General features: G+C 43.7%; 55 protein-coding genes (1 of these 55 running past the window's edge). 20 read left to right on the forward strand and 35 right to left on the reverse strand.

Going from position 1 to position 57,671, the window contains the following annotated elements:
* Positions 1–389: 389 nt before the first annotated feature.
* Positions 390–1,610, reverse strand: a complete 1,221-nt coding sequence (gene tyrS, locus Q8J82_RS12125; protein WP_305328395.1) for a tyrosine--tRNA ligase — start codon at positions 1,608–1,610, stop codon at positions 390–392.
* Between the two features lie 116 nt (positions 1,611–1,726).
* On the opposite strand from tyrS, the gene Q8J82_RS12130 reads away from it, so the two are divergent.
* From Q8J82_RS12130 to gltA, 3 genes are all read left to right on the forward strand, one after another.
* On the forward strand, positions 1,727–3,121 hold the full coding sequence (locus Q8J82_RS12130) for a peptidoglycan DD-metalloendopeptidase family protein (RefSeq protein ID WP_305326230.1): 1,395 nt from the start codon (positions 1,727–1,729) through the stop codon (positions 3,119–3,121).
* A gap of 25 nt (positions 3,122–3,146) precedes the next feature.
* Positions 3,147–4,298, forward strand: coding sequence for an anhydro-N-acetylmuramic acid kinase (locus Q8J82_RS12135; protein ID WP_305328396.1), 1,152 nt, complete (start codon positions 3,147–3,149; stop codon positions 4,296–4,298).
* Positions 4,299–4,406: 108 nt separating this feature from the next.
* Positions 4,407–5,708, forward strand: a complete 1,302-nt coding sequence (gene gltA, locus Q8J82_RS12140; RefSeq protein ID WP_304891711.1) for a citrate synthase — start codon at positions 4,407–4,409, stop codon at positions 5,706–5,708.
* A gap of 120 nt (positions 5,709–5,828) precedes the next feature.
* On the opposite strand, the gene Q8J82_RS12145 is transcribed toward gltA, so the two are convergent.
* The 11 genes from Q8J82_RS12145 to rplM form a co-directional block, all read right to left on the reverse strand.
* Entirely contained in the window at positions 5,829–6,446 is a 618-nt protein-coding gene (locus Q8J82_RS12145; protein WP_305326232.1) for a GDSL-type esterase/lipase family protein, read from the reverse strand.
* 33 nt (positions 6,447–6,479) lie between these two features.
* Positions 6,480–9,698: an efflux RND transporter permease subunit gene (locus Q8J82_RS12150; RefSeq protein ID WP_305328397.1), complete on the reverse strand. Its 3,219-nt coding sequence runs from the start codon at positions 9,696–9,698 to the stop codon at positions 6,480–6,482.
* Positions 9,688–11,238, reverse strand: a complete 1,551-nt coding sequence (locus tag Q8J82_RS12155) for an efflux RND transporter periplasmic adaptor subunit (protein WP_305328398.1) — start codon at positions 11,236–11,238, stop codon at positions 9,688–9,690. Before Q8J82_RS12155 ends, Q8J82_RS12150 begins: the two co-directional genes overlap by 11 nt.
* Entirely contained in the window at positions 11,235–12,482 is a 1,248-nt protein-coding gene (locus Q8J82_RS12160) for a TolC family protein (protein ID WP_305328399.1), read from the reverse strand. Before Q8J82_RS12160 ends, Q8J82_RS12155 begins: the two co-directional genes overlap by 4 nt.
* An 83-nt stretch (positions 12,483–12,565) precedes the next feature.
* On the reverse strand, positions 12,566–12,937 hold the full coding sequence (locus Q8J82_RS12165; protein ID WP_304892365.1) for a hypothetical protein: 372 nt from the start codon (positions 12,935–12,937) through the stop codon (positions 12,566–12,568).
* Positions 12,938–12,979: 42 nt separating this feature from the next.
* Complete coding sequence (erpA, locus tag Q8J82_RS12170) at positions 12,980–13,354, reverse strand: iron-sulfur cluster insertion protein ErpA (protein ID WP_304892364.1); 375 nt, start codon at positions 13,352–13,354, stop codon at positions 12,980–12,982.
* A 77-nt stretch (positions 13,355–13,431) separates the two neighbouring features.
* Entirely contained in the window at positions 13,432–13,824 is a 393-nt protein-coding gene (locus Q8J82_RS12175; protein WP_304892363.1) for a polymer-forming cytoskeletal protein, read from the reverse strand.
* Positions 13,825–13,883: 59 nt separating this feature from the next.
* Entirely contained in the window at positions 13,884–14,243 is a 360-nt protein-coding gene (locus Q8J82_RS12180) for a hypothetical protein (protein ID WP_304892362.1), read from the reverse strand.
* A gap of 19 nt (positions 14,244–14,262) precedes the next feature.
* On the reverse strand, positions 14,263–15,330 hold the full coding sequence (gene argC / locus Q8J82_RS12185) for an N-acetyl-gamma-glutamyl-phosphate reductase (RefSeq protein WP_304908813.1): 1,068 nt from the start codon (positions 15,328–15,330) through the stop codon (positions 14,263–14,265).
* A gap of 135 nt (positions 15,331–15,465) precedes the next feature.
* On the reverse strand, positions 15,466–15,858 hold the full coding sequence (gene rpsI, locus Q8J82_RS12190; protein ID WP_304890701.1) for a 30S ribosomal protein S9: 393 nt from the start codon (positions 15,856–15,858) through the stop codon (positions 15,466–15,468).
* A gap of 12 nt (positions 15,859–15,870) precedes the next feature.
* Positions 15,871–16,299: a 50S ribosomal protein L13 gene (gene rplM, locus Q8J82_RS12195; RefSeq protein WP_304890702.1), complete on the reverse strand. Its 429-nt coding sequence runs from the start codon at positions 16,297–16,299 to the stop codon at positions 15,871–15,873.
* A gap of 482 nt (positions 16,300–16,781) precedes the next feature.
* Here rplM and Q8J82_RS12200 point away from each other — a divergent pair, with 482 nt between their 5' ends.
* Positions 16,782–18,938 (forward strand): hypothetical protein, encoded by a 2,157-nt coding sequence (locus Q8J82_RS12200; protein WP_305328400.1) that lies wholly within the window; start codon positions 16,782–16,784, stop codon positions 18,936–18,938.
* 42 nt (positions 18,939–18,980) lie between these two features.
* On the opposite strand, the gene ubiA is transcribed toward Q8J82_RS12200, so the two are convergent.
* The 7 genes from ubiA to Q8J82_RS12235 all read right to left on the reverse strand — a co-directional run bounded on the left by ubiA (position 18,981) and on the right by Q8J82_RS12235 (position 26,767).
* The gene (gene ubiA / locus Q8J82_RS12205; protein WP_304890704.1) at positions 18,981–19,853 is read right to left on the reverse strand and encodes a 4-hydroxybenzoate octaprenyltransferase; all 873 of its coding nucleotides are present in this window, start codon (positions 19,851–19,853) and stop codon (positions 18,981–18,983) included.
* A gap of 23 nt (positions 19,854–19,876) precedes the next feature.
* The gene (locus tag Q8J82_RS12210) at positions 19,877–20,425 is read right to left on the reverse strand and encodes a chorismate lyase (RefSeq protein WP_304890705.1); all 549 of its coding nucleotides are present in this window, start codon (positions 20,423–20,425) and stop codon (positions 19,877–19,879) included.
* A 76-nt stretch (positions 20,426–20,501) separates the two neighbouring features.
* Positions 20,502–22,556 (reverse strand): ATP-dependent DNA helicase RecG, encoded by a 2,055-nt coding sequence (gene recG / locus Q8J82_RS12215; protein ID WP_304908804.1) that lies wholly within the window; start codon positions 22,554–22,556, stop codon positions 20,502–20,504.
* 29 nt (positions 22,557–22,585) lie between these two features.
* Positions 22,586–24,886: a bifunctional (p)ppGpp synthetase/guanosine-3',5'-bis(diphosphate) 3'-pyrophosphohydrolase gene (locus Q8J82_RS12220; RefSeq protein ID WP_305328401.1), complete on the reverse strand. Its 2,301-nt coding sequence runs from the start codon at positions 24,884–24,886 to the stop codon at positions 22,586–22,588.
* A 51-nt stretch (positions 24,887–24,937) separates the two neighbouring features.
* Entirely contained in the window at positions 24,938–25,150 is a 213-nt protein-coding gene (gene rpoZ, locus Q8J82_RS12225) for a DNA-directed RNA polymerase subunit omega (RefSeq protein WP_304890708.1), read from the reverse strand.
* 84 nt (positions 25,151–25,234) lie between these two features.
* Positions 25,235–25,846, reverse strand: a complete 612-nt coding sequence (gene gmk, locus Q8J82_RS12230) for a guanylate kinase (protein WP_304890709.1) — start codon at positions 25,844–25,846, stop codon at positions 25,235–25,237.
* 54 nt (positions 25,847–25,900) lie between these two features.
* Positions 25,901–26,767, reverse strand: coding sequence for a YicC/YloC family endoribonuclease (locus Q8J82_RS12235; protein ID WP_305328402.1), 867 nt, complete (start codon positions 26,765–26,767; stop codon positions 25,901–25,903).
* Between the two features lie 211 nt (positions 26,768–26,978).
* On the opposite strand from Q8J82_RS12235, the gene Q8J82_RS12240 reads away from it, so the two are divergent.
* From Q8J82_RS12240 to hemW, 6 genes are read left to right on the forward strand one after another with little or no spacing between them, the layout of a single operon-like run.
* Positions 26,979–27,938 (forward strand): serine/threonine-protein kinase, encoded by a 960-nt coding sequence (locus Q8J82_RS12240; protein ID WP_304890711.1) that lies wholly within the window; start codon positions 26,979–26,981, stop codon positions 27,936–27,938.
* A gap of 51 nt (positions 27,939–27,989) precedes the next feature.
* The gene (locus Q8J82_RS12245) at positions 27,990–28,919 is read left to right on the forward strand and encodes a PP2C family serine/threonine-protein phosphatase (RefSeq protein WP_304908808.1); all 930 of its coding nucleotides are present in this window, start codon (positions 27,990–27,992) and stop codon (positions 28,917–28,919) included.
* A gap of 25 nt (positions 28,920–28,944) precedes the next feature.
* Positions 28,945–29,691, forward strand: a complete 747-nt coding sequence (rph, locus tag Q8J82_RS12250; protein ID WP_305328403.1) for a ribonuclease PH — start codon at positions 28,945–28,947, stop codon at positions 29,689–29,691.
* Positions 29,684–30,283: an RdgB/HAM1 family non-canonical purine NTP pyrophosphatase gene (rdgB, locus tag Q8J82_RS12255; RefSeq protein ID WP_305328404.1), complete on the forward strand. Its 600-nt coding sequence runs from the start codon at positions 29,684–29,686 to the stop codon at positions 30,281–30,283. Before rph ends, rdgB begins: the two co-directional genes overlap by 8 nt.
* Positions 30,276–30,506 carry a hypothetical protein gene (locus Q8J82_RS12260; protein ID WP_305328405.1) on the forward strand — a complete coding sequence of 77 codons (231 nt, stop codon included), beginning with the start codon at positions 30,276–30,278 and terminating at the stop codon, positions 30,504–30,506. Before rdgB ends, Q8J82_RS12260 begins: the two co-directional genes overlap by 8 nt.
* Before the next feature lie 4 nt (positions 30,507–30,510).
* A complete protein-coding gene (hemW, locus tag Q8J82_RS12265) occupies positions 30,511–31,749 on the forward strand; it encodes a radical SAM family heme chaperone HemW (protein WP_305328406.1) in 1,239 nt (412 codons plus the stop codon).
* Positions 31,750–31,762: 13 nt separating this feature from the next.
* Here hemW and Q8J82_RS12270 read toward each other — a convergent pair whose 3' ends face one another.
* Positions 31,763–33,304, reverse strand: coding sequence for a FimV family protein (locus tag Q8J82_RS12270; RefSeq protein ID WP_305328407.1), 1,542 nt, complete (start codon positions 33,302–33,304; stop codon positions 31,763–31,765).
* 78 nt (positions 33,305–33,382) lie between these two features.
* A complete protein-coding gene (gene argH / locus Q8J82_RS12275; RefSeq protein WP_305328408.1) occupies positions 33,383–34,786 on the reverse strand; it encodes an argininosuccinate lyase in 1,404 nt (467 codons plus the stop codon).
* Between the two features lie 165 nt (positions 34,787–34,951).
* Here argH and Q8J82_RS12280 point away from each other — a divergent pair, with 165 nt between their 5' ends.
* The 6 genes from Q8J82_RS12280 (at position 34,952) to Q8J82_RS12305 (ending at position 40,000) form a co-directional block, all read left to right on the forward strand.
* A complete protein-coding gene (locus Q8J82_RS12280; RefSeq protein WP_304892176.1) occupies positions 34,952–35,944 on the forward strand; it encodes a sensor histidine kinase in 993 nt (330 codons plus the stop codon).
* A complete protein-coding gene (locus Q8J82_RS12285; protein WP_304892175.1) occupies positions 35,941–36,699 on the forward strand; it encodes a LytTR family DNA-binding domain-containing protein in 759 nt (252 codons plus the stop codon). Before Q8J82_RS12280 ends, Q8J82_RS12285 begins: the two co-directional genes overlap by 4 nt.
* Before the next feature lie 62 nt (positions 36,700–36,761).
* Complete coding sequence (gene hemC / locus Q8J82_RS12290; protein ID WP_304892174.1) at positions 36,762–37,733, forward strand: hydroxymethylbilane synthase; 972 nt, start codon at positions 36,762–36,764, stop codon at positions 37,731–37,733.
* Between the two features lie 23 nt (positions 37,734–37,756).
* The gene (locus tag Q8J82_RS12295) at positions 37,757–38,530 is read left to right on the forward strand and encodes a uroporphyrinogen-III synthase (RefSeq protein ID WP_304892173.1); all 774 of its coding nucleotides are present in this window, start codon (positions 37,757–37,759) and stop codon (positions 38,528–38,530) included.
* Positions 38,523–39,563 carry a uroporphyrinogen-III C-methyltransferase gene (locus tag Q8J82_RS12300; RefSeq protein WP_305328410.1) on the forward strand — a complete coding sequence of 347 codons (1,041 nt, stop codon included), beginning with the start codon at positions 38,523–38,525 and terminating at the stop codon, positions 39,561–39,563. Before Q8J82_RS12295 ends, Q8J82_RS12300 begins: the two co-directional genes overlap by 8 nt.
* Positions 39,564–39,577: 14 nt before the next feature.
* Complete coding sequence (locus Q8J82_RS12305) at positions 39,578–40,000, forward strand: heme biosynthesis HemY N-terminal domain-containing protein (protein ID WP_305328411.1); 423 nt, start codon at positions 39,578–39,580, stop codon at positions 39,998–40,000.
* A 101-nt stretch (positions 40,001–40,101) separates the two neighbouring features.
* Here Q8J82_RS12305 and Q8J82_RS12310 read toward each other — a convergent pair whose 3' ends face one another.
* From Q8J82_RS12310 to Q8J82_RS12345, 8 genes are all read right to left on the reverse strand, one after another.
* Positions 40,102–41,079 (reverse strand): vWA domain-containing protein, encoded by a 978-nt coding sequence (locus tag Q8J82_RS12310; protein ID WP_304892170.1) that lies wholly within the window; start codon positions 41,077–41,079, stop codon positions 40,102–40,104.
* Entirely contained in the window at positions 41,076–41,657 is a 582-nt protein-coding gene (locus Q8J82_RS12315; RefSeq protein WP_304892169.1) for a tetratricopeptide repeat protein, read from the reverse strand. The genes Q8J82_RS12310 and Q8J82_RS12315 overlap by 4 nt, the downstream gene beginning before the upstream one ends.
* 11 nt (positions 41,658–41,668) lie before the next feature.
* A complete protein-coding gene (locus Q8J82_RS12320; protein WP_305328412.1) occupies positions 41,669–42,634 on the reverse strand; it encodes a vWA domain-containing protein in 966 nt (321 codons plus the stop codon).
* Positions 42,634–43,575, reverse strand: a complete 942-nt coding sequence (locus tag Q8J82_RS12325; protein ID WP_305328413.1) for a hypothetical protein — start codon at positions 43,573–43,575, stop codon at positions 42,634–42,636. Before Q8J82_RS12325 ends, Q8J82_RS12320 begins: the two co-directional genes overlap by 1 nt.
* Positions 43,576–43,577: 2 nt before the next feature.
* Positions 43,578–44,465 carry a DUF58 domain-containing protein gene (locus Q8J82_RS12330; RefSeq protein WP_304892166.1) on the reverse strand — a complete coding sequence of 296 codons (888 nt, stop codon included), beginning with the start codon at positions 44,463–44,465 and terminating at the stop codon, positions 43,578–43,580.
* Between the two features lie 4 nt (positions 44,466–44,469).
* A complete protein-coding gene (locus tag Q8J82_RS12335) occupies positions 44,470–45,519 on the reverse strand; it encodes a MoxR family ATPase (protein WP_305328414.1) in 1,050 nt (349 codons plus the stop codon).
* A 224-nt stretch (positions 45,520–45,743) separates the two neighbouring features.
* On the reverse strand, positions 45,744–46,712 hold the full coding sequence (locus Q8J82_RS12340) for a vWA domain-containing protein (RefSeq protein WP_305328415.1): 969 nt from the start codon (positions 46,710–46,712) through the stop codon (positions 45,744–45,746).
* Positions 46,713–46,720: 8 nt separating this feature from the next.
* Positions 46,721–47,155: a hypothetical protein gene (locus Q8J82_RS12345; RefSeq protein ID WP_305328416.1), complete on the reverse strand. Its 435-nt coding sequence runs from the start codon at positions 47,153–47,155 to the stop codon at positions 46,721–46,723.
* Positions 47,156–47,323: 168 nt separating this feature from the next.
* Between Q8J82_RS12345 and Q8J82_RS12350 the strand changes: the two genes are divergently transcribed.
* The 3 genes from Q8J82_RS12350 to Q8J82_RS12360 all read left to right on the forward strand — a co-directional run bounded on the left by Q8J82_RS12350 (position 47,324) and on the right by Q8J82_RS12360 (position 50,188).
* Entirely contained in the window at positions 47,324–48,067 is a 744-nt protein-coding gene (locus Q8J82_RS12350; protein ID WP_305328417.1) for a hypothetical protein, read from the forward strand.
* Positions 48,068–48,076: 9 nt separating this feature from the next.
* Positions 48,077–48,631, forward strand: coding sequence for a TetR/AcrR family transcriptional regulator (locus Q8J82_RS12355; RefSeq protein ID WP_304891684.1), 555 nt, complete (start codon positions 48,077–48,079; stop codon positions 48,629–48,631).
* A 90-nt stretch (positions 48,632–48,721) separates the two neighbouring features.
* The gene (locus tag Q8J82_RS12360; RefSeq protein ID WP_305328418.1) at positions 48,722–50,188 is read left to right on the forward strand and encodes a PLP-dependent aminotransferase family protein; all 1,467 of its coding nucleotides are present in this window, start codon (positions 48,722–48,724) and stop codon (positions 50,186–50,188) included.
* 45 nt (positions 50,189–50,233) lie between these two features.
* Here the strand turns inward: Q8J82_RS12360 and Q8J82_RS12365 are convergent, their stop codons facing one another.
* From Q8J82_RS12365 to Q8J82_RS12390, 6 genes are all read right to left on the reverse strand, one after another.
* Positions 50,234–52,834 (reverse strand): cation-translocating P-type ATPase, encoded by a 2,601-nt coding sequence (locus Q8J82_RS12365; RefSeq protein WP_305328419.1) that lies wholly within the window; start codon positions 52,832–52,834, stop codon positions 50,234–50,236.
* An 83-nt stretch (positions 52,835–52,917) separates the two neighbouring features.
* Positions 52,918–54,252 carry an ATP-binding protein gene (locus Q8J82_RS12370; RefSeq protein WP_305328420.1) on the reverse strand — a complete coding sequence of 445 codons (1,335 nt, stop codon included), beginning with the start codon at positions 54,250–54,252 and terminating at the stop codon, positions 52,918–52,920.
* Positions 54,249–54,935 carry a response regulator transcription factor gene (locus Q8J82_RS12375; protein ID WP_305328421.1) on the reverse strand — a complete coding sequence of 229 codons (687 nt, stop codon included), beginning with the start codon at positions 54,933–54,935 and terminating at the stop codon, positions 54,249–54,251. Before Q8J82_RS12375 ends, Q8J82_RS12370 begins: the two co-directional genes overlap by 4 nt.
* A gap of 154 nt (positions 54,936–55,089) precedes the next feature.
* Entirely contained in the window at positions 55,090–55,605 is a 516-nt protein-coding gene (locus tag Q8J82_RS12380) for a diheme cytochrome c (RefSeq protein WP_305328422.1), read from the reverse strand.
* A gap of 190 nt (positions 55,606–55,795) precedes the next feature.
* The gene (locus tag Q8J82_RS12385; RefSeq protein WP_305328423.1) at positions 55,796–56,203 is read right to left on the reverse strand and encodes a DUF1924 domain-containing protein; all 408 of its coding nucleotides are present in this window, start codon (positions 56,201–56,203) and stop codon (positions 55,796–55,798) included.
* On the reverse strand, positions 56,196–56,858 hold the full coding sequence (locus tag Q8J82_RS12390; RefSeq protein ID WP_305328424.1) for a cytochrome b/b6 domain-containing protein: 663 nt from the start codon (positions 56,856–56,858) through the stop codon (positions 56,196–56,198). Before Q8J82_RS12390 ends, Q8J82_RS12385 begins: the two co-directional genes overlap by 8 nt.
* 433 nt (positions 56,859–57,291) lie before the next feature.
* Between Q8J82_RS12390 and Q8J82_RS12395 the strand changes: the two genes are divergently transcribed.
* A protein-coding gene (locus Q8J82_RS12395) for a Crp/Fnr family transcriptional regulator (RefSeq protein WP_304909109.1) crosses the window boundary here: on the forward strand, positions 57,292–57,671 show its 5' end (the start). The gene runs 448 nt beyond the window's last position; 380 of the gene's 828 nt are visible here — the first part of the coding sequence; it begins with the start codon at positions 57,292–57,294; its stop codon lies beyond the right edge, outside the window.

Consider the following 57,671-nt stretch of genomic DNA (forward strand, 5'->3'; position numbering starts at 1 on the left):
AAATTGTTAAAGAGCTGTGTCGAAAATATGTTTTTTTCAACTTCTCGTCAACGCTTTGCGTTAACGAGGTGCGCATTATACAGAGCTTTTAAGCCTCGTCAATCATAAATTTGAAATGTTTCGTATTTATTATTGAGCGTATTTTTTGCCACACATTTTATTACTTTATTTTGCTACCTCGCTACGATGTTTTGTTAGCGAAGGCGCGCATTCTACAGGGCTTTTAAATTCCGTCAACTGTAATTTACTAAAAGTATCAATTATTATTAACTTCGTTTTAAAGCAACATATATTTGATATGTTTTACAGCTTTTCACTTAACTTGTTTCGTTAGCGAAGGCGCGCATTTTACAGAGGATGGCGATTAGGTCAAGCCCAAAACTGCAGTGTTACAAAATTGTTACATTTGCGAACTTACGCTTACCCACTTGAGCAATTACAATGACGCCTTTATTCAGCTGTAAGTTTCTATCACTGATCTTTTCGCTATCTAGCTTTACACCACCCTGATCAATTGCCCTATATGCTTCAGAGGAACTTTCCACTAAACCCGCCAGTTTGAGCAATTGCGCAATACCAATACTTTCACCTTCTATATTGATGCTAATTTCAGGCACATCTTTCGGGATACCGCCTTTTGATCGTGTTTGAAAGTCTGCTAATGCCTTTTCTGCATCCGCTGGATTATGAAAGCGCGTTACGATTTCTTGAGCAAATCCCACTTTAATATCGCGAGGATTACTGCCCGCTACTACTTCAGACTTCCATCGAGCGATAGTTTCTAGTGACTCATATGAAAGCAATTCAATATACCGCCACATTAACTCGTCAGAAATTGACATTATTTTGGCAAAGATAACTTCTGGCGCTTCGGCGATGCCTATATAGTTGCCAAGAGATTTAGACATTTTATTAACGCCGTCCAAACCTTCAAGTAACGGCATGGTCAGCACGCATTGTTGCGGCATGCCCGCTTGCTTTTGTAACTCACGTCCCATAAGCAAGTTAAATTTCTGGTCCGTGCCGCCCAGCTCTACATCCGCTTTTAACGCAACTGAATCATATCCTTGCAATAAGGGATATAAAAATTCATGTATGGCAATCGGCTGATTTGACTTATATCTCTTAGTAAAATCATCCCGCTCCAGCATACGTGCAACAGTATGACTGGCGGCGAGCTTTAGCATGCCAGCCGCACCTAACTCGGTAAGCCATTTAGAATTAAACACTACTTCTGTTTGTTCTGGGTTAAGAATCTTGAATACTTGCGCAGCATAAGATTTAGCGTTCTCTTGTACTTGCTCAGCCGTGAGTGGAGGACGTGTGGCACTTTTACCAGTTGGGTCGCCAATCATGCCAGTAAAATCACCAATCAAAAATAATACGTGATGACCCAGCTCTTGAAATTGACGTAGCTTGTTAATGAGTACAGTGTGGCCCAAGTGCAAATCTGGGGCTGTAGGATCAAATCCTGCTTTAATTCTGAGTGGCTGTCCAGACTTAGCGCTTAGCTTGAGTTTTTCTACCAACTCAGCTTCAATTAAAAGCTCTTCTGCTCCACGCTTGATAATTGCGAGCTGTTGATTGATATTGACGTCATCTATTTTCACTTCTTTATGTCCTTAATCATTACTGAAAACAGTATATATTTACAGTTCATTTACTTGTTCTAATTGGGTTTTCTGTTATTATCCACAACCGTATTAAACTTTATAGAGGTCAGCCCGTGGATATTAACGAGTCTAATCAACATAACGCACCATTTAATTATTTTGCTAAAGAGAATCTATTGCCCGCATCTGAGCAAGCTTCTATTTTAGCGCAAATCGCTCATAAAGCTGAACGCAAGCTTAAATTGCGCTGGATTTTAGCGATTTCCAGCTTACCTTTGTTTGGCATCTACGCGGCCTTTGGTCTTGCTCCACAAACTATAATTGGCAATATTCCTACTGCCGCAGTCATAGAAGAAATCGCCTTACCTAATATCACCAGCGCTACTGCAGATATCGCAGGGCAGAGCTTTTGGTACAAAGAACATGTGCGTCGTGATGATACTTTAAACACCGTTTTATCTCGCTTAAATATTCATAATCGCGATGCGATTAATTTTATACGTAGCGATAACGTAGCAAGTGAAATTGCCAGCTCGTTAAGACCTAGCCGCAGCATTGAAGCTCAAACTGACAATGAAGGCAACTTAATATCGCTTAAATATCAATTAAATAGTGACCAATTTATTTCTATAAAGCAAACTGTTACTGGATATGAAGCTAGCAAAGTTGCACAAAATTTTGAAATGCGCCCTATATTAAAATCTGCAGAAATCAAAAGTTCATTGTTTGGCGCAACTGATGCGGCTAACATTCCCGACTATATCGCGATACAAATAGCAACAATGTTTGAAAGTGAAATCGACTTTAATACAGATTTGCGCCGTGGCGACCATTTAAGCGTAATTTACGAAGGTAGTTATGACCAAGGCGAACTTCTAAAAACAGGTGACGTGCTAGCAGCAGAGTTTGTTAATAATGGCAAAACCTACCAAGCCATTGGTTACCGAGACGACTCAGGTAAAATGCAGTACTACACACCAGACGGCAAAAGCCTGCGTAAATCATTCTTACGTTCCCCATTAGAGTTTACACGTATTAGCTCCAGCTTTAGCTCTGGGCGTTTTCATCCGATATTACAGCGTTTGAAAGCTCACAAAGGTACAGACTTTGCCGCGCCAACTGGAACTGGAGTAAAAGCTTCAGGAGATGCTAAGGTTGATTTTGTTGGCACTAAAGGTGGATATGGCAATGTTATTGTGCTTAAGCACGATAATGGCGTAAGTACCGTATATGGCCATTTGTCGCGCTTTGCTACAGGGTTAAGTAAAGGCAATAAGGTCGCGCAAGGTGATGTTATTGGCTTTGTCGGAACTACTGGAATGTCGACGGGGCCGCATTTACATTATGAGTTTTTAGTCAATGGCGAGCATAGAGACCCTATGACTGTAGCTTTGCCTAAAACCTTCCCTATTACTGGGCAGGAAAAAGTAGCCTTTGACACTATAAGCAATCAATTGACTGCGCAAATTAAATTGCTCGGCAACAGTAATATAGCTGCTTTAGAATAAATCAAACTTTTACACTGTAAATATCATGGCTGGCGAGCTATTCATCGGACTGATGTCTGGTACCAGCCTTGATGGTGTGGACGTTGCGCTTGTTGAGTTTAATACAGCTGAATTAGAGAATGCGCAACAACTCCATGTCTTGCACACACATTTTCTAGCTTACCCATCAGATATACGTGCACAAATCATTGCGTTACAGCATCCTACAGATAATGAACTAGAGATTACAGCGCTTACGGGCAATACACTAGCGCGGTTGTATGCAGATGCTGTTAATCAATTACTAGGCATCGCTCAATTATCCCCGAATGAAATTACAGCGATTGGTTGCCATGGGCAAACCATCAGACATAAACCCGGCTTCGCTGACGGCATAGGTTTTACCCTGCAAATTGGCAACGCTGCTTTACTGAGTGAACTCACGGGCATTACGGTAGTCTCGGATTTCAGAAGTCGAGATATTGCTGCAGGCGGACAAGGCGCCCCTTTGGTGCCCGCTTTTCACCAAGCGGTTTTTAGTAGCAATCAGGCTAATCGTGCAATCATTAATATAGGTGGTATTGCCAATATCACTTATCTAGCAAGTTCCGGGACAGTAACAGGCTTTGACTCTGGGCCTGGTAATATGCTTCTAGATTCATGGATTAAACAGCATAAGAACCTTGATTACGATGCGGACGGCGCATGGGCTGGTACAGGACAGATAATTAAGCCCTTGTTAGACACTATGCTCAAAGAGCCTTACTTTTCACTCCCGCCCCCTAAAAGCACGGGGCGCGATTTATTTAACGATGCATGGCTTGCCCAAAAACTATTAAACACTCACTATCTTCCGCAAGATGTAGCTCGCACTTTAGTTTATTTGTCGGCACTCACGATCTACAATGCGCTTGTACGGGATTGTCATAATTACAGTCAGTCTATTGACGCTATACAAAACGAGGTCTACTTATGTGGCGGTGGCGCACGTAACTCCTTACTTAAAAATGATTTGCAACAAATGCTTGGAAATACAAAAGTCTCTACAACTGACGAGCTGGGGATAGGAACAGACTGGCTTGAAGCTATTGCATTTGCTTGGTTAGCTAACCGCTGCCTCAATCAAAAAACTGCAAATTTACCAGAAGTCACTGGCGCAAAAGGTGCACGAATTCTGGGTGCTATCTACCAAAATTAACTTACATCTGACTTAATATAATGCAAACCATGAGTATGTTTGAATGCGTATTTAAAAGCATCATTAAAGTATAATCATACTTAATTAATTTATACGTAAAATAGAATCATGACGAACAAACCTACTAAAGCTACGATTACTTTTGATAATGGCGCCGCACCAATTGAATTACCAATACTCTCTGGCAGTCTTGGTAACGATGTAATTGATATACGTAACTTAAGCAAACATGGCATATTCACTTATGATCCCGGTTTTATGTCTACTGCAGCCTGCAACTCTAACATCACTTTTATTGATGGTGAAAAAGGCCTACTTTATTACCGTGGATATCCGATTGAGCAGTTAGCTGAACATTGTGATTTTATGGAAGTTTCACACCTGCTAATCAACGGTGAGCTGCCTAATGCCACACAAAAACAAGAATTCACTCGTACAATCACCAGTCACACTATGCTACATGATCAGCTCTCTAATATATTCAGAGGATTCAGACGTGATGCGCACCCAATGGCTGTTATGGTTGGTGTAGTTGGCTCCATGTCCGCCTTCTATCATACAAAAGGCGATATACACGACGCTCAAAGCCGTGAAATCACGGCACATCAATTGCTGGCTAAGGTACCGACCATTGCAGCATGGAGCTACAAATACAATATTGGCCAGCCATTTATGTATCCAGCAAATCATTTAAACTATGCTGAAAATTTTATGCATATGATGTTTGCTACTCCTTGTGAACAGTATGTACCTAACCCCGTATTAGCCAAGGCATTTGACCGAATTCTGATATTGCATGCAGATCACGAACAAAATGCCTCGACTTCTACAGTAAGGCTTGCAGGCTCTAGTGGTGCGAACCCGTTTGCCTGTATCGCCGCTGGTATTGCCTCACTTTGGGGACCAGCACATGGTGGTGCCAACGAAGCCACACTTAAAATGTTAGAAGAAATCGGTGACATTTCACGCATAGGCGAATTTATTAAACGCGCTAAAGACAAAACCGACACCTTCCGCCTCATGGGTTTTGGTCACCGAGTCTATCGCAACATGGATCCCCGCGCCGCCATTATGCGCAAAACCTGTCATGAGGTGCTCAATGAACTAGGCTTAAATGATGACCCCATGTTTAAACTGGCCATGGCGCTAGAAAAAATTGCGCTTGAAGATGAATATTTTGTTTCACGTCAACTGTACCCCAATGTCGATTTCTACAGCGGCATTGTCATGCGTGCAATGGGCATTCCAAATAGCATGTTTACCGCAATCTTCGCCCTGGCCCGCACCGCAGGCTGGATAGCGCAATGGAGCGAGATGAACGCTGACTCTGGACATAAAATTGGCAGGCCAAGACAGCTTTATACTGGTGAAACTAGGCGTGAATTTGTGCCGATTGTTAAAAGAACCTAGTTTTTAAGAAAAATTAAAGTGCGTGGTACCCACCTCACATTTTCTTGATTCTACGGCGTTGCCCAGTAAACCGCTCGGCATTACAGGACAATGTTTTTCACTCGTAAGTTTTCGAGAGTTTTAACCCGCAAATCCCAACTTTTTTAAAGCCTCAAACATTTGCCCGCTCACCACACCATAACCGCTAGCGTTTGGGTGTACTTGGTCGGCTTTTAAGCTATTGTCTGAAAGCACTTCAGAAAACACATTTTTAACCAAAGGCGTAGCGGTTTCTTCGGCTATTTTTTTATACAGCGGGTGGTCAGACAAGCTGCCTACGGCGGCTTTTAGTGGGCTTAATTCTGGCACTGCCACTAAAACAGCGGTGATGCCTTGCGTTTTGGCTTGTTCTAAAATGGCCTTTAAATTAGCTGTTGTTTCACTGCTGGGCAAACGTTGCAAAAAATCATTGCCGCCCAGCGCCACTACAAGCAGTTTCGGTCGGTGCGCTGTTAGCAAGCGGGGTAGCTGCTCTAGCCCATCTGCCGAAGTATTGCCTGGAATGCCCGCATTGATAATTTGCCAGCCTGTGGTTTTGGCTAATAAATTTGGATAATCCTCTCCTTCGCTTGCACCCGTGCCGTAACTTAAACTATCACCCAAAATAACCACCGTAGCACCTTTAGGGATTGCTGGGTATTTTTCAATACTGCAACTGACCAATATAAAAATAAGTAGCAAATAAATAAAATTCTTCAATTGAATATAGCCTTTTAAAAAGTATTTTTAGTTTTATACACTGATTTTTGAGTGCTCTCTATGCACCATCGTGTACAACAAAGGTAACACTAATAAAGTGAGCAAGGTGGATGATAATATGCCGCCAATCACCACTGTTGCCAGTGGCCGCTGTACTTCTGCCCCCACACCTGTGGCAATTGCCATGGGGATAAAGCCAAAAGAGGCCACCAATGCTGTCATCAAAATAGGGCGTAACCTGGCAAGCGCGCCTTCACGCACCGCTTCGTTTACAGCTTTGCCTTCTGCGCCTAAATTGTTGATAAAAGTAATCATCACCAAACCATTAAGTACCGCCACGCCAGATAATGCGATAAACCCTACACCTGCCGAGATTGAAAGTGGAATGCCCGTGAGCCATAGTGCAGTCACGCCACCCGTGAGCGCAAACGGGATGCCGCTAAACACGATTAGACCATCTTTAAAGTTACCAAACACTGCGTAAAGCAGCATAAAAACAATGATTAAAGTTAATGGAATAACGATTTGCAAACGGTTGGCGGCTGATTGCAATTGCTTAAATGTGCCGCCCCATTCCAGCCAATTACCTGCTGGTATTGTTACGCTCTGTGCGATATTGCTTTTCGCCTCTGCCACAAACGTGCCTATATCACGCTCGCGCACATTGGCGGTTACCACTACATTACGCTTACCATTGGCACGGCTAAACTGGTTTGCGCCTTGTGCCACATCCAGGCTGGCCAGTTCGCCCAAGCGCATGTAGGTGACGGCATTGTTAATGTTTAGCTTAATCGGCAGTCGCTCTAGCATGGTGGTGTCCTTACGCTGCGCTTCATCTAGCCGCACCACAATATCAAAACGCCTGTCACCATCATACACGGCACCTGCGTGCGCGCCGTTCATGGCAATGCTCACTGCCTCTTGAATATCAGCCATATTCACGCCCAAACGTGCAATTTTTTCACGGTCTATATTCACGGTTAAAATCGGCAAGCCCGTGGTTTGCTCTACTTTAACATCGGCACTGCTTGCGGTTTTTTCCAAAACATTAGCAATGGCTTCGGCGGTTTCAGTCATTTGTGCTAAATCGTCACCAAACACTTTTACCGCCACATCACTGCGTACACCCGAAATCAGCTCGTTAAAACGCATTTGTATCGGCTGCGTGAATTCATAATTATTGCCTGGCACTTTAGCCACCGCAGCTTGCATTTGGGCGATTAACGCATTTTTACTTAAACTGGGGTCTGGCCATTCGTTTCTGGGTTTTAAAATTAAGTAGGTATCTGCCACGCTAGGTGGCATTGGGTCGGTGGCGATTTCTGCCGTACCAAGTTTGGCATACACTTTATCAACTTGCGGAAAAGTTTTAATGGTTTTTTCAAGCTCTTGCTGCATCACCACGGCTTGGCTTAAGCTGGTGCCAGGAATGCGTAACGCATGTAAGGTAATATCACCTTCATCTAAACTAGGTACAAACTCACTACCCATGCGCGTAAGCAGTAAACCACTTAGCACCACTATTGTTACAGCAAGTACCAGCACTACCGCTTTATTGATTAGCGTCCAATCCAATACGGGCGTATAGATTTTTTTTGCCATTTGCATCACTTTGTTTTCTTTTTCTTGCACACGACCAGTCACAAAAAGTGCAATGGCGGCAGGGATAAACGTCACTGAAATAATCATGGCTGCAATAAGCGCAATCACCACCGTAAACGCCATCGGGTGAAACATTTTGCCCTCAACTCCTGTAAGTGCAAAAATAGGCAAATATACCGCCATAATAATCAGTTGACCATAAATAAGCGGTCGCCGTGCTTCGCGCGCCGCTGAGAACACTTCCGTGAATCTTTCTTGACGCGTTAAATTACGCCCTAATATGCCTTGCGTATGCGCAAGGCGTCGCATGGCATTTTCTACAATCACCACCGCACCATCAATAATGATACCGAAATCCAGTGCGCCCAAACTCATTAAATTGGCACTGACTTTATTGCCCACCATCCCTGTAAAAGTCATCAGCATGGCAAGTGGTATCACGCACATGGTAATAATGGCGGCACGTATATTGCCCAAAAACACAAACAATACGGCAATCACCAATAACGCACCTTCAAGCAGATTTTTTTTAACCGTACTAATGGCTTTATCAATCAAAATAGTACGGTCATAAACGATATTAGCCGTAATGCCTGCAGGTAGTGTTTTATTCACTTCAGCAAGCCTTGCTGCTACGGCTTGCGATACCGTGCGGCTATTTTCACCCATTAACATAAATACTGTGCCTAGCACCACCTCTTCACCATTCATGGTGGCAGCGCCGGTTCGCAAATCGCTGCCTATAGATGCACTCGCCACGTCTTGAACGCGAATGGGCGTGCCGTTTCGAGTTTCCAGCACAATGTTATTCAGCGCATCCAAGGCTATCGTTTGATTCGTACTATTGACAGTTATTTGACCTGGCACGCGAATTAAATACTGCTCGCCCGATTTTTCAATATATCCTGCACCTTGGTTATTGGTGTTTTTTTCCAAGGCATTTAAAATATCGGTGAGCGTTAGCCCGTAATTGACCAAAGCCTCTAAATTGGGTGCAATTTGATATTGCTTGCTGTAACCGCCAACGGTGTTAATTTCTGTCACCCCTGGCACATTTCGCAACTGCGGTTTAATCACCCAGTCTTGCACCTCACGTAAATCCATCGCGGTATAAGGTGTGCCATCTGGCTTAAGTGCGCCAGGATTAGCTGATACCGTCCACATCACAATTTCACCCAAGCCCGTGGCGGTCGGCCCCATTGCAGCACTAATGCCTGCCGGCAACTTTTCTTTTACCTGCGCGATACGCTCGGCTACTAATTGGCGCGCAAAGTAAATATCGGTACCTTCTTTAAATACCACTGTTACTTGCGATAAACCATAACGCGAAATTGAGCGCGTTTCTTCTAAATTAGGCAGCCCAGCCATGGCCGTCTCAACTGGGTAAGTAATACGCTGCTCGGTTTCTAATGGTGAGTAACCAGGTGCCGCCGAGTTGATTTGCACTTGCACATTGGTAATATCAGGCACGGCATCAATTGGCAGATGCTGATAGCTAACAATACCCATGATTGCCACACCCAAGCTAATAAGCATCACCATCCAACGTTGTTCAATGGCGAATGCGATCAACTTCTCGAAAAAGCCTTTTGCGTTATGTGGGTTTACATCACTAGACTCTGATTGAATATTTGCGGGCTTAATGGTCATGGCTAGCTCCTGCCTTTCCAAGCTCGGCTTTCACCACAAAACTATTGCCTGCGGCGTACTGTTCACCCACATTTAAGCCTGATAACACTTCCACATATTTGCTATCTCGACGCCCCAGCTCGACTGGTCTTGCTTCAAAAGAGTCGCCATATCGCCCAAATACGACGTTACCATATTGCAAGCTTTGTATTGCCTCTAGCGACACCGCCAAAGGCACGGTGACTTCATCTGCCACTAAATCAATATTGACGGGTAGCCCGACCAACCAATTTTGCTTGGCATTAGCCAGCACCACGCGCGCAGTTGCAGTACGGCTTTGCTCCGCCACCAGCGGTGCAATATAAGTAATCGTTCCCGCTTCAGCTTGCTCAAACGCGGCCGCACGCACAGTGACTTTTTGGCCCGTTTTGACCAAGCCTAAATCTTTGATGGGAATATTCATTTCTGCCCATACTGTGCTTAAATCGGCCACTTCATACAACATTTGTGACAGCTCTAACACTTGGCCGGTTGCGATATTTTTGCGCGTAATCACACCACTAATCGGCGCGGTGAGCGCATAGCGTGTGCCGCTACCGCTGGCACTAATACCCATACTAGCCAGCTTTTGTTGCTGCCGCGACAATTCAATTTCGGCAAGTCTTGCATTATTTTTAGCCTCTAAATAATCTTGCTCAGCCGATATTTTTTCTCGCCACAAATTTTCTTCGCGCGCCAATGTGATTTTGGCTAAACTCAAGCGTTGTTGCACAGCGTATAAATCACCACGACTTTCTGCCACAACGGGGCTAGATATTATCGCCAAAGTTTGGCCTTTTTTTACACTATCCCCCACATTTGCCGTCACACTTTCTACTATGCCACTCAAGCGCGGCAATACCTGCACGGCTTTATCGGCGTTTAACTTAATTTCGCCCAATAAGCGTAAATTGTTTTGAATATTAGCAGGTGCGGCAGTTAAAATTTCAATCGCATTATGTTTGAGCTGCTCATTCGTTAGGCTTACTCTTGCCTCTACTTGGTCATAATTAAATTCATATGTTTTACCAGCATGCATCGACGCAATGGCGACCTTAAATGAGTGCGGCTCTTCAACGATTACTTTTGAAGTTAAGTAATCATTCTCTGGCGTAAAAGCAAGCAGCTGCACATCGCGACCTAAACGCGATATTTTTAAGCTAATGACAGATGCTTTAGGTGGTAAAGGCTTGCCTTTTAAATAGGTGTATAGCCTAAATTGTGGTGGCTGGTTTTGCTCAAAAATCGTCACTTCCACAGCGTAATCACCATCGCTAAACAACTTGCCACCATGTGGCCCTTTAATGCTTTCAGTGACCATTGCTGGGTGGTCATGGTCTTTTTCATGATTATGCTCAGCCTCACCATGTTTTGGTGGTGACTCCATGGCAGGTTCTTCAGCACGCTCGCCGTACCCATGTTCATCCATAGCAGGCTTATCCGTTTTTAAAATTAAGCCCGCAAAAACCGCGCCTACTAATAAAATGGCAATAAGCAACCACATTTGTTTGTTTAATTTCATGGTAATTCCTTCTTAACTGATTCAATTTTGTAGGGCGCGCCTAATATGCTTTGAATATCGGCCTCGGCCTGGCGCGCCAATGCTAGCGTTTGAATAAATTGTGTTTTGGCTTGAAAAAGCGTGCGCTGAGCATCTAACACTTCTAAAAAGCTGAATTTTCCAAACTCAAAACCTTTACGCGCGGCTTCATAGGCGCTTTGCGCACCTTGCAAAATATCTTGTTGATACATGCTGCCAGCTTCAACTTGCAATTGCCTGCGCGCATACGCACCAGCTAATTCAGTCTGCAATTGGTTTTGTAGCGCGGCTTTTTCGTCTATGGATTGAAATTCGCGCGCCCTGGCACCTTGTAAATTACCTTGGTTATTGTCAAACACAGGAATGGGGATTGATAAACCAATCACCGCTTGCGTGATGCCACCTAACTCTTCATTGCGTCTTGCGCCTAAGCTCACTGTCACATCAGGCGTTTTCTTTGATTGCTCAATGGCACTTAAGGTTTGTTTTTGCATAATCGCGAGGGATGCTTTTTTAAGGCGGGGAGAGTCTGGCAGTTGTGCCATTAAATCACTTAACGTAGGTATGCTACTAAGCTTTTCCAGTTCACCAACCGCAATATAGTCAGTCTGGCTGTTACCTTTAGCCCATAAACTGGCTAAACGCTGTTTAGCAGTGGCCAATTGTTGATTGGCGTTGGCTAGGTCAATTTTTAAGCCAGCCTCAGCAACTTTGGCTTTCGTTTCTTCAACTGGTGACACCTTGCCAGCAAGTACACGCTTGGAGGTGGTCTCTTTTGATTGTGTGGCTATTTGCAGCAGCTCTTGTGCCAATGTTTGCGCTTGTTGCGCCGCCAATACTTGGTAAAAAACTGCGTACGCCTTAGCGCTGGTTTCAGCTTGTGCAATGCCAATTTCGGCATCTGCAATGGCTAAGTTAGCATCAGCTACTGCCATGCGCTTATCGCGTTTGCCCGCCGTTTCTAGCTGCTGGCTAATGGCAATGGTTGCAATGCGGTTCTGACTGCGTAAATCTTCAACCTGTCCAGACAAGGTTGGGTTGGGGCGCGAAGCCGCTTGTAGTACTTGCGCGCTTTCAATTTCGCGTCCGCGCAAAACAACCGCAATATCAGGATTTGCCCGTAAAGCAAGGGCCGTGGCCTCATCTAAAGTAATGTTTTCTACGGCGTATGCCAGCTGGCCACTTAAAGCGGTGCTCAATACTGCTAATAGTAAAAATTTTGTCATGCTCATCCCATTCTCCTAAAAATAGAAAAATCGGCGAGCCTTTAATGTGTAATTTTTGAATTACCTGATGACAGCTCGCCGAATTAAACGGGAGCAATCCAATTAGGGCGTTCTAACGCACTGGCAGGCGGGGAGTGATAATTGAATAAATAACGACTTGAAAAATGGCTACCTATCGGCTCAAATGCTGGCAGAGTCTGATTTAGCAACTCGCCACATGGCATATGACAAAAACCGTAATGCACATGATTCTTGCTGGTTTGGGTATCGCCATCAGTTTTGCTGGCGCTATTTACCTCACTTATCTGACTTTTTACAGCATCAGCCTGATGTTCGTGATGCCCAAAATACGATTGAGTATCTTTAACATGATGTAAATCATAATTGGCTACCATTGCCCATGCGTATTGATAGGGCAACAAAAACATCATGACGATTAAAAATAGCTTTTTCACTGGCCACGCATTATAGACCTGATGTCAAGATTCAGCAAAATTTTAAACTGAGAAAGACGAACCGCAGCCACAAGTTGTAGTCGCCTGTGGGTTTCGTATTACAAATTGTGAGCCTTGCAGGCTATCTTGATAGTCAATCTCAGCGCCCATCAAGTATTGCAAACTCATAGGGTCAATCAATAAAGTTACAGTGTCTTTTTGCACTTGCGTATCATCTTCGTTTACTTCTTCTTCAAAAGTGAAACCGTATTGAAAACCCGAACAACCGCCGCCACTTACGAAGACGCGAAGTTTAAGATCTGGTGAGCCCTCTTCTTCGATGAGCTCTTTCACCTTTTTTGCCGCATTGTCGGTAAAAATCAACGGTGCAGGCATGTTATCTAAATCAGTATTTTGTATCTCAGTTACAGCATTCATCATGTACTCCTAAATTTCTCAATAAAATCATTATGCTACGGCAATGTAGCAAGGTCAATCAAAGTTTAGCCTTGCGCCTAATCGCTACCTTCATCTAACGCTTGCGGGTTATCGCCTAAAAAAACCAACTTGCCTTCAATCACCGCTCCAGTGTGCATTTCTAACGATTTATAGTAAACGTCACCTGTGATACGCGCCTTGGATTGCAATTCGATAAATTGCCCTGCCTTCACCGTGCCGACTACTTTTCCATTAATCACAATTTTAGATGCGCTCACCGCCCCCTCTATCCTTCCATGTTCGCTGAGTATTAGTGTGCTTGGACTTGCATTTGGTTCACTCACATTGCCGCGAATCGCACCGTCAACACGCAACCCTCCTGAAAAGTGAACATCGCCTTCTATACGCGTTTCTGCGCCAATAAGCGTATCTATGGTATTTTGAATTTTATTACTTCTTTTAAAAAACATTATGATTCCAATCTTGATTGCTGTGCTTGATATTTTTCATGCAGCATTACTTAATTAGCTTACTTTTTGTTTCCAACCATGTTTTTATAGAACAATAAGTCTTCTTTAAGTTTAAAATTTTCATCATGCACGAGCTTTAATTCCTCATTAAGATTTTTTTGTGAGGCTTGCTCAATTTTAATCTGTTGGTCGACTTGAATAAGCTTGGTTTGTAAACCTTGATTCTCAAATATAGCCTGCTTTAACTTCTCAGCTAAATTTTCACCGCCAGTAAACTGCCAATATGCAGCAGAGTAACCTATTCCTACAAACAAGGCTGCAATTGCCCACTGAAAATACCATGGGCGCTGTGAGCGAACTGACACTTGTTTTGCAGTTAAGCCGAAATGCTTGCGAATTTTTCTTCTAACTGGCTTCATTTATTGGGATTGCTCAGCTTTATGGTAGAAGCGGCACAACTTCTAAACCTGTGTTTTCAGCCAAACTAAACATAATATTCATGTTTTGAACCGCTTGCCCAGCCGCACCTTTCACCAGATTATCTTGCACGACCACCAACGTTAAATAGCCTGTTTCTGCTTGTTTATGCAATGCAATACGAATTTGATTGGAGCCCCTAACTGAACGTGTTTCAGGTAAAGTCCCTGCTGGCAGAACATCAACAAAACGTTCGTGCTGATAGCGCTGCTCAAACAAAGCTTGCAAATCTATAGTCTTTGCTTTTTCAGAAAGCTTAACGTAAATAGTAGACAACATACCACGAATCATCGGTATTAAATGTGGAACAAAAATAAACTGCACATCTGCATCTGCTTGATTATTACCTGCAAGTTGTGTAAGTTGCGCATGAATTTCTGGATGATGGCGATGCCCGCTCACCCCATAAGCTTTCATGTTGTCACTAGACTCTGCAAACAGCGTTGCCACTTCAGCTTTTCTACCCGCACCTGAAACACCAGACTTAGAATCTGCGACTATCGGCGCTGAAAAATCAATCAATCCTTGCTCTAATAAAGGCGCTAAACCTAGCAGCACTGTTGTTGGGTAGCAGCCAGGGTTACCTATCACTTGCGCTGACTTAATTTGCTTACGATAAAGTTCTGGAAGGCCATAAACGGCTTTACTCAAAACTTCTGGGCAGCTATGCGCCATTTTGTACCATTTTTCAAATACAGCTTTATCTTGCAAACGAAAGTCTGCAGCTAAATCAATGATTTTTACATTGGCATCTAGCAAAGTTTGTGCTTGGCTCATGGCGACCCCATGCGGTGTTGCGAAAAACACTACATCACAATCACTCAGATTTGATTTGGCTGGATCACTAAAAGCCAAATCCACATAACCACGCAGACTTGGGAACATGTCTGCTACAGGCAAACCAGCTTCGCCGCGCGAAGTAATTGCTGTCAACGTAACATTTGGGTGAATGCTCAATAGACGCAACAGTTCTACACCCGTATATCCAGTGCCGCCCACAATACCTACTTTTAATTTTTTATCCGTCATATTCTTACTCATTGCACTATCATAACAAACATAGCAAAACAAAACTTATCATATCGTATTCACTGCCACCGCAAAATAAAAAAGGCCGCATAAGCGACCTTTTTGAACTTCAACCGCCCAAAACTCTTTGAAAGTCTAGCGTTTAGAGAACTGTTTACGACGACGCGCTTTGCGGAAGCCAACTTTTTTACGCTCTACTTCACGAGCATCACGTGTTACAAAACCAGCTTGCGACAATGCGCTTTTCAAGTTTGCATCAAAGTCAATCAAAGCACGTGTAATGCCATGACGCACAGCACCCGCTTGACCTGACTCACCACCACCAATTACATTGACCATGATGTCAAAGCTAGCAAGGTTATTAGTCAGTTCAAGTGGTTGACGTAAAATCATACGTGCAGTTACACGTGAAAAATACTCATCAACTGGCTTGTCGTTAACAACGATATTACCTTTACCAACCTTCATAAACACGCGCGCTACTGAACTCTTGCGGCGGCCTGTACCATAATTATATTTACCGATCATCTTTGTATATCCTTAGATTTTCAATGTTTGCGGTTGTTGTGCCGCATGCTCATGCTTGTCGCCAGCATAAACTTTCATTTTTTTAATCATTGCATAACCTAAAGGACCTTTAGGCAACATACCCTTTACTGCTTTTTCTAAAGCACGACCTGGGAAACGATCTTGCATTTTAGAAAAAGTTGTTGTGCTGATACCACCTGGATAACCAGAGTGGCTATGGTAAAGCTTACCGTCAGCTTTATTACCTGTCACTTTTAATTTGTCGGCGTTAATTACGACGATATAATCACCTGTGTCAACGTGAGGTGTATAAATAGTTTTATGTTTACCGCGTAAACGGTGTGCAACTGCGCTAGCTAAACGGCCTAGCACTAGGTCTGTGGCATCAACCACAAACCAGTCACGCTTCACTTCATGTGATTTTGCTGAAAAGGTTTTCATCGTGTTACCAATACTGTGAGCTAAAAAAATTAAGAGGCGGATTTTATGCTGAAGCCTAGTACTTTGTCAAACAATATGTTCAGCATATGTATGAAATTTAGCAAAAACTTAAATAACCAGCTTCATGCTTAATGGCATTAAATCCATAAAACTTCATTTCCCGTAGATTACCCTGCCATTTTACATCAGCAATTGTAACCCTTACGGGTGTACGAGACGCCATTATTATATAGTTTTACGTCAGTTATGCTAGGATATTAAAATATTAATTAAGTTTGTTATGTAAAGTCGTTATTTATAATCAGATTTAATTTTAGCAGCGCTTACTTTATGGAACAAAAATTAAATTGAGATTTTTCACGCTTTTATCATTACTGCTTTACGCAAACCTGAGCCTAGCCTTAGGATTTGGGGACATACAACTTAAATCCCATTTAGGTGAAAAGTTTTTTGCTACAGTAAATGTCACCGAGCTTGATTCAATGTCCGAGCCAAGCTGCTTTACAGCAGCAGATACGAGCGATGTTCCTGCATTTAAAAAAGCTAAAATTTCACTAAAACCCGTCAATGGAAATCACCAGCTTACCATCACAACTTATGATGTGGTTACTGAGCCGATCATTAATTTAAATGTCTCATTTCATTGTGAGACAAATTTAAACCGTGAATATGTTTTATTGCTCGATCCAGCGCCGCTCATTAGTGTTGAAAAGCCTGAAATTATTGAAGCGGCTTCGGGCACGACTCTAACCAACAATGCTGTAAATAAAACTAAGGGGCAAGCAAACCCATCAGCCAGCGCGCAATATCAGGCTCAAGAAGAAAATCAAATTACACCTGAAAAAGTCGTAGTCAAAAAGCGCACTAAAAAGAAAATCTCCAGCATTGCTACTGACATTGATGAGAAATTATCAGAATCTTACACGGGTAAACAAAATACTAACGGTTCAAACCCATCCAGCATACCCAGTGATAATAAGGCTATTAAAACCCTAGCCGACAGGCCTTTTCTTATTATTTCTGGGGGCGCCGCAAATTCAAATGAACACGGCAACAAACCAAACTTATCGCTACGCTTAGCCACTGAAATCGACTTCTCAAGGTCTGAAGCCACGATTGCACCTCAAACAACTACTGACGCCATGGATGAAGTGACTGTAATGGCCAACCGTTTGGCGCATTTGGAAAAACAAATTACCTCTTTACAAACACGTAATGCACAGTTAGTTTTGGATGCTGAAAAAACAAAAGCTAAAAATGCAAAAACCGACTGGCTCTTAATGCTCAAAATTGCATTAGGCATTATTCTGGCTCTAGCAACAGCAGAACTGTTACGCCGCAAGCTTTCAAACAAACAGGAAAATAACTCTGATCCTTGGTTTGACGCAAAAAGGTTTGATGCAGAAGAGCCAGCTTCTATGTCCAATGACACCAAACTATTTTCAAGTAATTCAAAAAATTCACTTGAATCCAGCGGTGATGGAGCATCGCCATTGTCTGAATCCAGCTATAGCGTGACATCGAGCCAAAGTTCGAGCTTTTCCAACAAAGAGTCCATTACGCAAGAAAAAGAAGATCACGGCAGTGTAATTGATGATGCGGATGTGTTTATTGAGCATGGTCGGCCTGCCTTGGCAATTCAGTTACTGCAAAATCATTTGCTTGACTCCCCCTCTGAATCGCCAGCTATTTGGCTGAAACTGATTAATCTTTTATCCAAAGAGGCTTCTGAAGCTGAATACGATGAAGCTGTACTTGAATGTAATAAACACTTCAATATCAAGGCAGCTAAATATGGAGGCACTACTGAAAAAGATGATTCATCGATTGAGGATTACCCACATATCATTACTCGCTTAGAGGGTGTTTGGGGCTCACCTTACGCCGTTGGGTTTATCAATGATTTAATTAATAACAAACGCTCACAGCCTAGAGAAGGTCTTAATCAGGGAGCCTTTGAGGATTTATTTTTCTTAAAGAATATTGCAACTCATTTAGATTACTCAAACCCTTCTACATATAAAACCAGCCCAGATCGTGTTGCCGTACCAAATCCATCTTTAGATAACGCCACTTTTAATGACGCCTTATTTACTGATATTGAACTTAATGAAGTAAAAAATTCTCCTGAAAAAGTGCCTAGTGAGCTTGCTTTTGATAGCAAGGTGCCAAATGCTATAGCTGCTACCAACCAACCTTTGGCTGAGAAAGCCAAGTTTGATACTGGCAGCTTTAACATAGAAACTGAGCCTTATCCAGATGAATCATCTTATGAAGTCAATATGCTACCGAATGACGACGAGTTTTCTACTGTAGATACTGTTTCAGAGCTTTACAATATCCAACATAACAAAGCAGTTCAAAGTGATGATTCGTTTAAAGTGCAGGAAATAGATTTCACCATTCCTGTTGAAAAAGTTGAATATGCAACAACCAAAAAAGCTACTGATAAAAATATTGAGTTAGAGTTTTCACTGGATTTTCCAAATGAAAATATATCTATTGAAGCCATTCCTAAAGACAGTCTTCCAAAAGACAAGTCCAAGAATAAAACAAAAGCAAAATCAAGTAATCAAAAAGCACCGGAATCAAACGAAATTGAGTGGGATTTACCTGAAATAAACCCCAAACAAGAATAGTGATAAGGCTAAGATAAGTAATCGGTAATTTTTACAGGAAATTTACACTATGCCAAATTCCAAAAATAGATAATGTGTCGCAAAGCCAGCGAATACTGCAAACCCAAACCAGTTGTTGTGTAAAAAAGCTTTAAAACACCTAGCTTTTTCACGCACTCTTATCAAAAAATAATGATATATCGCAATAACTGCGGCAATGACCAAACCTACAAAATAAGCATAACCCATCGCTAGCCAAACTCCTGCTACAGCTAACAAGAGTAACGTTAATCCATAGCAAGCCATCACTGCCATTACATCAAATTTACCGAATGTAATCGCCGACGATTTGATGCCGATTTTCAGATCATCCTCACGGTCAACCATTGCATATTCAGTGTCGTAGGCAATCGCCCAAAACACATTGGCCAATAATAACATCCAGGCTATTGGCGGAATATGGCCCAAGATGGCGGCAAAGGCCATGGGAATGCCCATACCAAAAGCAATGCCTAGATACGCTTGTGGAATCGCTAAAAAACGCTTGGTAAAAGGGTAACTCGCAGCTAATAACAAGGCTATTACAGATAATTTAATCGTCAATATATTGAGTGTACATACCAAACCAAATGCCACTAGACTTAAAGCAGCCGCCAGCATATAAGCTTCTTTTTTACTGATTTCATTGTTAACTAAAGGTCGGTGTTGCGTACGCTCGACCAAGCCGTCATATCGCCTATCCGCAATATCGTTCATCACACAACCTGCGCTGCGCATGAGCACCGTACCTGTCACAAATATCAGCACGATTATCCAATCTGGTTTGCCGTTACCCGCAATGAGCAACGCCCAAAGTGTTGGCCACAACAGCAATAAAATGCCGATAGGCTTATCTAAACGCATTAACCGTTCATAGACATCTAATTTATGGATCATTTTTTGTATTATCGTCATTAAGCTTATATCACCAGCAATTGCGGTAAAAATACCTCTGTGACCATAATGTTAGCGCAATTCAAACTGAAAATAGAACGTCTAGCCCACAGGTAGCTTGGTTTCTGCGTTAAGTGTTGTGCTGCATGTTTGTAAAGTGCATGGTTAGGCGTTAATTTTTTGTAGCTTAACGGCGTACGCTTCACTTTAGGGTTAGCAAATAATGTTGCCCCAAGCGGCTTATTACCTAATCTGCCAAGCCCATTCCATGCGCCTCGCAGCGAAGTTCGTGGCAATACGCTATGGGCAAATACCACGGGCTGATTATTCCCCATGAGCAACACCTCTCGTATCAAAGCAGTTTTATGCACTGGTAAGTGTAATAAAGCCACCTCATCTTGAATGGGTTTTGCGAATTTTAATGCGACTGGCTGTACTGAAAATCGAGCATACCGTTTTTGGAGTCGTAGCGTTAACGAACCATTATCAATTAACCATGCCTCATATGCATTGCTTTGCAGTGCCTTATTAAGCCAAAGGTAACGCTGTTGGGATATGTTTTTATAAATTTTCACGTCACGGATTATCGCACACCGCTAAAAGTTTTCACGTGAATGGCACTGAGTGCCTATCAGATTAGATTGCATGATTCTAAACCTTCACCAGTTCGCCTGCGCTACCCATCCACCTATCCAAATGTTCTTCTACTTCTGCTGGATATTCTTTCAACAGCTTTTCAGCCAACGTTTTAGCGACAATCAGCAAATCACCATCTCGATTTAAATCTGCGATTTTTAGCATGGGTACACCGCTTTGACGCACCCCTAAAAATTCACCTGGGCCACGTAAATTAAGGTCGGCTTGGGCAATTGCAAAACCATCGTTACTTTCATAGATTACTTTCAGTCTTGCTCGGGCGGTTTCAGAAAGTTTGTTTTGATAAAGCAGGATGCAAGTGCTTTTTGCGGCTCCACGGCCAACGCGACCGCGTAACTGATGCAGTTGACTCAAACCCATGCGTTCGGCGTGCTCAATGACCATTAAACTGGCATTAGGCACATCTACGCCGACTTCTATCACCGTGGTGGCCACTAGCAATTGTAAATCGCCTGCGCTAAAGGCTGCCATGACTGCTTGCTTTTCTGCAGGTTTCATGCGGCCGTGTACCAAGCCAACTTGTAATTCTGGAAATTCGTTTTGCATTAAGGCATATGTATCGTTAGCTGTCGCCAACTGAAGGGCTTCAGATTCTTCTATCAACGGACATACCCAATAGGCTTGATTGCCTTGCATGCAGGCCTCACGCACACGTTGCAAAATTTCATCACGGCGACCATCGGATACTAACTTAGTCACAATCGGCGTTCGGCCAGGCGGCAGTTCATCAATCACCGAAACATCTAAATCTGCGTAATAACTCATGGATAACGTACGTGGAATAGGTGTTGCCGTCATCATGAGCTGGTGCGGCTCTGGCTGGCCTTTTTGCCGCAAGGCTAGACGTTGCTGCACGCCAAAGCGATGCTGCTCATCAATAATTGCTAGACCTAATTTTTTAAATTGCACAGCTTCTTGAAACAAAGCGTGCGTGCCAATCACTAACTGCGCGCTACCATCGGCAATAGATTGCATGGCCGTGTCGCGGTCTTTTTTTGATTGGCTACCCGTGAGCCAGGCGATTTGAATTTTTAGCGGCGTAAGCCAGCTCTGCATTTTTCTAAAATGCTGCTCGGCTAGAATTTCAGTAGGCGCCATTAGCGCGACTTGCCAGCCGCTTTCTATGCTTTGCAGTGCCGCCATACACGCGACTATGGTTTTACCGCTACCTACGTCGCCCTGCAAAAGGCGTTGCATAGGGTGCAACTGGGTCAAATCTCGCTCAATTTCTAGCGCCACTTTTTGCTGTGCTTGCGTTAACGCAAAAGGCAGACTTTTTAACAATGCCGAAACCAATTGCTTAGACGGCTTGAATTGTGGCGCATTCACGCTGCGGCGGCGTGCATAGTGTTTGCGCATAGAAAGCTGCTGTGCGAGCAACTCATCAAAAGCTAAGCGTTGCCATTCGGGCGTGGTTTTGTTTTCTAAACCTTGTAAGTCGGCATCTGGTGGTGGGTTGTGTAAGCTTTTTAGGCTTTGAGAAAAACTTGGGAAGCTAAAATTTTCTAATTGAGCTTGCTGATAGGCGTATGCGGGCAAGGTTTCATTCAAAACATTTTGCGCTAACGCAATGGCGATGGCTTTACGCAAGCTGGCTTGCGTAAGCCCCGCAACAGTTGGGTAAACAGGCGTTAAAGTTTCTGCCACCGTGGTTTTCTCACCCACCGTTTTACAAGTCGGATGCACCATCTCATAACCAAAAAAACCACTGCGAACTTCGCCATAAACCCGCAATTTAGCACCCACTTTAAGTGTAGCAATTTGGCTAGGGTAAAAATGCAAAAATCGTAAAGTAAGCTGGCCACTTGTATCTTCAAGCCTTGCTATTAAGGCTTTACGGGGTTTATATGTAACTTCAGCATGCACAATTTCGCCCTCTACCTGTGAAGGTTCTCCAAGGCGTAAATCACGCACACTAGTCACGTGTGTTTCATCTATATAACGTAGCGGGAGATGCAGGAGTAGCGCTTGAACAGTGTTGATGCCCAGCTTATTCAAGTTTGCAATCAGCGGTTTGCTGAATGCCTTTATTTCGGAAAGATTTGTCACAACCAAGTTATAACAATGCTAACTGCATATTATTGAGAAGATTTTTTTGCACCATTACCAGCGGCATTACCTTTAGTTCTGTTAATTCGCACCACATCAGGTATTTTGCGTAAACCACGCATTAACTCTGCTAAATGAATACGGTCTTTAACCTGTACGGTAAAGTAAAGGTTGGCATATGCACTACCATCTTCTTCTTCTACACTGACATTATCAATATTAGAACCTGCATCGGCGATGCCTGAGGCAATTTTTGCCAACATGCCTGGTTGATTTGCCACGGTTAAATTGAGATTAGTTTTATATAAACGCTGACTTTCCGGCTCCCATTCCACGTCTAGCCATTTATCCGGGTCCAAACGGAACTTGCGTATTGCCGGGCAATCATGTGTATGAACGACCAACCCTTTATCTTTATTGATAAAACCTAGAATTGGGTCGCCTGGAATCGGTCTGCAACACTGTGCAAATTGCACCGCCATACCTTCTGAGCCACGTATGGTGATGGTATCTAAGGACTTTTTAGTAGTTTTACCAAAAATCTTGCCTAAGAACTTGCCTCCCAAAAATCTACCTATGGTGCCCTCGGGCGGCTCCACTACAACTTCTGCCATCGCTAATAGTTGATGCGCCACCATCACATTTTGACGCTTACCCAGACCGATATCAGTCAAGATTTCCGATTTCTTTTTAAGTCCATAATCGCGTATCAGTTTCTGCCAGTGCTGCTCAGTCACTTGATTAGGTTCGACATGCAAAGCACGTAAAGCCTGGTTAAGCATGCGTTCACCAAGCTGTGCTGATTCAGTCGATTGTTGCGCCTTTAAGAAATGGCGAATATGCGCGCGCGCGCGGCCTGTAACTACATAGTTAAGCCATGCTGGATTTGGCTTGGCGAGTGAGCCCGTGATAATTTCAACGTGGTCACCATTGTGCAACTCCGTCCGCAAAGGCGCTAATTCGTGATTGATTCGGACCGCCACACAACTATTGCCAATATCAGTATGTACCGCATAGGCAAAATCTACAGCCGTGGCACCCTTAGGCAACGCCAAAATCTTACCTTTGGGAGTAAATACATAAACTTCGTCTGGGAATAAATCAATCTTAAGGTGCTCAAGAAAATCCAGTGAATCCGAGCTCTCGCTTTGGATTTCTAACAAGCGCTGCAACCATTGATGCGTTTGTTGCTGCAGGGCAGTTAATTGGGCATCACTTGCCTTATATAGCCAGTGCGCGGCAACACCTGCATCGGCAATATTGTGCATCTCTGTGCTACGAATCTGCACCTCAATCGGCGTACCGAACGGGCCAAATAAAGTCGTGTGTAAAGACTGATAACCATTGGCTTTCGGAATCGCAATATAATCTTTAAATTTACTGGGGATTGGCTTATATAGCGCGTGCAGTGCACCTAACGCAAGATAACAACTAGGTAAGTCTTTAACAACTACTCTAAAGCCGTAAATGTCATAAATTTGCGAGAACGTCGTCGTTTTACCACTCATCTTCTTGTAAATACTGTAAAGATGCTTTTCTCGACCCGACACTTCCGCATCAATATTCAAACTAATCAATTGCTGCTTAATTGACTCTAATATTTTACTGACGACTTCTTTGCGATTACCCCTGGCGGCCATAATAGCTTTAGAGATAGCGCGGAAGCGCATAGGATAAAGATACTGAAAGCTTAGATCTTCAAGCGCTTGGTAAATATCATTTAAACCCAGCCGGTTGGCAATGGGTGCATAGATTTCCAGTGTTTCCTTGGCGATGAGTTTTTGTTTTTCAGGTTTCATCGCCTCCAGTGTTTGCATATTATGCAAACGATCTGCCAGCTTCACCAATATCACTCGCACATCTTGTGACATGGCAAGCAGCATTTTCCTGAAGTTTTCTGCCTGCGCAACGCTTGCGCTTTGAAATTCAATTTTATCTAGCTTAGTGAGTCCATCGACCAATTCGGCTACTTGCTGACCGAATTTTTCGGCAATATCATGCGTCGTAATCTCGGTATCTTCTACCACATCATGCAACAATGCCGCCAAAATAGTAGGCACGTCCATATGTAAATCGGCCAATATACAAGCCACCGATACAGGATGCGTGATGTACAGCTCACCCGTTTTGCGCACTATGCCTTCGTGTGCCTGAAAAGCGAAGCGATATGCGCCCCACACTTGTTCAATATCTTGAGGTTTTAGGTATTGCTTAAGACGTAAGCTTAGGGCTGAATCCTCGCTGTCCGCAGGCAGCAAGGGTGCCGAACCTAATTGTGTCGAATCAGGTCTTGATGATTCCGCGTTATGATGTGATGCGGTTTTTGGCATGACGCTTTCACTACAAAATATCTAAATACTGATGTATTTAACTATATTATTTTAAGAGTGGCTGCGATTTAAAATTTCTACACCAATTTTACCCGCTGCAATTTCTCGCAATGCCAATACAGTAGACTTGTCACGCAAGCCTTGCGTATTAATGAGCGGTTCAGCGCCATTATGCAGTTGACGCGCGCGGTAAGCAGCGACTAAAGTCAACTGAAAGCGATTTGGGATTTTGTCTAAGCAATCATCTACTGTAATACGTGCCATGATGGTGTTTCCTGTTGTTAGCTACAATGAAAATAAAAGGTATGCATAAATATGCGTAAAGCAATTACGAATAATTTAGGCTGATTATGTAAGTGTTTGAATCAAACTTGCATAGCGCTGAAGTTGAACTGAACTTACAAGCCGCTGTGCGCGGATAATTGCGCTAATGTCTTGTAACGCAACATCAAAATCATCGTTGATTGTAACATAATCAAACTCACTCACGTGGCGCATTTCTGTCCTTGCGGCTGCAACCCGCTTGGCAATCACTTCTGCACTATCTTGACCGCGACCATTAAGTCTGCGTTCCAAGGCTTCAATTGATGGTGGCAATACAAAAATGCTGATTGCCTGTGGATACAAGCGGCGTACCTGCGCCGCACCCTGCCAGTCTATCTCTAAAATAACATCGAAACCTGCCTGCAAAGGTGCTTCCACAGCTGATTGTGAAGTCCCATAACGCGCATCATGCACTTCTGCACTTTCCAAAAACTGCGCTTCGCCCAACATACGTAAAAATATTACGTCATCCACAAAATGATAATCCACCCCATTGACTTCGCTAGGCCTAGGGTTGCGTGTCGTGTGGGAGATGGATAGTTTCAAATGCTCGTCTTTTGCCAGCAAGGCTTTAATCAAGCTAGTTTTGCCTGCCCCAGACGCCGCAGTGATAATAAAAAGGTTACCTGTTGTCATGCGCTTATTTTACGATAAATTTAGTTGATTCCATTGCATTAGCTATTCTATATTTTATTCAATATTCTGAATCTGCTCGCGCATTTGTTCTATCAGCACCTTTAGCTCCATTGACACCTGCGTAGTTTGCACTGAAACGGATTTTGAACCTAAAGTATTCGCTTCTCGATTGAGCTCCTGCATCAAAAAGTCTAAACGCTTGCCTGCTGGTGCGTCGCTATTCAAAATACGTTTTACTTCAGAGACATGTGCCGTTAAACGCGTGAGTTCTTCATCCACATCGATGCGCTGGGCAAATAACACCAACTCCTGCGCGATGCGCTCTTGGTCTATATTTTTAAGGCTTTCTTGAAGTTTACTTTCCAGCTTTGCCTGATATTCTTTGGTGAGTGCGGGTAATAATGGCTTTACTTTGGTCACCAATGATTCAATTTGGCTAAGCCGCTCTAACACAAGCGTTTTTAGCTTTTCGCCTTCTCGGCCACGGGAGGCGTTAAGGTCTTTTAGCCCATTCTGTACCAGTTTCTTAACATCGTCTATCAGCGTGTCGGTACCTATTACATCGTTTATCACCACCCCAGGCCAACGCAAAATATCGGCAATCGTTAATTGGCTGCTTTGTGGAAAATTCAACCGTGCTTTTTCTTGCATCGCCGCCAATTGCTGCATTAAGGCATCATCTAATTGCATCGCTTTACCAGCTTGAACGCGTTGTATTAAATTGATTTTGCATTCAATTTTGCCGCGGCTTAATTGCGCGCTTATCAACTCGCGTATGCTGGGTTCCAGACTTCTTAAATTTTCATCGAGTTTAAAATGCAAATCCAGATAACGGCTGTTTACTGCGCGCAATTCCAGTATCAACGTTGCGTTATCTAAGGGTTGTTCTAGTGCGGCAAAACCAGTCATGCTGAATGTCATGGGTCAAATTCCTAATCAAAACCAATTAAATTGGCATCATGGTATCAAATACAGGCCGTTTCATGCCAAAATAAAAAAATAATTATCTACACAAATAACTTTAATTACAGTCAATTACGCGTTATATTGCTGAATGTACTCTAACTTTTAGAGCAACATTTAGCTTGATTTAAGCATAATTAAAATATCCTACAGAACAAATATATATCAAGTGTCAGCTACTGAGAATTTTGCTCTACCTACCGGTTACCAGTTACAAGACTACGAAATCAGAAAAGTCTTAAGCTCTGGCGGGTTTAGCTTCGTCTATTTGGCGCGTGATAAAGACAAAAATACCGTCGCAATTAAAGAGTACTTACCTACATCTATCGCTTTACGTACCGAAAGTGCGACAGTGGTGCCTAATGTTGATGATGTTGTGCTTTTTAGGCGTGGGCTTAAATGCTTTTTTGACGAGGGTTTGTCGCTCGCTAAAATCGACCATAAAAATATCGTACGCGTACTTAATTTTTTTCGTGCGAATGAAACCGTGTATATGGTGATGCAGTATGAACGTGGAAAATCGCTGCAAGAATATATTTTGGGGCAAACAAGCTTAGTTTCAGAACAATTTATAAGACGGGTATTTAGCGAGTTATCCAATGGCTTGCGGGAAGTGCATACCCATAAACTTTTACACCTAGATATTAAGCCAGCCAATATCTACATTCGACTAGATGGCTCTCCGGTACTGTTAGATTTTGGCTCTGCGAGGCAAGCATTAAGCGAAAATCTAGAAAAATTCTCGCCCAGCTATACTCCTGGTTTCGCATCACCAGAGCAATATTACGATAGAAAATTATTGGGTCCCTGGAGCGATATTTATAGCATAGGCGCAACAATGTACTCTTGCCTGACACGCACATCGCCACCAGCCGCCAATCAGCGGATTAAAAATGATTTACTCATTCCGGCAGTCAAACTAGGCAAAGATAATTACTCTCAGAATTTACTGGAAATTATTGATAAATGCTTGAGTTTAGATTACCTTGAGCGTCCGCAAAGTGTGTTTTCATTACAAAAAGCATTGCTGGATACTAAACCTGAGCCCAAGAAAAAAACCAGTCTGGTGAATAAGATTGTTGATGTGCTGAATAAACCCATCTCCATGAAATCAACGTCCGCTAAATAAAAACATAATAAAAAAACGCTGAATAAACCCACTCTTAACAAATAAATTGCCATGAAATTTACTATTTACCAAAATAGCCTGCAAGGACCGCGCCAATATAATCAGGATAGGCTGGCTTACTCTTACAGTAAAGATGCCTTATTGCTCGTGGTGGCAGACGGCATGGGCGGACATCGGCATGGCGAAATCGCAGCGCAACTTGCAGTCACCACCATGACTGATGCTTTTCAGCGTTTAGCCGTACCCACGCTTTCTAGCCCTGCCAAATTTTTAATCGAGCACATTCAACAAGTCCACGACATGATAGACCAGCTTACGCAAGAGCGCGAAATGCTGGAGTCGCCACGCACCACAATCGTTGCTGCAGTAGTGCAGCGTGGTGTGCTGTATTGCGCGCATGTGGGTGATTCTCGGCTTTATCATTTTAGAGATGGGCACTTGCTGTATCGCACCGAAGACCATTCAATAGTGCAATCTTTGTATAGCAAGGGCATTATCAATAAAGATGATATGTCGACACACCCTTATCGCCACAAAGTATATAGCTGCCTGGGCGGAGACATCCCTCCAAAAATTGACCTTTCTGATAGGCAAGAATTGGCCGAAGGCGACACTATTTTATTATGCACTGATGGTGTTTGGGGTGCCGTTGCAGATGGCCAAATTAAACACATACTCAACCGTCCATCGATTACTGACGGCATTACAGCTTTACTCAATAAGGCTGAAAGCGCCAGCCAGGAACAAGGCGACAATATGAGTGCGATTGGCTTACAATGGGGCGATAAGCAAAGCAGCAATTTGGCCGTTTCGACTATTTCTATGGCAATGGGCACAACCACAACCATTATGAATCCAATTACTAATCCAAATCAGCAAAACCAGCCAGATGGCGCAACGGACATAGACTTAACCGACGATGAAATTGAAAGTACCATTGAGGCAATACAACAAGCCTTACTAAAAACCAAACGTAAGTAACCGACACTACCACAGGATTAGCAGCATGCAACCCAGCCAAACTATTTCAAACACCATAAGGCCCAGTCAACGCGCCAATAACCAATTGCGCGATGTTGAAATCATCCGCCATTACACCAAACATGCTGAAGGCTCTGTACTGGTAAAATTTGGTGATACTCACGTACTTTGCACCGCCAGCGTAGAAGAAAAAGTGCCTGGTTTTTTAAAGGGTAAAGGGCAAGGCTGGGTGACTGCTGAGTATGGCATGTTGCCACGCTCTACCGGCAGTCGCATGGATAGAGAAGCTGCAAAGGGCAAGCAATCAGGTCGCACACAAGAGATTCAGCGTCTGATTGGCCGCTCTTTACGCGCTATTATTGATTTAGAAAAATTAGGTGAGCGCAGTATTCATATGGATTGCGATGTCATTCAAGCCGATGGTGGAACACGCACCGCCAGCATCACAGGTGCTTATGTAGCACTGCATGATGCAATTACGACTTTATTAACGAGCGGCAAGATCACTGAAAGCCCGCTCAAACAATCCGTAGCTGCAATTTCTGTAGGCGTTTATAAAGGCTTACCTGTGCTGGACTTAGATTATATTGAAGACTCTGATTGCGATACCGATATGAACGTGGTCATGACGACTGACGGCGGTTTTGTTGAAATTCAAGGCACTGCTGAAGGCGAGCCATTTAGTCGAGATGCAATGAATGACATGCTAACATTAGCTACACATGGCATAGCGCAGCTCATTAACAAACAAAATGAGGTATTAAGTGTTTAGCAAGCTTGTCATTGCCTCAGGTAATAAAGGTAAGCTGCGAGAAATTCAGCACATACTCTCACCTCTGCAAATTGAAATCATCCCGCAATCTGCACTTAATGTTCCTGAATGCGAAGAGCCTTTTTGCACGTTCATCGAAAACGCGCTCGCTAAAGCGCGCCATGCCAGTAAACATACCGGCCTGCCGGCTCTCGCGGATGATTCCGGCTTATGTGTAGATGCCCTGCAAGGTGGGCCAGGCGTGCTTTCTGCACGGTTTGCGGGCGAGCCCAAGTCCGACGAGAATAACAATCAAAAACTACTAGAAGTCATGGCTAATGAAAAAAACCGTCATGCGCATTTTTACTGTGTGATGGTACTAGTACAGCACGAACACGACCCAGAGCCTCTCATCGCTGAAGGTCTGTGGGCAGGCGAAATCTTGACTGAATATCGCGGCACAGACGGTTTTGGCTATGACCCGCTTTTTCTTGATGCCAAAACTGGAAAAACTGTCGCTGAACTGCCACTGGAAATCAAAAGCCGCATCAGTCATCGTGGGCATGCAATGACAAAATTATTACAAAAACTAGAACGGCTAAGTCATGAATAAGCCTAATAACGAAGCATGGCCTAGATGGGTGCGGGATGACAACAGCGTTGTTTCCTGCACCGAAAAAGTAAAAGTCATGACTGAGAACTTTGACGAAATCAAACAAATTGCCCAAGATGCATTTGAAGACGGGTTGTTGATGGAAGTGAGTGAGGCACAAATGCGTGAGGCACTTCATCATCTTGTTGATGCTTTGGTGAATCCATATCAAAAAAATCATTGAAATTATGGCGGCGGCAACATTTAGCCCCAAGCCGATTAACAGCATCGCGCCGTTAGCGGGAGAGGCTACTTTATCTGGCCTGACCAATCCTCCCCCGCTGTCGTTATACATTCACATTCCGTGGTGTGTAAAAAAATGTCCGTATTGCGATTTTAATTCACATGAAAGTCGCCACAAAATTGGTCAAAATCCAGAAAAAAGCTTCCCGGAATCCGCTTATGTGGATGCGTTGATTGCTGACCTTGAGCTTGCCACGCCCAAAGTATGGGGAAGAAAAATCAAAAGTATATTTTTTGGTGGTGGTACTCCTAGCTTATTCTCGGCCGAATCTATAGACCGTATTTTAAGTCATGTGCGTATGCTCACGCCGCTGGAGTTTGATGCAGAGGTCACGCTGGAAGCCAACCCTGGCACTGTAGATGCTGCCAATTTTGTTGGTTATAAACAGGCTGGTGTAAACAGGCTGTCATTAGGCATACAAAGTTTTAATAATGACTATTTAAAAGCTTTAGGCCGTATTCACGATAGAGACCAAGCGTTTCAGGCAATAGAACTTGCACTTAAAACTTTTGAGCAAGTAAATTGTGACGTGATGTATGGGTTACCAAATCAAAGCTTAAAAGACGCCATGCAAGACGCTCAAACAGCAGTACAGCTAAACCCGGCGCATTTATCGTTTTATCATTTAACGCTAGAACCCAACACGCCGTTTTACCGTACACCACCCAGCCTGCCAGACGATGACACTAGCAGTGATATGCAGATTGAAATTGAAAAATTGCTAGCGCAACATAGCTATGAGCATTATGAGACTTCGGCCTTTGCGAAGAAGGGTAAACAAGCCAAACATAACCTGAATTATTGGCAATTTGGCGATTATTTAGGTATCGGTGCGGGTGCGCACAGCAAATTGAGCTATCACGATAAAATTACCCGCGAAACACGTGCTAAACACCCTAAAGCTTATATGGAACAAGCTTTACAGGGTAAGGCAATAGAGCGCAAATGGTCGATTAGTCAAGATGAGCTTGGCTTTGAATTTATGATGAATACATTGCGATTGACTGATGGTGTGCCGTTAGATTTATTTCAGCAGCGAACTGGTTTGAATATTAAACGGCTAGAAACTGCCATTAAAAAAGCTCAAAGCAAAGGATTATTAATCATTGAGAACGGTAAAATACAGCCAACTTTGCTGGGGCAACGTTTTTTAAATGAACTGCTTGAGCTGTTTTTAGTTTAACTGAAAAATATCTTTAATCGTCATGCGCCAGCTTCTCTCGCACATCTAACAAGTCACGCAGCAGCATAATTTCTTGCAAGACCTCCAGCCCAAACCCAGCTCGTTCACTATCTCGATTATCAGTTAACAGTGTATCTAAATAAGCCTTTGTTTCCGCAGATTTTTCTTCGTTCATATCGCAATAAGTCCAAAGTTCGATAATGTGTTCCATGACATGAGGGAACTCTTCTAAACTAGTTGCAACAACCATAGGTAGCGGTGCGTTATCCCATGTCGGCAGCATTACATTAAAAGTCTGATGCAACTGCTTTGCGTAATCTAAAAATTCTTCTTTTTGATTGGTTTGGCGGTAAATATCCAACAAAGCTAACCAATGATGCAACGAAGTTTTAGGGGTCGACTGAATCTGTGATTTTAATAGCATAATCGCTTCTCTTTGGCGATTAATATTGACGTATATTTTGGCTTGCTCCAACACCATATCCCCCTCTGCCTTATTTTTCATAGACATGATTGCATCCAAATCATTGTCCATAATGTCGGCAGATAACTCGCTTGGCGTCTGCCTGTTGTCCGCTTCATCAACTGAAGATGTTGCGCTAATGAATTCTTTTTTATCCATGGGCTGCAGACTATCAGCCGTAAAATAGCTAAATTTTCTCGCCTGCCTACGCCTATAAAGGAACACGGCAAATGCCAGCCCCAACACAAGCATTAATGCGGCAATCTCTAATAAATACCTGGAGAAAAACAATTCTTGTTCTTTACTGACAGCTGGCAAGGTAGATGCTGGCGATTTAGCTACTGCTGGTATAGAAACTGACGGATTAACCACTGGTGGTGGAGTGGCTATAATTTTTACAGCGTCATCTTTAACCTTAACCTCATCTGGATTCTTTAGTTTATTCGCGACTGCTTCTGTCGCTGGTATTGGTACTGGTACTGCCATTAAAACAGGGCCATCAGGCAAAGGTTTAGAGATAGTGTCAGGTTCAGGCAGGCTCTGGACTCGCTTTACTTCGACATCAAGCGCCACCATGACTTGCTGTAAATGCGCTAATTTTGCATTCAGCTTATCTAAGTCTTGCTTGAGTTTCTCATTTTTCTTCACCAACGCTTCATAATCAGCCTGCATTTCAGGGCTTAGTGCAAACTTCTCAGCATCCTTAAGGCCATAACTCATATGCAATTTTGGCTGCTTGCCGGCACTTGCTGATTTAGTTGGTGCAGATTTGATTTTTCCGCTATATTTAGCCAAGGATTTGATATCAGGAATAATAATCAAACTGGCCTGATTAGTCGTGGTGTAAGCGTTCAGATTAGGGCGAATTTCACCGCTAAGCTGCAATGTTTTTCGAATAAACAAGCGCTGCATTTTTTTGTTTTTTGGATAAAACAAGGCGGCTAAACTTTGAACACTTTCACCAGAAAGTAATGGCCAAGTAATATTGGTCGATTCCTGATCCGGTGCTGATTCTAATACTTGCAAAGTCGTCTGTTCAGTTGACGATGCATCCTGCAGCATATTTTCAGCGAGCGAAAAATTACTATGCATAGCAAGCATGAATGCCAATGCTACGTTAAGTTTTTTGAATTTTTTATCGCTAAAAATCAAATTTTATTGTTCACTTTGCTAGTTGATTGATTTTCTGGCGCGAGCAATCGCCGCTTTTACTTGTGCAGGCGCAGTTCCGCCAATATGATTGCGGCTGTTCAGCGAGCCTTCCAGCGTTAGTACGGCATAGACATCATCACTGATTTCTGAAGCAAAATGTTGCAAGCTTGCTAACGGCAAATCACTTAAATCTACTTTTTTATCAACCGCGTAACGCACGGCTAATGCCACAACTTCATGCGCATCTCTAAAAGGCATGCCCTTTTTAACCAGATAATCCGCTAAATCCGTGGCAGTAGCAAAACCTTCACTCGCTGCCTGGCGCATGTTTTCCTTGTTTACGGTAATGCCACGCATCATATCTGCGTAAATTTCCAAAGTCACAAGCAAAGTATCGGCCGTATCAAACAGCGGCTCTTTATCTTCTTGATTATCTTTGTTATAAGCAAGCGGCTGGCCTTTCATTAAGGTAAGCAATGCCGTTAAATGCCCATAGACTCGTCCCGTTTTTCCGCGCACCAGTTCTGGCACATCGGGGTTCTTTTTTTGCGGCATAATTGATGAGCCAGTACAAAACCTATCTGCAATGTCAATAAAAGCGAATCTTGGCGAACTCCAGAGAATCAGTTCTTCAGATAATCTGGATAGATGCGTCATGACCAATGATGCTGCAAAGGTAAATTCAATGGCAAAATCTCGGTCAGAAACCGCGTCTAATGAATTTTCGCAAACACCGTCAAAATCTAATTTTTTCGCAACCAGCTCGCGGTCTATCGGATAACTAGTCCCTGCTAACGCCGCTGCACCCAATGGGAGTTTATTGATGCGTTTTCTACAATCAACAAAACGCTCTGTGTCACGCTTGAGCATTTCAACATAGGCCATTAAATGATGGCCAAGCGTCACTGGCTGCGCTACCTGCAAATGCGTAAATCCTGGCATTACAGTGTCATAATGCGCTTCTGCCAAATCTAACAAACTAAGCTGTAGTTTTTTTAAGCCCAGAATCACGTCATCTGCAGTTGCTCGTAACCACAACCTTACATCAGTTGCCACTTGGTCATTGCGGCTTCTGCCAGTATGTAAGCGCTTACCTGCGTCGCCGATTTTATCAGTCAGGCGCTTTTCAATGTTTAAATGTACATCTTCCAAATCTAATAGCCATTCAAACTGACCCGCCTCGATTTCTAGCAATATTTCAGCTAAACCAGCTTCAATCGCATTAACATCATCCAGGCTGATGATTTTTTGTGCGCCTAACATTTGCGCATGCGCAATGGAGCCTTGAATATCGAATACCGCCAAACGCTGATCAAACCCGACTGAAGCTGTATATTTTTTCACCAAATCGGCAACTGGCTCGTTAAATCGACCTGACCAACTGGAATTTTTTTTATTAAGAGCACTTTCTTTTTGTGTCACTATAGATTTCTCGTTTAATCGTTATTTTTGTAATTCAAGTTTGAAATTGCCTTTTTGCCATTTTTTGCGCAATTATCAAAATATTGTTTTAATAATAATATACTTATATGATAAGTATAATGCAAAACACAATGACATCGATGCAGTCCAACACAAAAACTGAGCATGAGAAAATCTAACAGATTGCCAAATATGCGTAATTTGGGCGTTAACTTACGCATATTAGTCATCGTCAACGCTGCACTAGCCCTAGCTGCTATGTTACTCAGCAGCAGCTTGATTGATTTTTCAATTCTCATTACATCGATCTCCGCCATAGCGCAGCCTATGCTACTGACATGCCTATTGTTACTCTATGTAAGCTATCCTTTACTCGTTAAAATAAGTTACAGGCAGGGTATTACAGCAATTCTCTTGATAATACTATTCACCTGCAGCAGTGTGTATTGGCTGATTTCGCAGTTAATGATATTTAACAATTTGCCTAGCAGTTCACGCACGCTTTTTTATGTATTTATTGTAAGTGTAATTACCTTGTATTACTTTAACCTGCAACAACGCGCCTATTCACCCGCAATTGATGAGGCGAGACTACAAGCACTACAAGCGCGAATTCGGCCACACTTTTTATTTAACTGCATCAATGCAGTGCTGTCACTAATTCGCAGCCAGCCTAAGCAAGCTGAAGCGGCCTTAGAAGATATGGCGGATTTATTTCGCGTGCTTATGGCAGATAACCGGGATTTAGTTCCGCTAGCGCAAGAAATCGCGTTATGCAGACAATACTTAGCGCTTGAAAAACTGCGTCTGGACGAACGACTGATCATTGAATGGAAAATAGATGACATGCCGCCAGATGCTCTTATACCGCCGCTGTTATTACAACCATTAATTGAAAATGCGGTATATCACGGCATTGAACCCTTGGCAACCGGCGGCAAAATTACCATCCAGATCTATACCAAACGCAATGAAGTACATTTAATTTTGAGCAACCCTTATAGTGTGAAAAGTACGCGGCATATTGGCAGCCAAATGGCGCTTAAGAACATTAAAGAGCGCTTAACTTTACATTTTGACCTTGAAGCTTCACTAAAAAGCAGCCTGTCAAATGGTGAATATCAAGTGCACATTACTTTGCCGCATACGACGAAATGACCAATGCGCTCAAACTATTAATTGCAGATGACGAAGCGCCGGCGCGCAACCGTCTACGTGAGCTTTTAAGCGAGATGAGTCATATAAATATTGTTGCAGAAGCAAAAAATGGACAAGAAGTGCTAAACCTAGCCAGCAACTACCAGCCCGACATTGTGTTACTGGACATTCGCATGCCAGGCATTGACGGCATTGAGGCGGCTCAGCATTTGCAGAAAATGGCAAAACCGCCAGCAGTGATTTTTACCACGGCATACGATAGCTATGCCATGCAGGCCTTCGACATGAATGCGGTGGATTATTTATTAAAGCCAATCCGTATCGAGCGCCTGCAAACGGCCCTGCATAAAGCACGCGCCTTATTACCTAAGCAGCTCGAAGCACTTCTAACATTTAGCCCGCAGAAAACGCATTTTAGCATCACAGAGCGTGGTCGTATTTTATTAATACCAGTTGCTGATGTGATTTATTTACGGGCTGAGCTTAAGTACATCACCGTGCGTACCGCCGAAAAGGAATATATTTTGGAAGAATCCCTGAATAATTTAGAGCAAGAATTCGGCAATATTTTTATCCGTTTGCACCGTAATTGTTTGGTGGCTAAAGCTTATATTTTAGGCTACGAAAAACGTTATCAAGAATTCAATGAAGAAGGCAATAAAAGCACTGAAAAACACTGGGTAGCCTTATTAAAAAACACCAGCGAAACCATTGCGGTCAGTCGTCGCCAACAACACTTGATCCGCACGACTTAAAAGCTAAATCTTTGCTTGTGTTAAAATAAAACATCTTAAATTAAATCACACTTTCTCAGCTCATGACCATTTCCAGTGCATTAAGCTCATCCTCTACCACCCAAGCTCTTGGCAAGCTCGTTATTGCCTCACGCGAAAGTCCGCTTGCGATGTGGCAAGCACTCCATATTCAAAGTCGCTTACAAGCACTTTATCCAGAAACCATCGTTGAGATTCTAGGCATGACCACGACTGGGGACCAGATTTTAGATACCCCTTTAGCCAAGGTTGGGGGTAAAGGTTTGTTTGTAAAAGAACTAGAAATGGCTTTAGCAGATGGTCGCGCTGATTTAGCGGTGCACAGTATGAAAGATGTACCGATGAACTTGCCAGAAGGTTTCATGCTCGTAGCGACAGCTGAAAGGGAAGACCCGCGTGACGCTTTTGTTTCCAATGACTTTGCGTCATTAGAAGACTTACCTTTAGGCAGCATCGTTGGCACATCAAGCCTCCGCCGCCAAAGCCAGCTTCAAGCGCGTTTGCCTCATTTAAAAATCGAATCTTTACGCGGCAATCTGCAAACCCGGCTTCGTAAGCTTGATGAAGGCCAATATGACGCGATCATACTCGCTGCTGCCGGCTTGATTCGACTCGGACTTGGTGCACGCATTCGTGACGTGATTGCGCCCGAGCTTAGCATTCCAGCAGTAGGCCAAGGTGCATTGGGCATTGAAATAAACGCTAACCGCCCTGATTTGATAGCAATTCTTGCGCCTTTAAATCACCCCGATACGCAAGTATGCGTTGAAGCAGAGCGCGCAATGAGTCGTGCCCTTGCCGGTAGCTGTACTGTGCCACTTGGTGCCTATGCCACATGCGAAGCTGATCACATTAGCATCACAGGTTTTGTTGCGAGTGTAGATGGCAAGCAGATGCTTATTGAAACCGCGAGTGGTAATAGAAATCAAGCAGATGCTTTGGGAAAAGCATTAGCAAATCAACTGCTGGCAAAAGGTGCAGACGAAATATTATCAGCACTAGATGGCCATAAATAAACACATGCACACAGAAAAACTTCATGGCTGATGACTTGTTAAATGGGCTGCACGTCGCGGTCACCCGTCCTGTAGATCAGGCGACTAGTATATGTGAAGCGATTCACCATCATGGCGGAAAGGCCACTTTATTTCCGCTATTAGCCATTTCACCTCTGCAGGATTATAGTGAATTTGAGCAAACGATTGCTTCACTTGAAACGGCTGATTGGGCAATATTTATAAGCACAAACGCCGTGGATAACGCCCTACCCAGAATAATCAAGAAATTCGGCAATGTGCCCAGAAACCTTAAGTTTGCTGCAATTGGCCATCAAACCGCCAGAGAACTTGCGCTTTATGGTATTCACGACATACTCACACCGCACACACGTTTCGATAGTGAAACGCTACTTGCTTTAGGCGAAATGCATGATGTTGCCAACGAAACGGTCGTTATTTTTCGCGGAGTTGGTGGACGTGACGTAATGGCGGATACACTGAAATCACGCGGTGCAAACGTGATTTTTGCAGAATGTTATCGCCGAATCAACCCGCAAACTGATGCACAATCACTCAATAACCTTTGGCATCAAGATCAGCTGGACGCTGTGATAGTCACCAGTAGCGAGGCTATGCGTAATTTGCTGGACATGGCCGGAGAATCTGAATGGCTTCGACACGTCACACTATGTGTCAATCACGCTAGAATCGCTGAATTACCGCTACAATTTGGCTTTAAAGTCCTGGTGACTGATGCGCCTGGCGATGACGCGATGATAAAATGCTTATCACAAGTGGTAAATAAACATGGCTGAAGAAATTAAAATGGAAATCTCAGACAGACGTAAGCCTTCACTATTCTCCAACACTGCACTGATACTAGTTGTGATAGCGTTATTTACACTCGCCTGGCAATGGGTAAGCACACGCCAGAGATTTAACGAAGTTGAAAAATCACTCAGCCAAAAACTTGAAACCTATCAGGCACTCAACCAACAAAGCCTAGCACTCGCAAAACAGGCTGAGGAGCGAAGTACGCTAGCCAATGCACGCACAGTACTTTTAGAGCAAAAATTAGGGGAATCCCGCGATCAGCAAGAGGTGTTACAAACGCTATACGATCAGCTGGCAGAAAATCGCGAAGCTACCGCAGTGGCTGAAGTTGAGCAGCTTTTAACCATCGCCAACCAGCAATTGCAACTTGTAGGCAATGTAAAATCTGCATTATTAGCATTGCAGGCTGCGGATAAGCGCCTGGAACCACTCAATTTACCAAGAGCAAATCAATTACGGGAGACGCTCGCGCTTGAAATTAAAAACTTGCGTACTTTACCGCAAGTGGATGTGGTGAGCATGAGCGCCCAACTGGAAAGTTTAGCCAATTTATGTGCTAGCCTGCCTTTGATTAGTGAGCGCCAACCAACCCTGAATGCTAAAGCCGCACTACAAAGCTCATCTAAAACCGCTCACTTAAACGCCTTGCAAAAAGTAGCCTATCCGATTTGGGATGACATAAAAAACCTGGTAACAATAGAACGCATCGACAAACCAGAACCACCGCTACTCTCTGCCGACCACGCATTTTATTTGCGCGAAAACTTAAAGCTAAGATTACTCACCACCAGGATTGCCTTACTACAGCATGATGAAGCAAGCTACAAAGCCGACTTAGCCACTATTACTGCATGGATCAATCAGTATTTTGATGCTAAACACCCTAACGCCATTCAGGCGTTCAGTATACTTAAAAAACTTTCCGGCAATAACATTAGCATTGAATTGCCGCAGCTCACAGAAAGCATTTCTGCGGTTAATCGTTACAAATTGAGCCTTGAACAAAGCGACTAGGATTTGTTATAAACATGATAAAACGTAAACTGTTCTGGTGGTTACTCATGCTTTTACTACTGGTAAGCGTGGTATGGCTGGCAAGTAATAATCAAGGTTACGTGCTTATTGTGCGCCCGCCATACAGATGGCAATTCTCGTTCAATTTCCTGCTCATTTTAATTGTCTTAAGTTTTTTACTTTTGCACTACTTTTTAAGATTTGTGCATTTTTTAAGATTCTTACCAGCCAATAGGCGCAGCAAACAAGAAGCTCAACGCTTAAAAGCCAGCAATGACGCATTACTAGAAGGCATGCATGCGCTGGCAGAAGGTGACTTTGAAAGTGCCGAGGTAGCCGTTAAACATGCGCATGATTTAATTCAAAATGCTGACCATGAAAAACTATTAGCCGCGCTTGCCTTAGAAAAAAATAAACAGGGATTTTTATTTAAATAGCGCTACTACTAAACCTAACTTCCGATAGTGTGCAAGATATTTGGAACATACACCGATAAAAAATAAAGGGTTACATTTTTTATGCAACCCTGTTAGCCAACTTAGGAATCTGTGTGCTTAAATAAGCGCTTATCAAAGCGATTTGATAGCACATCAGGCAAGTAAGTAGCTAATACCATCAATATGGCTAGTGCTAAATAAATCCAGCGTACTGAATATTCAGTCACAAACTTCGCCGCTGGTGCTTGTGATTGCACAAAGTTGTAAAAATCTGGTTTATCTAAGCCTTCTACATATTGTCCTTTAATTTCTTCCGTCATTGCCATTAGGTGCTCTACATCTTGTTTTGACAAATAACGGTCAAATTCCGCATAAGCCACGGGTGGGTCTGGGTCGTCTAAGCTGGCATCGTTATACATAATACCGCCGCCTGCGCTTTCTGCCGCCGCATCTGTGCCCCAGTAGCCGACAAATTTATTGTTGGCATTAAAACGTTTGATGGGTGAAGGTTCATGACCGCCTACGCCGACAAATATTACATTTTTGCCGATGCGCACATTGCTAATATCTAACTTGTTAATACCGTTGGCTTTGGGGGATTCATCGCCATCGGTAAAAAATAGCATTTGTGCGGGGATATTTAAATAATCAAATGTTTCCTCAGCCGCCTTAACGCCAAAAGTCATGCGGCTGTTGCCGCTCCACGCCATACGCCATTCCAGGTGATCAATTGAGTCGTTAATGATGTCAAAATTTTTGCACACTTCTAGTGGCATAAATAGCAGTGCTACATTTTCTGCCGCAAAGATACCCACGCTTACATACGTGCCGCAGGGCGAGGTTTTCACTACTTCTCGCATCAAATGTTGCGTGTAAACCAGCCTGCTCACGGGCAGATTGTTCAACTTCATGTCTTCTGCATTCATGCTTTGCGAAACATCGGCCACCAGCAGGTAGTTATGCACTTCTTGCTTGAGCTGAATTTGTGGCTTGAGTAAAGCGAGCAATAAAAACAGTGATGCTAAAACCAGCAATACCGTTTCGTAATTGTCTTTAAACAGATTGATTACTTTTTTCATGGCAAACCTTGCGGCAAATTGCTAATTTCCATGCCTGATGGGTCTTGCGGCACGGTTTTAATATTGCCTGGAATCACGCCCAGCAATAAACTTAAGTTAAATTTTGCCGCACGTGAAGTGGGGTCTAGCTTCAAAGCTTGCTCGTAGGCAGATTTGGCTTGTAAGTAATCAAACTTGGCTTGTTCTTGAATCTCGCCTTCTGCCGTGACTAAACGTTGCAAGCCTGAGCGAAATAAATTGTTGCCGATGTTGTAGTTAATATTTGATTTAAGTGCTTGGCTGACTTCAAAAGTTTGTTCGCCTTGTTTTTTGGAGGCTTCCAATACTTGGCCAAAACCTTGTACGGCATGTTTAAAATTGCCGGTTTTACCTTGCTGGTAAGCATCGGAAAACTTCTTATGAAATGGATAGTTTTCGTCGTTAATAACTTCGCCCGCGAGCAATGCATGATTCACCTTGCTGATTTTATTGGTTTGGTAAGCTTCATAAGCCGTGCCAACCAACCCCACCAGCAATGCTAAAATGAGCAGCTGATTTTTGCGGAGACTATTTTTCTGAGAACCAGCATGTTTTTTCATTCGTGCGCCTTTCAATCATGAATCTTTAAATTTTTAATCGTCAAAATCAATAAACCCAATATTAAGGTGATAATGATAAACACCCTTGAGTAATCATAGCCTGCGATAGTTTCGGTGTATTTAATTGTCTTTTTCTCGCGCGAGTCAATGTCACGAATGGCAGACTGCAATGACTCAGCATCTTCAGCTTCATAAGCGTTATATTTCAGCCCTAGGCTCTGAAAATACTTATGTAAAACGATGGAGTTAGGCACGCGATCTTCTTCATAGACCTCTTTAGTGAATATGCTAGGCTCACCTGGCTCGCGTAACATAATCCAATAAATGCTGAGTTTTCGCTCTTTTAAACGTTGGCTTAATAAAAATTTTACCCTTGGGCTGAGTTTGCCTGCACCATCAGATAGCAAAATAATTGCGCGTGAACCTGAATTTTCAATTTTATCAAATAGCCCTAAGCCTTCGGTAAGACCTGCGCCGATATTGGTTTGGTTTAGCGAGGGGCTGGTAGCGGCCACAATCGCCGAGTGAATCGCATCACGGTTAGTGGTGATTTTTACGCCATATAAAGCAGAGTTAGTAAAGCCCACTACGCCCATCATGTCGTTTGGGCGAGAATCAATAAACTGCGTAATAATGCGTCGCGCGGCAACAGATTTAATCTCCGCCACATTGCCCGAGTTATCGCCCGTAAAAGGGTGATCCATACTCACACTGCGGTCTATCACCATCACGGTTTGCGCGCCCTTGCCTGTACGTTGCACTTTTTCATCGTGCCCACGTGGGTTTGCTAAGGCAATCACAATACATGCCAGCAGCAAAGCGGTCACCACTTTAATCGCTAAATTGAGCCTGTTTGAGAGCTTGTCTTCAGGCATCATCTCCAGCCAAGTATAGACTTTGCCTTGATGACCTTTAAGCCAAAATGGTAGTAGCGCGAGGGGTAATAGCAATAATGCCCAAGGAGTTAAAAAAGCCATTAAACGCCCCGCTCACAATCGCGTAGTTGCTTGCTCAATTGCGCCAAATCAGCAATGATTTTTTGGCTGTTACGCGGCTCTACTGCGTATAAAGATTGATTAGATGCATCAAAAAATGCTGCAATTTCAGTTTTCATTTTTTTGAAACTTGGGCGCAGGCTAACAAAATTTTCAATATCACGCGCAAACATATTGGCACCATAGTGTTGGTTAAACGCTTGATGCACATAAACCAAGGCTTGTTTTTCTTCAACTGCCGTTTTAGCGGCAGTTGATTTGGCTATACGTTTTAATTGTCGATGCGCTTTGGCAAACGCGCCGCCCATAAAGGGTAGCCAATTACCATCTGCATTCATATAGAGCAAACCCAGCAAGCTGGCGATTAACATACTCAAAAACACCCAAAGCCGAGTTTTGTGCGCACGAATATCTACCAAAGGCGGCATAGCATCTAGCTGAATATTTTTTTGTGCTGTTTCAATACCACCTGTGACGATGGGTGAAAGCCAAAAACCCCAAGCAGGCACTTCTAGCGCCTCAGCCTTTGCACCACCGGTGAGTGCTAATTTTTCAGCAGGCAACTGCATCACGGTGGGCTTACTGGGATTAGTAAATGGTTGATAGCTTAAATTGACAATGTATAGCGTGTGCGCTTTTTGTTGGTCTGTGATTACATTCACATCCACCAACTCAACGCCATTGCTTTTGCTGCCTTTTTTTGGAAAAGCACCTTCTGCAATTTTGTAAGGCACTGGTACTTCCAGCACGATTTTACGGCTTAATTTATCGCCAATTTGCACGCCGTAGGTATTGACAGGGTTAGTAAGCGACAGTACTTTTGCGGCTGTAATATTTTCTTCTGCCGCATGTAATGTGAAACTGGTTAACAATAAGCCTGCTAGCAACAACGTGGCACATAATTTTGAAATTGGTTTTATCATTTTTATTGGCTCATATTATGTTCAAAATAATGCGTGATGGTTTCTGGCTTGTAGTCGGCGTGCATAAATAACGCAGGCGAATCAAACTTGAGAAATAAAGCCTCTAGTGCGTGCCTGCGTTCATTAAACGCGGTGATAAATTTTGCTCTGACTTCATACCTAAAAAACAGTGTTTTATTCAAGCCAGTTTCGGGGTCTATCATCGTGCCAAAGCCAAATTTCGGCAGTTTTTTATATTCTTCGTCATCCCACAAAACCACAGGAATCACTTGATGTGCCGACATGGCGGTGAGCGTTTGCTCAATCACGCTCAGCGGCATATGGAAGTCTGAAATCCAAAACACTAGCCCTCTGCTTTGCCCAAGAAAATTGGGGACATCTGTCACCCCTTCAGCACCCACCCGCATTTTGTGGTAATCATGCAGTTGCGCAATGGCTTCTTTGGATTGATGCAGGTTGCGGCTTAAAGGCAGTGTAAAATCTTCAAGCACATGGTTGTTGTAGCCAATAAAGCTAAACACATCGCCTGCTTGATAAGCAGAATTGGCCACCGCCGTGGCAATTTCAATGGCTTTATCCAGCTTGCGTTGCTTGCCTTTAAACTGCATAGAGCTCGATAAATCGCACACCGCATAAATTGGCGTAGTGCTTTCTTGGTTAAACTGCCGCACCTGCACTTGCTCAAAGGGGTCGCGCAGGGTTTGGCGAATATCCATGCGCCTTGCGTCAGGGTAATCGACCAAATTGACATTGCCGCGATAGTCTAAGCCCAGCCCGCGTTGCGTGCCACGATGACTGCCTAATTGCAAACTCGCCGACTTCCAAGAAACAATGTACTCAAAAGGTTTGGCATAAGCGGCATCCGCCGCGTTGCGTATGGCTAAGCTCATGAAATTAAGCGGCTTTGCTAAACGTAGTGCTAGGCACAGCCACGGTACTCATAATATTGGCTGTCAATTCACGCGCAAGCGCGGTTCTGCGATTTTCATACATGCTGTTGAATACCAAACGATGCGAAATCACCTCATGGAATACCGCATGAATATCTTCAGGGTACATGCTATCGCGATTATTCAACCATGCGTTTACACGCGCCGCTTTCATTAGCATACCCATACCGCGCGGGCTTGCGCCCGTTTGAATAACACGTGTCACATCTACACTTTCCATTTTTACACCAAATTTTTCTGGGTGTTGTGTGGCATCCCATAAATCTAGCGCGTACTCTTCTAATACATCGCTCGATTTAATATAGTTTTGCAATTGCTCTGAAAATGCATTGAGCTTGTCAAACTGTAAAATATCGCTTTCCACTTGCTGTGTTAGTTTTTCGGCATTTTGAAACTTAGTGTTAAATACCAGTGATTTTTTCAAGTCACGATCGGTTGGAATCTCAATCGGAATTTCCATCATAAAACGGTCGCGCGCCGCAGAGGGAATTTCAAACGTTTCATTTTTTTCAACCTGGTTACGGTCAGCAAATACAATCATGTGTGGCAGACGGTATTCTTTTTTGAACGCGCTGACATGACGCTCTGCCATCACTCGCAACATTAAGGCGTGCACTTGTGGACGGGCACGGTTGATTTCATTAAAAAAGAATACAGATAAATTTTCACCCGCACGCAATAACGGACCTTCATCGATTTTCGGACGGCCGTCATCGCCTAAATAAGTGTGGTAAATCAAGTCATTCGGCATTAAGTCCACCGTACCCTCAATACGCTCGTAAGCCCCACCAATGCCGCGCGCAATGGCTTGCAACAGCGTGGTTTTGCCCACGCCCACGCCACCATCAAGCAACACATGGCCACGTGCAAAAATAGCTGTATTCATTAAGCGAACCGCTTTACTTTGCCCGACAATGACTTTATTCACTTCATCTTCAAGTTTTAATGCGTGCGCACGCACGTCGGTGAGTTGAGCGTCTAATGGTGGTGACATAAAGTTTCCTTTTTTAAGCTTACGTTTTAAAGCTACGATTTTTAAACCTGCGTTTGAGTCTTACTTTTCTAAGGAGTCTTGCATTTACAATGCAATGGCTCTACCCCTTGTTACAAAGCGTTACCGCAATGTAACAGAATGTTTGCTAGGCTCAATCATCCAGATTGGATAATTTTAGTGGTCCAGCAAACTTTTATTTTATAATAAAGTTTAATCATCCAGAATTAGGCTTTTTTATGCTTTAGGCGATATAACAAATCTGGCAAATAAGTGGCCAAAACTGCCAATGCTGCTAACACCAAATACAACCAGCGTAGCGAGTAGGCCGTGATAAATTTGGCCGCTGGTGCTTGTGATTGCACAAACTGATAAAACGCTGGTGCATCTAAGCCCTCTACGTATTGACCTTTAATATCAGTCGCCAAGCCTTTTAAGTAGCCAGCCTCTTGCTTTGATAAATAACGGTCAAATTCTGAATAAGCCACCACTGGATCTGGATCGTCTTTGCTGGCATCGGCATAATTAGCGCCCACGGCACCAGTGTCTGCCGCCGCATCTGTGCCCCAATAACCGACAAATTCATTATTCGCATTGAAACGTTTGATGGGGGATGGCTCATGACCGCCAACGCCCACAAAAATCACATTTTTACCAATGCGCACACCGCTCAGGTCTAGCTTGTTAATGCTATTGGCTTTTGGCGCTTCATCGCCATCTGTAAAAAAGAGCATTTGCGCGGGAATATTGAGATAGTCAAAGGTTGCCTCAGCCGCCTTAACACCGAATGTGATGCGGCTATTGCCACTCCACGACATGCGCCATTCTAGGTGGTCAATGGTGTCGTTAATGATGTCAAGATTTGCACAAACCTCAAGCGGCATAAACAATAACGCTACGTTTTCTGCCGAAAAAGCGCCCACACTGACATACGTACCACAGGGTGAAGTTTTCACCACTTCACGCATCAAATACTGTGTGTAAACAAGCCGACTCACAGGCAGATTATTCACCTTCATGTCTTCTGCATTCATACTTTGCGAAACATCGGCAATTAGCAGGTAGTTATGTACTTCTTGTTTGAGTTGTATTTCTGGCTTGATTAGAGCAAGCAATAAAAATACGGCGGCGCACAAATACAACACCGTCTCGTAGTTTTCTTGCAACTTAACCTTAAGTTTGGTTATGTGGTTCATTGGATAAATTATGATTTAAAGGTTGAACGAAACATAAGCACCGCACCTTTGCCAAACCCGTAACTTGTGGTGAGAAGACTGGCAAATAAATATATTTGAAAAATTTGTGGTGGCGGTACTTTGGGCGTATCTAATATTGGAAAGATAGCCATCAATAAAAACAGACTGGAATTAGTAAAAGCTCCTACCACCATCGCCCAGCGTACATGCCAGGGAAATGGTACCTTTGCGGCATAGTAACCAAAAATGAGCGCACTCATCAGCAGAAAATCAATATGCGCCTGAAGCAAGCGAGTGAATTTACCTGCAAAAATATCTTTAAGCGGCGCAACACCAAAATTTAAGCCAACCATACACCAAGCCAGCAATAATGCCATTAACATCCATAGACAAGCACCCTGAATCAGCACGACATTTCCTGCATGTTTATCATTTTGGTGCATTACTATTTCCCCCTTATTTTTGATATGCTTTGTTCAAAAATCTTTACAGTTGCATTTAGCGCAAGTTAGCGTTAATATGCAGACAGGTCTGTTCACTTATTTACAGTCTAATCCCAGTGAACATAATTTTGCAAGCGATTTAAAAATAATTTTTTAAAGGGGTTTATATTGAGCAACACTTTGAATATTAGCCACACTCATTGGCAATGGTTGCGCAATATCGCTCGCATCGGGGAAAAGCGTTCAAACGCCAGTCTATATGGGCTTTCTGACCACATTCACCAATGGAATATTGCGCGTATATCACGCAACCATTTGCATGGGTCAGCGCAAAACTTATCCATTGAAAACGTGCTAGATTTAAAAACTATTATTCAAAATAGCCTGAGCAAAGCAACAACTGCCCAAACGGAAGTGATTGCCGACCAATTGTTATTTTTAGCCATTGGTGCAATTCAAATAGAATCGCAAAATGGCTCAAATGAAGCTTGGCGATTAGTGAATCGTGCCATACAAAATATCGCGGCACCTAAAAAAGAAAAGCCCGCACTTATGCTTAGTTTCATGGCAATGCTACTTGCGACATGCACCTACATCGCGATGAATACACCCTCTAAAACGCACATCATCACACCTGCTTTACCGCTAGCAATGGAAGTTAATAACTCGCCAGACCCAGTCACCATCAGTATGTTGGAGTTGACTTACAACAAAATGAAAGCGGGTACTTGTCAGCTACCACAAGCCGCTATGTTGCCGCCTGCACAACGACATGCGTTTTTAATGTTTGTGAATGCAGGCACCATTGACGTGCATCATGTAGAAGATTTGAGGCAAGCCTTAGGCTATGTAAATTGCCTATACCCGCAAGAACTGATGCACCCTACACACACTTACGGGAATACGTTATAAGGAAACATCATGACCATGTATGAAAAAATACTCGCCGCCGCAACAGGTTTATTTGAATCCAGAGGCATTCAAGCCTCTGGCGTGGACACCATTATTGCAGAAGCAGGTGTGGCTAAAGCTACTCTTTACAAGCATTTTCCTAGTAAAAATGAACTGGTTATGGCGTATCTACGTGATAAATCCGACAAATTTTACGCATGGCTAAATGAGCGATTAAGCGCAAAAAAAGCCACTTCACTAGAGATTTTATTTGAGCTTTGCGATCTCGTAGAAATTTGGATTTCAACGCCCACATTCCACGGCCTACCGTTTCACATTGCCTCGATTGAGTTTCCTGATCCTGGGCACCCCATCAACCAGTATTCAGCCGTGTTAGCCATTGAGTTGCAAGGCTATTTATCAAAAATAGCCGCTGTTGCTGGCGCAAAAGACCCTGAAGCTTTGGGGCAACAGCTGACCATTTTGTTTGAAGGCGCAGCATTAGTAGAGCGACTAAGTCCAGGTTCTGGTGCGGCAAAGCGCGCTAAAAATGCTGCGGTCATGCTCATACGTGCTTGCGTTTAAAAACCTTCATATCAAAAATTTGTGGACTACCAGACTTTATCAGTTAAACTAATTCATATCATCCAGAAAGATTTGTGAAGGAGCTAGCTGATGTTGCGGTCTTGGAAGCTTAATATCGTGCTAAAAAGCACTTCTGGGCTGGCTGTGTATCTGCAAATTGCCCAGCAAGTCATTGATGATATTCAAAATGGCCGACTAGCCCCTGCTACCGCCATGCCTGGCACCAGAGAGTTGGCAGCGCATCTCGAAGTCAACAGAAAAACGGTGGTACTGGCTTATGAAGAGCTGATTGCACAAGGCTGGCTTATTACGCAAAACCGTAGAGGCACTTTTGTTTCTTCTAAACTACCAAGTTTTTCTATTTATCCGCTTGCAAATAAACTTACCAGTGTAGGTTCAAGCATCAAAATACCTTTAGTCGCTGATTATCAAACTCATCCAGCATCCACCCAATCGCAGGCTATCATAGACTTTAACGATGGCATTCCTGATACAAGATTGATTCCATTTGACATTCTTTCACGGGCCTTTCGACATGCTTTGTTAGCTCCTTCTAAAAGCAATAGGCTTGGTTATGGCGACCCTAAGGGCGTGTTAGCCTTACGCAATGCGATAGCCACCATGCTCAATATTGAGCGCGGTTTAAATGTGGATGCAGATCAAATTTGCATTGCACGCGGTAGCCAAATGGGGATATTTTTGGCGGCACGTGTGCTCACTAAACCAAACGACTACGTGATAGTAGAAAACCTAAGTTACCCGCCAGCGCGTGAAGCGTTTCGCTCGTGTGGTGCAAACATACTCACAGTTGGGTTAGATGATCATGGCATTGATGTCATCGCGCTTGAAAAACTGTGCCGGAAATATCCCATTCGCGCCATTTACGTCACGCCACACCACCAGTTCCCCACCACCGTTATGATGACCGCAGAACGCAGATTAAAACTGTTAATACTAGCCAAGCAATATGACTTTACCATTATTGAAGATGACTATGACCATGAGTTTCACTTTTCGCATCATCCTGTATTTCCGCTTGCCAGCACCAGCCATCATGGGCGCGTAGTGTACGTTGGCTCACTTTCTAAGGTGCTAGCTCCGGGACTGCGGGTCGGCTACCTAGTGGCATCTAAAGAGTTCATTAACCAATGTGCATCTGAAGTCATGCTGATTGATCGACAAGGGAATTCTGTTACAGAACTGGCTGTCGCAGAGCTAATGGAATCGGGGGAAATTAAACGCCACATTCGCAGAACCTTAAAAGTTTACAATGAGCGTCGAAATATTTTAATGGATTTACTGCAAAACGAGTTAGGAGATTTTGTTAATTTTGATCCGCCAAATGGTGGCTTAGCTATTTGGCTGCGCTTGAATGACGGCATTGATATTAATAAGTTAGTTCAAAAAGCATTGCTTGAAAAAGTACGAATCCTTCCAGCTTCTTTATTTTCAGAATCTCTTCTCGACATTAATGCTATTAGGCTTGGTTTTGGTAGCCTTAACGCTACGGAACTTGCAGCGGGTATACAGCGGCTGAAGCGTGCCTTTAATGCATAAAAATTCAATACTAGATATGCTTTCCAATATCCATTTTATTTCAAGCTAAGCACTGGGCCGAAAAATCTTGTATAGCTCAAACCATATGACGCTACTCAATCCAACCAATACGCAAAACCCAAACTGCTGAATTGTGATTGGTGCAAAGTTAAATATTTCATGCAACAAAGGTGCCGTTAGGGCAAGTGAGAGAAAAGCTAACGCTCCGGCGATTACCCACCACAGTGCAGGATTGCGTATGTTTAAGGTACGTAAGACGGAATGTCGCCATGAACGATTGACTAATATTACGCCTAGGTTACCAGTCACTAAAGTGGTGAATGTCAGGGCTCGCGCAGCCTCCTCGGTAAAACCATTATGTAAGGCATAACCCATGACCATAAGCGACATCAGTAATAAAAATGCGCCTTGCAATAAGCTGATCATAAAAACATTTTGACCAAATAATGACTCTTTAGGTGGGCGAGGCGGGCGTTGCATAACGTTGGAGTCTGCAGGCTCTGCTTCAAAAGCAATAGAGCAGGCGGGGTTAATAATCATTTCTAAAAACACGATATGCACAGGCGCGAACATCGGTGGCCAGCCCAGTAGTAACGGTACGAGTGACAGGCCGATAATAGGAAAATGGACGGCAAATATATAGGCCATGCCCTTGCGTAGATTGTCAAAAATGCTTCGGCCTAAATGCACGGCATGCACGATAGACGCAAAGTCATCATCAAGCAATACCAGTGAGGAGGCTTCGCGTGCCACATCTGTGCCACGCCCGCCCATGGCAATACCAATATGTGCAGCTTTTAGCGCAGGGGCATCATTCACACCGTCGCCAGTCATTGCAACAATTTCACCATTCGCTTTTAGCGCATTCACCAAACGCAGCTTTTGTTCTGGCACCATACGCGCAAAGATATTACTGTGACGTATGCGTTCACGTAGCGTCAGTTCATCCATTTGGCTAAGTTCTGTACCGCTAATGATGCCGCCCTTACCAATATCAAGTCCAATTTCTGCGGCGATTGCAGCGGCAGTGGCCGGATAATCGCCCGTAATCATCACTACGCGTATACCTGCGGCATTACACTCTTTTAACGCAGGTGCAACATTAGGGCGTACCGGGTCGGCCAAACCAATCAGTCCAAGAAACTCGAAATCGAAATCATGCTGAATATCTGGCCACACACTGCCGGAATAGCTGGCTTTAGCCACGCCCAACACGCGCATTCCTTGTTCAGCAAGGTCATTGACCTGCTTAGATAATGTTTCCAGCTGTTGTTGATTAAGATGACATAGGTCGGCGATTGCCTCAGGCGCGCCTTTGGCCGCTACCACGTACTCGTCTCGGTCGAGCGCCTTCCAGACATGCGATAACGCGAGCAACTCCGGCGAGAGAGAATATTCATGGGCAAGCTTCCAGTCTCCATGCAGATGCTCGGTATTTGTCAGATATTTTTGACCTAACTCTTGGATGGCTTTTTCCATTGGGTCTAATGGAGCAGCATCAAAAGGAGAAGATTCGCTGGCAAGAATGCCGAATTCGAGTACTTCATGAAAAGTTTCAGGCAGTGAATCATACTCAGACTCACCCTTGAATTCATTGGACTTAGCTACTGTAAAAGTGAGATTGTTCGCTACCAGCTGTTGCACTGCCATACGATTAAAAGTGAGCGTACCAGTTTTATCCACGCACATAACAGTCGCTGAACCAAGCGCTTCTATCGTATACACTCGCCTTGTAAGTACCCGATGTTTAGAAATACGCCATGCGCCCATTGCCATAAATACTGTCAAAACCACTGGATACTCTTCAGGCAAAATAGACATAGCTAGCGTGATACTAGACAGTAAACCATTTAACCAATCACCGCGTGTAAGGCCATAAATGACAAGCAGTAACAAGCTGAGCAATGTGCCTAGAATGGCGAGGTTACGCACCAGCTTTCGAATCTCTTGTTGTAAAGGCGTAGTCTCTGTATCTAAATTCTGCAAGGCTTTGCCAATCTTGCCAATCTCAGTGCGTGCCCCAGTCGCCAACACATACGCCATGCCGCGGCCTTGTACTACTAAAGAGCCCGAATAGACGAACGGCAAGCCGTCACCGCCTGGGGGCCTTATGTCACTGTTGTCCATCATTTCAGATTCTGGTTGTGCAATCTTGCGTACTGCGACTGACTCGCCTGTGAGTAGCGATTCATCAGCGGCAAAATGGTGGCATGAAACCAACACAGCATCTGCCGGAACGCGATCACCTTCCGTGAGAATTAGCACATCGCCACGCACTACCTCACAACCAGCAATGCGTTGCTCTAGACCGTCGCGTATCACTAAAGCGCGCGGGCTGGTCAAATCACGTAAAGCCTCCAGCACCCGCTCAGTCTTGTTTTCTTGATAGATAGTGATGGCCATCACGACAAAAACGAAGCCCAGTAACATTAGCGCGTCGCCAACATCACCCAGCACCAAATAAATCGCACCAGCTGCCACTAAAAGCAAGAGCATCGGTTCACGCACTACTTCCAGCGCAATGCGAAGTAAATCCCGCTTTCCTGAGGCAGGAAGCTCATTTACACCTTCGGATTTAAGCCTTAACGTCGCTTCAGCCTGCGACAACCCACTTTGATTTTTTATATCCGCTAATATAGTTTTCATGCGTAAAGGTTTTCAAAGTCCACTGGTTCTAGCATATTGCAGGTTATTACATATTGAGAGGAAAACCAGCGGTAACCATCATCCTATTTGGATTTTGGCCATATCACACGAACCAGTAACCCAGGATCCTTGCCATTGTCGCCAAGTTCTAGCCGCGCACCATGCAGCTCTGCAATACGCTGCACAATCGACAAACCAAGCCCGCTTCCCTCTTCGCCGCTACCTGTGATTCGGTAAAAACGTTGTAATACATGCTCACGTTCAGATTCCGGAATACCTGCACCAGTGTCACGCACCTCCAGCGTTACGCCCTCAGTATCACCCACTTTAACTGAAACACAACCGCCTGCAGGTGTATAACGAATAGCGTTATCCAGCAAATTACGTAATAACAATCTCAGTTGAGCATCATCACCAAGCACTTGGCACGCTTGACCTTCTTCAAGCAGCATTTCAATCTGCTTTGCATGGGCTAAAGGTTCCACGTCCGCCATTACAGAGGCTGTCAAAGCGTGTATATCAAGCTGATTATAGTTTGCTACCGCAGTTTCTGGGTCAACTCTGGCTAAAGCAAGTAATTGCTCTACCAATCTTGTAGCGCGGTCTACCCCATGTAGTACGTTTTCCAAGGCAGCATTGCGCTCGGTTTCGTCTTTTGAGCGTAAGGCTACTTGTGCTTGAATCTTAAGTGCAGCAAGCGGAGTGCGCAACTCATGTGCGGCATCTGCTGTAAAACGTCGCTCACCTTCAAATGCATCCTCAAGACGCGCAAACAGGTCATTTAAAGCTTTGACTAAAGGTACGGCTTCCTCCGGCACGCCTGCCATAGCAACAGGCTCTAAGCGATTGGCCGTGCGCTGCTTTACCTCCTGTTTAAGCTGTTGCAATGGTCGTAAGCCAGCACCAACACCAAACCAAATGAGCAGCGCAAGCACTGGCAAAGCAATAAACGTAGGAAGCAACATTTTAAGCGTAATGTGACGAGCCAAACGCTCCCGCGCTGCCAGCGGCTCGGCAACCTGAATCATAAATTCATGCTGTGCGTCCCACCGGGTAAGCACTCGCCACGGCTCACCATTGATAATACTTTCACTATAACCTTCCGCGTCACTTCCCAATGTTGTGGTTGGTGCCGCCGTAGAACGCATCAGCAAATTGCCTTCACTCCAAATTTGAAAAGCTAGTTTTTGCTCATATTCATGGGTAATCGCAATTTCATCTTCGCCATGCTCTTCACGCTCGTGCAACTCATGACGTGTTGTTACCATCAGTACTTGGGCAGATTGTGCGAGTTGCGCATCAAATAACTCATCAATCTCGTGCCGCGATTCCATGTGCGTGAACCATGCGGCCACTAACCAAGCAATACCAAGGCCAATAGATAATAATAAAACCAGGCGTAAGCGTAACGATTTCATGACTTGGATAACGGCTTGGAATAGCCGTCTCTATCAATGACATAACCCACACCGCGTAGCGTACGTATCAGCTCGGTTCCCAGTTTTTTACGCAAATGGTGAATATGCACTTCAACAGAATTACTCTCAACCTCTTCGCCCCAGCCATAAAGATGCTGCTCCAGCCGCTCGCGAGACTGCACACGGCCGACATGCAACAAAAGCTCATGTAACAAGGTAAATTCACGCGCGGAAAGCTCAACCGTTTGACCATTTTTACTGACATGGTGGGTTGAGGGCGTAAGTTCTATGTCGCCATGCTGCAATGTGAGCGTCACTTGACCAGCACTGCGACGCAAAAGTGCATTCAAACGCGCAATCAGCTCATCCAAATCAAAAGGTTTAATCAGGTAATCATCCGCACCCGCATTCAAGCCTGCGACTCGATCTGCAACAGTATCACGCGCAGTGAGCACTAACACCGGAACTTTTGAATGGCTAGCACGCAACCATTTTAGCAGCTCAGTACCACTTAACTTGGGCAGGCCAAGATCCAGCACTATCAGCGAATATTCCTCAGTTTCTAGCGCCAGTTTCGCCGCTTGACCATCATGTGTCCAATCCACGGCGAACCCTGCTTGCTTTAATCCCGCTTTAACCCCGTCGCCCAGCAGGGCATCATCTTCAACCAATAGAACTCTCATCCTCTTACGTGCACCTCTAATAATTCTACTTTCGTCACTATACTTCGTTACTCATAAAAAATAACTCCTTATATATCAAATATATATCGCGTCCTTATTTTGCATTCGCGCCTCGTCTAGTTTAGAAACTAGAATTATTATAGCTACACGAATATTAGCGCGGAATCTTTATCTGCGACTCAGAAAAGTCACCTTTTTCTGCGCCCTTATGGCAAGCGACACAATTAGCGGCACTACCGATGCTTTTACGCTTGAATGTGGCAGATGACACTTCGTCATGCTTAGCTTTAAAATAACGCGTTTCGCTAATACGCAATGGCGTTGCGTTTGCAGGAATCGACTGAGTAATACGGTTAGAACGGCGGTTATCCTGTTTATCCGCGCTATTCAAGGCAAGAAAACGGGTAATCTCGTCTCGAGTAGCTGTATCAAGGCTGGCATTTTCGCCAAAATGTTTATCTAGCCCAGCCATCATTTTATTCCAAGATCTTTCCGGCAATAAGCCTGGATGGTAAAGCATGTGACAACTACCACATTCCGCCTTCCATTTAGCATTAGCGACAGCTGGCATCTGCTTGCCGCTATCTTCGCCCATTCCACCGCTAGCCAACAACGCACTTGCTGAAGTGATGCTGGTAATCAGTATTAAAAACTGCATCCATTTTTTCATGATATTTCTCCTTTATTCCGTTAGATTTAATCTAAAGAGACCTTTGCAAAAGTGTTTAGTGTGGATAAAGTACAAGGCGCACGGAACACAGAAACCGAGATAGTACGCGGTGTACAGCGAGGTTGCGAGTACCGCGCAACGCAGTAATTTGCCGCAATAAATACTATTGCAAAGGTCTCTAAAGCTGGAATTATTTAATACTCAATAAATACTGCATGTAATCGCCTTTTTCCTGCGATGTGCAGGTGCGTTCCAACACATCTTTACAGTTACGGCCAAACCACTTTTCAACCTTGGCGACGTCAGTGAAACGTTGTGGATTCACACTCGGCGCCATAGCCTCTATCACCTTATTGGCGCGCGTTTTGCCCTGATTGCGTGGATCAGACGTGTGACAAGTTGAACAGCTTACTTTTTTGCCATCACTATGCATGCGTTCCGCTCTAAAGAAGTTCGCACCACGGTCTGCTGAAAACCCTGCAAACGCGGCATTCTGTTGTTTTGCCTGAGCTTCATATTGCTTAAGCAACTCCTGTGGGGCGGCAGCGAAACCATTGATGCTGAACAGTAATCCAAATAAAACGAATGAATTACGCATGATTTTCTCCTTGGTTTTGATTATTGCTAATTGGCTGCTGGGTATTGTTTGGCTCAACTTCATACTGATAGCCAGTCACCATAGCCTGAGCAAGCGGCGTTTTGTCTTTGTGCTCATGCCAAATCAGCGCGGCTATATGAACCACAACAAAAGACATCAACAGGTAATAGATTAGCTCGTGCGGCTCTTCAAACACTTCTTTGAGCCAAGGCATATCTGCAAGCCAGGCATTGAATGGCCCCATGCTGTGTTCAATCGCGGCAAGTCCTAACCCGGTAATCGCCATTGTGATTAGCAATAAATAAACCAGTAAATAAGCGCCACTGGCCAGTGTGTTATGGCCGAAGCGGGGTTTAGCATTTAAGTTGAAATGTCGCACAGCATCCCACCACGCGGCTGGATGCCACATATCGGAAAATTTAGCGTGACTTGGCCCGACAATGCCCCATGCCAGTCGCGCAACAATACCAACAACAAGCGCATAACCAATATAGATATGCAATTGCCATAAGGTGTCTTCACCGACCCCTTTTTCAAAAAGGTCAGAGAGCCAGATAGTCGCCATGAGGAACAGAATGGCTAAACTATTCCAAAGGTGAATCAGACGAAGTGCAGGGTCATAAACTTTACGTCTACGGTATGTGAGAGTTTCCATTATTTGCTCCTTTTATCAGGATATGGAGCAAATAATAGGTTTAATTTCTTAACGTAGTCTTAACCGTTAAAAAATACTTTGTGCCAGACTGCCTCATGCGTTGCAGCTAAGTTAGTTGTTGCCTGCTTCATCGATGTTTCCATATTTCATACGAGCTACGCTGTCTGTCCAATACCTGCTTTTAATGTTTAGTAGTGTGAATAGCAAAACAATCTAAAGCTATAAAAATAACTTTCGCATATCAATCTTGATGCATATAAGGGTTCGCCCTTAAGTGCTTACACGCATTTTCAGATTAAAAATTATCATATAAATTGTTCATCATGGTCGTGCTTACTTGAGTTGAATACAGTTTTTTATTTTTAATAATTTGAGGTTTTTGATAACTTTTAGTAAAAATCAATTATTGTTGATAACTCTGGAATATAAGAATATGAATAACTCTCCCAGTCTAAAAGATAACCATCTGCTTGCTACTCTATCTGTAAGTGAACTTTTGCATTTTGCACATCATCTTGAAGTCGTCCATTTGCCTCTTGGGCAAGTTCTATACAGACCTGGATGCAAATTACATCACGCGTATTTTCCGACTAGTTCTGTCATCTCGTTGCTATATGACACGGAGAATGGATCTTCGTCAGAAATCGCTGGCATTGGAAATGAAGGTATGTTGGGTGTAACGCTCATCACGGGGGGTGAGACAATGCTTAATTATGCAGTCGTGCAAAGTGATGGGTATGCATTCAAGGTAGATGCCGCTGTGATTAGAAAAGAGTTTAACCGGAACGGGCAACTGCACCATCTATTATTGAA

Source organism: Methylotenera sp., assembly GCF_030684185.1.
Classification (GTDB): Bacteria; Pseudomonadota; Gammaproteobacteria; order Burkholderiales; family Methylophilaceae; genus Methylotenera.

Excerpts from the sequence above, each read along its gene's own strand:
- Q8J82_RS12245 (WP_304908808.1), top strand. The coding sequence starts at position 27,990 with ATGAAATTTACTATTTACCAAAATAGCCTGCAAGGACCGCGCCAATAT.
- gmk (WP_304890709.1), bottom strand. The coding sequence starts at position 25,846 with ATGACAACAGGTAACCTTTTTATTATCACTGCGGCGTCTGGGGCAGGC.
- Q8J82_RS12385 (WP_305328423.1), bottom strand. The coding sequence starts at position 56,203 with ATGCGTAATTCATTCGTTTTATTTGGATTACTGTTCAGCATCAATGGT.
- rpsI (WP_304890701.1), bottom strand. The coding sequence starts at position 15,858 with ATGATCGGTAAATATAATTATGGTACAGGCCGCCGCAAGAGTTCAGTA.
- Q8J82_RS12335 (WP_305328414.1), bottom strand. The coding sequence starts at position 45,519 with ATGTCACCACCATTAGACGCTCAACTCACCGACGTGCGTGCGCACGCA.
- rpoZ (WP_304890708.1), bottom strand. The coding sequence starts at position 25,150 with ATGGCACGTATTACAGTAGATGATTGCTTAGACAAAATCCCAAATCGC.
- argC (WP_304908813.1), bottom strand. The coding sequence starts at position 15,330 with ATGACGGATAAAAAATTAAAAGTAGGTATTGTGGGCGGCACTGGATAT.
- Q8J82_RS12175 (WP_304892363.1), bottom strand. The coding sequence starts at position 13,824 with ATGTTTTTTAAAAGAAGTAATAAAATTCAAAATACCATAGATACGCTT.
- Q8J82_RS12380 (WP_305328422.1), bottom strand. The coding sequence starts at position 55,605 with ATGAAAAAATGGATGCAGTTTTTAATACTGATTACCAGCATCACTTCA.
- Q8J82_RS12345 (WP_305328416.1), bottom strand. The coding sequence starts at position 47,155 with ATGCACCAAAATGATAAACATGCAGGAAATGTCGTGCTGATTCAGGGT.
- ubiA (WP_304890704.1), bottom strand. The coding sequence starts at position 19,853 with ATGATCCATAAATTAGATGTCTATGAACGGTTAATGCGTTTAGATAAG.
- Q8J82_RS12360 (WP_305328418.1), top strand. The coding sequence starts at position 48,722 with ATGTTGCGGTCTTGGAAGCTTAATATCGTGCTAAAAAGCACTTCTGGG.
- Q8J82_RS12355 (WP_304891684.1), top strand. The coding sequence starts at position 48,077 with ATGACCATGTATGAAAAAATACTCGCCGCCGCAACAGGTTTATTTGAA.
- rplM (WP_304890702.1), bottom strand. The coding sequence starts at position 16,299 with ATGAAAACCTTTTCAGCAAAATCACATGAAGTGAAGCGTGACTGGTTT.
- rph (WP_305328403.1), top strand. The coding sequence starts at position 28,945 with ATGCAACCCAGCCAAACTATTTCAAACACCATAAGGCCCAGTCAACGC.
- Q8J82_RS12235 (WP_305328402.1), bottom strand. The coding sequence starts at position 26,767 with ATGACATTCAGCATGACTGGTTTTGCCGCACTAGAACAACCCTTAGAT.
- Q8J82_RS12315 (WP_304892169.1), bottom strand. The coding sequence starts at position 41,657 with ATGAAAAAACATGCTGGTTCTCAGAAAAATAGTCTCCGCAAAAATCAG.
- Q8J82_RS12155 (WP_305328398.1), bottom strand. The coding sequence starts at position 11,238 with ATGAAATTAAACAAACAAATGTGGTTGCTTATTGCCATTTTATTAGTA.
- Q8J82_RS12330 (WP_304892166.1), bottom strand. The coding sequence starts at position 44,465 with ATGAGCTTAGCCATACGCAACGCGGCGGATGCCGCTTATGCCAAACCT.
- Q8J82_RS12310 (WP_304892170.1), bottom strand. The coding sequence starts at position 41,079 with ATGAAAAAAGTAATCAATCTGTTTAAAGACAATTACGAAACGGTATTG.
- hemW (WP_305328406.1), top strand. The coding sequence starts at position 30,511 with ATGGCGGCGGCAACATTTAGCCCCAAGCCGATTAACAGCATCGCGCCG.
- Q8J82_RS12300 (WP_305328410.1), top strand. The coding sequence starts at position 38,523 with ATGGCTGAAGAAATTAAAATGGAAATCTCAGACAGACGTAAGCCTTCA.
- Q8J82_RS12135 (WP_305328396.1), top strand. The coding sequence starts at position 3,147 with ATGGCTGGCGAGCTATTCATCGGACTGATGTCTGGTACCAGCCTTGAT.
- Q8J82_RS12375 (WP_305328421.1), bottom strand. The coding sequence starts at position 54,935 with ATGAGAGTTCTATTGGTTGAAGATGATGCCCTGCTGGGCGACGGGGTT.
- Q8J82_RS12270 (WP_305328407.1), bottom strand. The coding sequence starts at position 33,304 with ATGCATAGTAATTTTTCGCTCGCTGAAAATATGCTGCAGGATGCATCG.
- Q8J82_RS12285 (WP_304892175.1), top strand. The coding sequence starts at position 35,941 with ATGACCAATGCGCTCAAACTATTAATTGCAGATGACGAAGCGCCGGCG.
- Q8J82_RS12280 (WP_304892176.1), top strand. The coding sequence starts at position 34,952 with ATGAGAAAATCTAACAGATTGCCAAATATGCGTAATTTGGGCGTTAAC.
- Q8J82_RS12365 (WP_305328419.1), bottom strand. The coding sequence starts at position 52,834 with ATGAAAACTATATTAGCGGATATAAAAAATCAAAGTGGGTTGTCGCAG.
- Q8J82_RS12260 (WP_305328405.1), top strand. The coding sequence starts at position 30,276 with ATGAATAAGCCTAATAACGAAGCATGGCCTAGATGGGTGCGGGATGAC.
- Q8J82_RS12325 (WP_305328413.1), bottom strand. The coding sequence starts at position 43,575 with ATGATAAAACCAATTTCAAAATTATGTGCCACGTTGTTGCTAGCAGGC.
- hemC (WP_304892174.1), top strand. The coding sequence starts at position 36,762 with ATGACCATTTCCAGTGCATTAAGCTCATCCTCTACCACCCAAGCTCTT.
- Q8J82_RS12320 (WP_305328412.1), bottom strand. The coding sequence starts at position 42,634 with ATGGCTTTTTTAACTCCTTGGGCATTATTGCTATTACCCCTCGCGCTA.
- Q8J82_RS12220 (WP_305328401.1), bottom strand. The coding sequence starts at position 24,886 with ATGCCAAAAACCGCATCACATCATAACGCGGAATCATCAAGACCTGAT.
- Q8J82_RS12295 (WP_304892173.1), top strand. The coding sequence starts at position 37,757 with ATGGCTGATGACTTGTTAAATGGGCTGCACGTCGCGGTCACCCGTCCT.
- Q8J82_RS12160 (WP_305328399.1), bottom strand. The coding sequence starts at position 12,482 with ATGACAAAATTTTTACTATTAGCAGTATTGAGCACCGCTTTAAGTGGC.
- gltA (WP_304891711.1), top strand. The coding sequence starts at position 4,407 with ATGACGAACAAACCTACTAAAGCTACGATTACTTTTGATAATGGCGCC.
- Q8J82_RS12150 (WP_305328397.1), bottom strand. The coding sequence starts at position 9,698 with ATGACCATTAAGCCCGCAAATATTCAATCAGAGTCTAGTGATGTAAAC.
- Q8J82_RS12305 (WP_305328411.1), top strand. The coding sequence starts at position 39,578 with ATGATAAAACGTAAACTGTTCTGGTGGTTACTCATGCTTTTACTACTG.
- Q8J82_RS12390 (WP_305328424.1), bottom strand. The coding sequence starts at position 56,858 with ATGGAAACTCTCACATACCGTAGACGTAAAGTTTATGACCCTGCACTT.
- Q8J82_RS12340 (WP_305328415.1), bottom strand. The coding sequence starts at position 46,712 with ATGAACCACATAACCAAACTTAAGGTTAAGTTGCAAGAAAACTACGAG.
- erpA (WP_304892364.1), bottom strand. The coding sequence starts at position 13,354 with ATGAATGCTGTAACTGAGATACAAAATACTGATTTAGATAACATGCCT.
- Q8J82_RS12370 (WP_305328420.1), bottom strand. The coding sequence starts at position 54,252 with ATGAAATCGTTACGCTTACGCCTGGTTTTATTATTATCTATTGGCCTT.
- Q8J82_RS12200 (WP_305328400.1), top strand. The coding sequence starts at position 16,782 with ATGTCCGAGCCAAGCTGCTTTACAGCAGCAGATACGAGCGATGTTCCT.
- Q8J82_RS12180 (WP_304892362.1), bottom strand. The coding sequence starts at position 14,243 with ATGAAGCCAGTTAGAAGAAAAATTCGCAAGCATTTCGGCTTAACTGCA.